Here is a 41351-nt window from a genome sequence, read left to right on the forward strand (position 1 = left end):
ATCTTGGGCAGCATGCCGCCGGAGATGGTGCCGTCGGCAAACAGCTCGTCGATCTCGCGCGCGCTCAGGTCGGTCAGCAGGTTGCCGGCCTTGTCGAGCACGCCCGGCGTGTTGGTCAAGAGCATCAGCTTCTCGGCCTTGAGCACGGTGGCCAGCTTGCCCGCCACGACGTCGGCATTGATGTTGTAGCTCTCGTTCTCCTCGCCGAAGCCGATCGGGCTGATGACGGGGATGAAGGCATCATCCTGCAGCGCCTTCACCACGCTCGGGTCGATCGACACGATCTCGCCCACCTGCCCGACGTCGTGCTGCACGTTGGGATCGTTGCGATCGGCGAGCTTGAGCTTCTGCGCGCGGATCAGCCCGCCGTCGCGTCCGGTCAGGCCCACGGCCTTGCCGCCGGCCTGGTTGATCAGGCCGACGATGTCCTGCTGCACCTCGCCAGCCAGCACCCACTCGACGACCTCCATGGTCTCGGCATCGGTGACCCGCATGCCCTGCACGAAGCTGCCCTTCTTGCCGAGCTTGTTGAGCGCAGCCTCGATCTGAGGGCCGCCGCCATGCACCACCACCGGGTTCATGCCGACCAGCTTGAGCAGCACGACGTCTTCGGCGAAGTCGGCCTGCAGCGCCGGGTCGGTCATGGCGTTGCCACCGTACTTGATGACGATGGTCTTGCCGTGGAACTTGCGGATGTAAGGCAGCGCCTGGGCCAGGATCTCGGCCTTGTCGCGGGGGGGGATGTTGAGGACGGGGGTGGTCATGAGAACAGAAGTTTAGACGTCCGAAGATATTTAGGACGCGGTGTCATGCAGTGCGCGCCGACCAGCTTGCACCAACTCCCGACGCCAGAGCCACAGCGCCATGAAGATTCCGATCGCAAAGCCGCCCAACAACGCCACCAGGCGGGGGCCCGGCCGCTCGGGGCGCCCCAGCGTCGCCGGAGGCGCCACGAAGCTCGCCTTCGTCAGAAAGCGAGACTGGATATCCGAAATATCGGCAAGCATCTGGAAAGCCTGCTGAGACTCGGCATCCGATTTCATCTCCAAGCGAGCAGCAGAGAGGAGACGGGTCATCTCCTTCAGTGTCGTAACACCCGTGTCGGTCTGAACAAGCACGGGCTTCAACGAGTCCAGGATCTTCTGCACAAAACCGTACTGCTCTGCTTCTCGATCGAGTTTGGCCAGGTCTTCTCGAGCCTTGAGCATCTCTGCCTCTGCAGCCACGAGTTGGACAGACGCAGGAAGAAACTTCTCACTCTCCTTCCGAATCTCCACGACTTGGCCCTCGCTCCGCTTCGACGCGTCCGGGTAAAGCGCCAGGATGCGCTTGAAACCATCGATGCGGACCTGCGCCTGTTGCAGAACGAAATGCAGGTGCAACTTCGCTTCAGAAGCGCGATTGAAGAACTGCACGCTCTCTGCATCCCAGCGGGAGACAAGATCCTGAGCGGACTCCCGCACGGCGATGTCCTTGAAGTATTCGCCAAGCCATGTCGCGGACGCTACTGCGGCATCGGCTTCCCGATTCACGAACGAAATTTGCGCGCCCATGTAGACCGCGGGCGAGCGATTCAATGCATCGTCCCGGTCATATACCCGACTTCTAGACGTAAGACGGTCTCGTTTCTGCTCATCCTGCTCCTGTTTCAGCAACACTTCAGGAACGCTCTGGGAGTCCTGGCGACTGATCACAGGCACCGGATCGAGCCATTTTTCCTGAACGACCTTCAGAACGAAAGCATCAGGATTCTCGTCTGGGATGGGGAAAGTTTTGGCGTAACGACGCACGCTCTCGGTCGTTCCAGCAAGTTCCGAGAATCTCTTGTATTCGGCAAATCCCATTTCCATCTTCAGGATACCTTGGGCTTTGTTCCTCAGAAGCGGGCCTCGCCCCAGAGCGCCAAAAATCAGGCCTCCGATCAAAACGGAAAGAATCAAAATCAGTAGTTTTTTTCTAATAGACATACATGCGTCATTTCAAATGAAAGACAATCCACTTAGGCGTCTTAAAACGAATTATTTTCCGATACAACCACACATAGGAAAAACAAAAACCCACAACAAAAGTAAACAGTATGTAGGAATTTGCCCAAAAAATTGACGCCGGAAATATGGCCATGCCACTGAGAAGCCAGAGATATGGCGATGTCATCGAATTACGAAGCGTGCTCCCTAAATTCTCTGAATCAGCGATCATCCAGCGCAAAACGCGGCGATAGATAATGCTGTGAAGGTGAACGCCGTCGGGAGAGCCTGGCGAGACGCGGCGCACGATAACCCGCCGATAAATGGAAAATAGCGTTTCGAAAATTGGATAACTGAACAGAAGTACGGCATACCAAGGAGACACCACCGGATTTCTCAGCACCAGCAAAATGACGCTTTCCGCAAGCATGAAGCCGATAAAATATGCGCCGCCGTCTCCCAGAAAAATAAGGCCTGCGGGAAAGTTCCACACAAAAAAACCAGCAATCGAGCCGATCATGATCAGCGAAATTCCGAGCACCAGCGCGTCGCCCGTCTGAATCGCGATGTAGCCGATGCTTCCGAACATGAGGATGGCAACCATCGAGGAAAGGCCATTGAAACCGTCGATGATGTTGATCGCATTGGCAAGGCCCGCCACCGCGAAACACGTCACGGCCACCGAGATAAATGGAATCGACAGCAGATGAAGATCGATCCAGTCGACGCCCGTCCGGCGCACGACCGCTCCCAGAAGCAAGGCCGCGGCGAGGCCCGCAACCATCGTGGCGCCGAGTCGCGCGAGAACGCCCACCTTCTTGGTCAAATCTTCCACGAAGCCTGCCAAAAAAGCAGGGCTAGCCGCAATGAGTAGCAGCGCAATTTCGAACCAATAGGTGCGGCCCTGGAAAAATGCAGTCAAGAGTCCCGCCAAGCAGGCGAGCATGATCGATATGCCACCAATTCGAGGGACGACCCTTGTGTGGAATTTTTGCGGCCCTGAAAGATCGCTGTCTCCGGAGACACGACCGTGCGACGCCGAGGTTCTCACCACGAAAAGTGTCGCAGCCAGGGAGACAAAAAAACAGATTACTATGAATTGCATCTATGGCCTTTCTCTTCAGCCTCACCGTGCGATGACCCAACGCCTATCCAGACGAGAGAAATCATTTGGCGCTCTGAGGACGTCGAATGAATTGAAGTGACCTGGAAATCAACTTATTAAGGAAAAACTTGAGATAGGAAAACCTCAAGCCCAAGCTCAGCAAGGCCTTCTTCACCTCGACATTTTGCCTCAGGACACCCCGTACGCTGCGGTTTGAAACACCCCCCATTCTCATTTTCACGAGAACTTCAGGAATATAGCGGTAGCTGATCTTCTTCACCTCGAGGAATCGTGCCATCAACTCCACATCGGCCGCCACCGCGTACTCCAGATTGAAGCCGCCGAATCGCTCGTAAACGCTCTTTTTGACGAAGAAAGTGGGATGGGGCGGGCACCAGCCGGCCTCGAACGCTCGGGGCCTGAATTCGGACGACTTCCAGTACCGCACGATCTGCGTCGTATCTTCCTGTCCGACATAACACAGGTCGCCGTAACAACTGTCCGTAGAAGTCGTTTCGAACGCATGAGCGATTTTTTCCAGCACCGTAGGGGATGCATAAAAATCGTCAGCATTGATGAATCCGATGACTTCGCCTGTCGCCAGCGCCAAGCCTTTGTTCATCGCGTCGTAAATACCCTTGTCTGGTTCTGATACAACGCGTGCTACATGCTTTCCCTGTCGGGCGATGACCCCCAGGGTATCGTCCTTTGAGCCCCCATCGATAACAATGTGCTCCACATTCTTGTATGTTTGCGCCGCAACGGATTCGAGCGTGAAGCCAATCGTCGCAGCGCTGTTATAGCAAACCGTAATAATCGAGATTTTCATGACTTTATTTCATTCTTTTGCTGGGCGCAGGTTTCGAGCCGCAAGCCGGCCAAGGAAAGCCCAGCTCAGGGCGACCCGCCACCGGATCATCTGGAGCATGCCCTGTCGGCGCTCAGGGCTGACATTGGCGCCATGCCTTCTGTATTGCAGATAGGGTTTGGATAAGTAATGTGTCTTGCCCAGGGCGCGCCCGATCACCCCAAACCACATGTCATGCATGGGCACCAACGCCGGAATCGGCAATGCAACCGCCAGCACCGAGCGACGAAATGCCATGGCGCAGCCGAGATAGCAGTTCTTCACCAGGGTCTGAAGAACGTCGCCCCTGAAGCCGCCACGCGTCGCCATGAAAGACTGTTCGACGATCGTCCCACGACCGTCGATGATCTGGGCATCCGACAAAACGATCATCACATCCGGTTCCCGATCGAATATCGAAACGAATGCATCCCTTTTCCCCGTGAGCCAGACGTCGTCCTGATCGCAAAGAAAAACAACAGGATTCTTCGCGTATGAGAGTCCACGCTCGAACGTCAACCGGACACCCAGATTGACTTTGTTGGGTGTGACCACGACACGCGGATCTCCCTCGGTCAGCTGAGCAACCAGCTCCCGGGAACCGTCTTTTGAACAATCATCGACAATAATTAGTTCGTCGCCGTCATGAAGTTCGCGCAGCACCGAACTCAACTGCTCTGTCAGATAGGCCGTGCCGTTGTACACCGCCATGACCACCGAGACGGAAGAGCCTTGGACACCATTCATGAGAAAAATCTTTCCATCATCATGTTTAGTTCCCGGGGATTTTTCTTGAAGATCATGCTGCGTGCCGATTCCAGCCAACCACCGCTGACGAAATGGACGCCTTCCCTGGTGCCGATTCGTTCTCGGGATGGCATGGCGCCAGAGGCTGCCATCGCACTTTGTCCACGGGTGCTTGCGCACCGCCCTCGGACAGCTTCCTCAGGGAAAAAACCGCCATGATCACGAATGAAAGTCCAATAGGATTGTTCAAATAAGGATTGGTCGCCGTCTGGACATACACCAGGATGACACCGAAAAAGAAGGCCATCGCCAGACGATACTGAGGCGAGTTTCTCTTCATGCTGGAGAAGTAGTACCAAGACAAGGCGAGCGGCAGCATCCAGAAAGCCAGCGCCAGCGCCCCGATCTTCCACCAGATCGTCAAATAGCTGTTCTCGATGCTCAGGCGCCCGTTGATGAAGGCGCCGAATCCCTCGCCCAGCAGGATAGTCTTCAAGTCGAAGTTCCCCAGCATGAATGCCAGGTCGCCAAAACGGATCGAGTTCGAGATGGCACGCTGCTCGAGCAGATCGGTCCGGCTCAGTGTGGGCAGGTAGACCCAGACGGAAAAGGCCGCGAATGCGATGCAGAGAAACGCGATCGCCAAGGCCTGCCTGCGCCCCATGCGCCAGAGCAGAAGCACAGTCGCGATGGCTGTGGACAGGATGAGGCCCCGTGTCAGCGTCAGGATCAGCGCGGCGACCAGCAGTGCCATGAAGAGCCGCCAGAGCCGCCCTCCCAGCGCCAGGAAGAAAATGACGCCGATACCGAGGTACAGAAAGCCCTTATAGAAGAACAGATTCTCCCCACGGAAGAAAAACTCACCCGTCGAATCGAGGCGCCGATAGAAATCCGGAAAATCGATCAGATTGAAGGCCAGGCCGAAGACCGACAGGATGTAAAACACCGCCAGCACCACCGAACTGAATTTGATGAGATTCGCCGTTCTTTCGATCATTTCCTCGGACCGCAGGACGATGGCGAAGAACGGGACCATGAGCCAGTACAGCAGCGGCGAGACATCGAGGAAAATGTCCCGGATCGGGCCGCCATTCATCAGTCCGAAGATCAGCGCCGGCAAATGCGAGACGGTGAAGCCCAGCAGCAGCAGACATGCCAGCAGAAAACCGTTTCCTCGCACCCGTCCCGAGAGCACGAGCAGGGCCGTGCAGCCCAGGCAGGCCGCGAAAAGGAGCATGCGAGCCGTGATCGGCCCAATCTCGATCAGTCGCCCACCGCCGCCCAGGAAGAGTTCCAAGACGGTGAGCGTATAGAGCCACTCGACGATCGGTATCCGTCCTGACTGTGGCATGACGTCCGGTCCGGTGGTCGGTGCTTGTGGATGGCCGGTCATTGCAGCCCTCCCATGCGCCGGCTGAAGCCATGGCGAATCCCTCGCAGCATCATTTGCAGACTGCGAACCTTCTTCTCGTCCACGAAGACGTTTGCCACCAATCGGATCGACAATGATCCGAGGATCCGGCGGCGCCAGGCCGTCGAGACGTATGTCATCCTGCAGAAATAGACGCTATTTCTGTAGAAGAAGTAGCGCCGTATCGGCGAGTACCTGAAGAAACTCAGCCCCATGAATCGGATGGGCCGTGCATCCGAGAGCGCATGGCCCATTTCGACCTTCGCGCAGCCAAACAGTCGCCCGCCTTGGGCCCGGACGCGGAAAGACCAGTCGGTATCGGTGTAGTCGACGAAGAAACGCTCGTCATACCGCGATTTCGCCCAGGCCTCGATACACACCAGCGTGCCGGAGGTGATCAATGCATCCGTTTCGATCAGGTCGCTCGACGCATCCACGTGCTGCGAGGTTATTTTCCCGTCGACCTCCCTGTAGAACGGAAAATATCTTTTCTCGACTTCTCGCCGATCGAAGAACACCGGTCCGACCGCAGCGCAGTCAATGCCCTGGCCCCGCAGCCTTCGATGCGCCTCTTTCAATCCCGCAATCAGGTCCTTGGGTGGATCGCTGTCCTGATCGAAGGTCGCGACATAGGCCATCCCCGCGTCGCGGGCGCGGACGAAGCCCTCGTTCAAGGCGCGCCCCAAGCCAAGATTCGCTCCCAGTTCGATAAGTTCGACACGCACGCCGTCGGCCTTGGCACGTGCGGCGACCTCGGCGGCCCCGCCGTTGTCGACCAGAAACAGGTGATCGACCTGCGACGACAGCGAGTGCAACAGATTTAGCAGCACCTCGAACTCCGGGAGATACCCCACGACCACGGCCGCGCAGCCGGTCGATGCGGCTCGCGCCTCGTCGAGCGCCATCGTGTCGGAATCGATCACTCCGCCCTCGATTAAATTCAAATTTTCGGCCATGCCTTACCGTCCTGCTTGATACGCAGCCGTGCCGGATTTCCGGGCGACGTACAGAAGTGCGATCAGATCAACGCCGACGCGCAATGTCCAGACGGCGGCTGCGCCGACCAGACCGAACTTCTTCAGGGAGAAAATAATCAAGGGAATATAAAAAATCAGCTCGATCAAGTGAATTTTTGCGGTGACGAAAGAGTTGCCCGCGGCCTGAATGACCGAAAACGGTACGAAGGCAACGCTGTTCAATGCGATGCCCAAGGCCAACACCACTGCGATGACCCAGGACTGATCCGCGAAGTCTTTGCCGAGCCATAGGGTGAGACCCCAGTGCGACAAGACGGCAAGGATCAGGCAGACGGGCAGCATCACCCCCGCGACGATGAAAAGGGAACTTTTGTAAAGCCGTCGCGCCGCATCGGCGTCGCTCGTCAACAACATCGAGAATCTGGGAAACAGCGCCCCCGTCAGGGCAGCGGGAAGTATCAGTACCCGCGCCATGACTTCGGACGGCACCGTGTAATAGGCCACGACAGCCGCGCCCAGCATCGAAGAAATGATGAAGCGGTCTGCACTCACCATCAACGGACCGACGATGTTGGACACCGTCATCCAGGCCCCGAATGAAAAGAGCTCTCGCAGTTTTTTCCGATTGAAAGGAACTTGCTTCCAACCCGCCGGCAGCCGACGGTTCATGAGATGTAAATGCGCGACCATGACGATCAAACGCGAAAGCACGAGACTGGCGATCATGGCCTCGAGCGACGGGGAGATGAACGCCACGCACAGCACCGGCCCCCCAAAATTCGCAACCCCCAGCAGAATACGCAGCGCGTTCACCGTCTTGAAATCTTCGTAGGCTTCCAGCACGCCTCGAAGCCCGGTAGTGATCGTCGTCAAAGGAATCCCGACGGCCGCTATCAACAGTGCGTTGAAAACGGATGCGCGCAGGTTGGCGCTCACGTTCAGCAGGTCGACGCCGGAGAAATAGACAGCGGCTGCCAGCAATGTGCCGCCGCCCACCCCTGCCCAAGCAGTGAACAGCAGTCCGGTCTTGACCAGTATGGGGAGATCCTTTTGATCGGAGGACGCCCGACAGACAGCCACCTGTTGGGTCAGCGCTCGACCCAAACCAAAGTCGAAGAGGCTGAAATAGCCGATCAGTGCCCACACCAGGGTCAAGATGCCCAATGCCTCGACCCCGACATTTCGAAGCAGGTAGGGAATGGCGGCCGCACCGAAGAGCAGCGGAACACCCATGCCGACAAGATTCCATGCGGCATTGCGTTTTATAGACATCGGCCTCCAAGCATCGACTGGAACAGTTCTTTATTTTTTTCAGCCCCGACAGCACATCGGGGTCCGAACCGGTTTGCCTCGACACCTCCGGAAAGCTTCGCCGCGGGAAGGGATCCGCATCGGATCTTTCTCGCTGCACCAGCTGAGTTTCAACGACGGGTCGCTTCGATGGAGCACGCGACGGCGCAAGCATAGCCGCAGCCCTATCCCCCGAACTTTGCGCGCACACGTTCGCTGAGTCACGCGCTGTCAATGTGCGGCGACGCGAAATCGCATCAACCTAACTCGTCGACGACGCTTCGAAGCGTGCCGGCTGCGGAGTCCTTCAGGGAAAGGGTGGGCGTCTCGACGCCGTTCTCCGCCAGCGGCCATTCGATGCCGATCGCCGGGTCATTCCAGGCGATGGATCGCTCGTGCGCCGGCGCGTAGTAGTCGGTGGTCTTGTAGAGGAAATCGGCGGTGTCGGTGAGCACCAGAAAACCGTGCGCGAAGCCTTGTGGAAGCCACAGCTGCTTGCCGTTCTCCTCGCTGAGTTCCACCCCCACCCAGGCGCCGAACGTGGGGGACGACTTGCGGATGTCCACACCGACGTCGTACACCCGGCCGCGGGTGACCCGGACCAGCTTTCCCTGCGGCTGCTGCACCTGGAAGTGCAGTCCACGGAGCACGCTCTTCACGGATCGGGAGTGATTGTCCTGAACGAATTCGACATGACTGCCAACAGCCTCGTCGAAAGCCTTCTGGTTGAAGCTCTCCAGGAAAAAGCCGCGCGCGTCGCCAAACACCTTCGGTTCGATGATCAGCACGTCCGGAATGGCCGTAGGGGTCGCCTTCATGCGCGCACTCCTTCCGCCAGCAAATGGTTCAGGTATTTGCCGTAGCCGCTCTTCTTCAGCGGCGCCGCCAGTTTGGCCAGTTGCTCGCTGTCGATGAACCCGGCACGCCAGGCGATCTCTTCAGGACAAGCGATCTTCAGACCCTGCCGATGCTCCAGCGTGGCGATGAACTGGCCGGCTTCCAGCAAGCTCTCGTGGGTGCCGGTATCCAGCCACGCATAGCCGCGCTGCATGATTTGCACGTTCAGCTGATCGCGCCCCAGATAGGCCTGGTTGACGGCCGTGATCTCGAGCTCGCCACGCGCGCTCGGCTTGACCGCCTTGGCGATGTCCACCACCTGGTTGTCGTAGAAGTACAGGCCCGTGACCGCATAGTTGCTCTTGGGCCGCTCGGGCTTTTCCTCGATGCTGCGGGCCTTGCCCTGCGGGTCGAAGTCGACCACACCGTAGCGCTCCGGGTCGTGCACGTGGTACGCGAAGACGGTGGCGCCCGAGGCTTGCGCGTCGGCACCGCCGAGCAGCTGCGCGAAGTCGTGGCCGTAGAAGATGTTGTCGCCCAGCACCAGCGCGCTGGGCGCATTGCCGAGGAACTGCTCGCCGATCAGGAAAGCCTGGGCCAGGCCGTCGGGACTCGGCTGCACCGCGTACTGCAGGTTCATGCCCCACTGACTGCCGTCGCCCAGCAGTTGCTGGAAGCGCGGCGTGTCCTGCGGCGTGCTGATGATCAGCACGTCGCGGATGCCGCCGAGCATCAAGGTGCTCAGCGGGTAATAGATCATCGGCTTGTCGTAGACGGGCAGCAGCTGCTTGCTCATCGCCAACGTGGCGGGATGCAGCCGGGTGCCGGAGCCGCCGGCGAGGATGATGCCCTTGCGATTTGTCATTTTCTTGGGTCTCGTTCTCAGAGCGTTTCGCGCAGCATGCGGGCCACGCCGACCTGCCAGGGCGGCAGGGTCAGGCCGAAGGTCGACTGCAGCTTGGTGGTGTTCAGGCGCGAGTTGTGCGGGCGCGTCGCGGGCGTCGGGAAGGCACTGGTGGGCACCGGGTCGACCGCCTCGGGGCCGGCCTTGAGGTCGACGCCGGCCGCCTGCGCCTGCGCGATGACGAAGCGCGCGTAGCCGTGCCATGTCGTCTCGCCGCCGGCCACCAGGTGATAAAGACCAGACTTTTGCGGGTCGAGCAGCGTGGCGCGGATCGCATGGGCCGTGACGTCGGCCAGCAGTTCGGCGCCGGTCGGTGCGCCGAACTGGTCGTCAATGACGGTCAGCCGCTCGCGCTCCTTGGCCAGGCGAAGCATGGTCTTGGCGAAGTTGCCGCCACGTGCCGCATAGACCCAGCTGGTGCGGAAGATCAGGTGCCTGGCGCAGTTGCCTGCTACCAGCTGCTCGCCTTCGAGCTTGGTGCGGCCGTAGACGCTCAGCGGCCCGGTGGCGTCGCCCTCTTTCCACGGCGCGCTGCCGCTGCCGTCGAAGACGTAGTCGGTGGAGTAATGCACCATCAGCGCGCCGATCTGCTGCGCGGCCTCGGCGACCACGCCGGGCGAGGTCGCGTTGAGGGTGCGCGCGAAGTCCGCCTCGCTCTCGGCCTTGTCGACGGCCGTGTGCGCAGCCGCATTGACGATGACGTCGGGGCGCACCTTCCGCACGGTCTCGGCCAGTTGTTCTGGGCGGCTGAAATCGGCGTGGAACTCCGTGCTGTCGAAGTCCAGCGCCACCAGCTCACCGAGCGGCGCCAGACTGCGCTGCAACTCCCAACCGACCTGGCCGCCCTTGCCCAGCAGCAGCAGCTTCATGCCGTGGCCTTCGCGTCGTATTGCTTCTCGACCCATTCGCGGTACGCGCCGCTCTGGACGTTGCGCACCCAGTCGCCGTTGGCGAGGTACCAGGCGACGGTCTTGCGGATGCCGCTGTCGAAGGTCTCGGCCGGCTTCCAGCCCAGCTCGCGTTCGAGCTTGCGCGCATCGATCGCGTAGCGGCGGTCGTGGCCCGGGCGGTCGGTCACATAGCTGATCTGCGCCTTGTAGGGCTGGCCGTCGGCACGCGGGCTCAGTTCGTCGAGCAGTGCGCAGACGGTGTGCACGATCTCGATGTTGGGCTTCTCGTTCCAGCCGCCCACGTTGTAGGTCTCGCCGAGCTTGCCGGCTTCGAGCACACGGCGGATGGCGCTGCAATGGTCCTTCACATAGAGCCAGTCGCGCACCTGCATGCCGTCGCCGTACACCGGCAGCGGCTTGCCGGCCAGCGCGTTCACGATCATCAGCGGGATCAGCTTCTCGGGGAAATGGAAGGGCCCGTAGTTGTTGGAGCAGTTGGTGGTCACCACCGGCAGGCCGTAGGTGTGGTGCCAGGCCCGCACCAGATGGTCGCTGGCGGCCTTGCTGGCCGAGTAGGGGCTGTTGGGCTCGTACTTGTGCTCTTCGGTGAAGGCGGCGTCGGTGGCCGACAGCGAACCGTACACCTCGTCGGTGGACACGTGCAGGAAACGGAAGGCGGCCTTCTCGCCAGCAGGCAGTGCGCTCCAGTAACCGCGCACCGACTCGAGCAGGCGAAAGGTGCCCAGCACATTGGTCTGGACGAAGTCCTCCGGCCCGTGGATCGAACGGTCGACGTGCGACTCGGCGGCGAAGTTCAGTATCGCGCGCGGCCGGTGCTCGGCCAGCAGCCGATCGACCAGCGCGCTGTCGCCGATGTCGCCTTGCACGAAAATATGGCGTGCGTCATCCTTGAGCGAAGCCAGCGTCTCTGGATTGCCCGCATAGGTGAGCTTGTCGAGATTGACGATCGGCTCGTCTGCTTGGGCCAGCCAGTCGAGTACGAAGTTGGCGCCGATGAAGCCGGCGCCGCCGGTGACAAGGATCATGTGGGAGAAGCTTCTAGGTCTGATGGATCGGCCGCCTGACGGTCCTTGCCAGGGATTATCCATGGCACATTGCAAGCCCATGACGTTTCGGGCATGGCCGTATCGGATCTGCTGCAGAGGTCGAAACCAGGTGTAGGTGCCATGCCAATGCTTACATCTCGCCTTCTGGCCAAAAAATAGGGGAATACGCCAAATGAGGCACACGATTAGAAACAATCAGGCGCTACAGTAGGCGCACTTTAGTTTTACTTAGTTACATCACTCAGGCCAACGCCCCATTCGGTGTTGCTGCTCCAGGGCTCTCTCAATTTCCGCGAAATACCATGACAAATTCCATACATCCGGTCGTTCTTTGCGGTGGCAGCGGCACGCGGTTGTGGCCGCTGTCGCGGAAATCGCTGCCCAAGCAGTTCGCGCCGCTGATCGACGGCAAGAGCCTGTTGCGCCTGACGCTGGAGCGCCTGCAGGTGCTGAACCAGCGCGTCACCTGCGTGGCGGCCGACGACCACCGCTTTCTCGTGCAGGAAGCCATGGACGCCGCCGGCGTCGGCGGCACCCAGGTGCTCGAGCCCATGGGCCGGAACACGGCGGCCGCCATGGCCGTGGCGGCCCTGCTGGCTGCGCCCGAGGATCTGCTGCTCTTCGCACCGGCTGACCATCACATCCCCGATGCCGCGCTGTTCGCCCAGACGGTGCGATCCGGCATCGACGCCGCGCTGGCCGGCAACATCGTGACCTTCGGCGTGGTGCCGACCTTTCCCAGCACTGCCTACGGCTACATCGAGGCGGGCGCGGCGCTGGCCGGCGCGCCGACCAGCCAGGCGGTGGTGCGCTTCGTCGAAAAGCCCAACGCCGCCACCGCGCAATCGCTGCTGCTCAAGGGCGGCTACTTCTGGAACGCGGGCATCTTCCTGGTCCAGGCCTCCACGCTGATCGCGGCGCTGCGCGAGCACGCGCCGGACATCCTCGCCGCCTGCCAGCAGGCCACGCAGGCCCCGGTCACCGACGGCAGCTTCGTGCGCCTGAACCGTGAGGCCTTCGAGGCCTGCCGCAGCGAAAGCATCGACTACGCCGTGCTCGAGAAACACCGCCAGATCGCCGTCGTGCCCTTCGCCGGCGCCTGGAGCGACGTGGGCAGCTGGAACGCCGTGGCCGAGCTCTACCCGGCCGACGACGACGGCAACCGCCTGAGCGGCATGGCCAGCGCGCTGAATGCGCGCAACACCTTCGTTCACGCGCCGCTGCGCCCCGTGGTGGCGCTGGGCACCGAGGACCTGATCATCGTGGACACGCAGGATGCGGTGCTGGTGGCCAGCGCCGCCTGCGCCGAGCAGGTCAAGGACGTGGTCGCCATGCTGAACCGCGAAGGCCGCAACGAGGCGACCGAGCACCGCCGCGTCGCGCGCCCCTGGGGCGCCTACGACAGCGTCGACAACGGCGAGCGCTTCCAGGTCAAGCGCCTGACCGTCAAGCCCGGTGCCAAGCTGTCGCTGCAGATGCACTATCACCGCGCCGAGCACTGGGTGGTGGTCAAGGGCACGGCCAAGGTCACGCGCGACGAGGAGACCATCCTGGTGCGCGAAAATGAGTCGGTCTACATCCCGTTGGGCACGGTCCATCGGCTGGAGAACCCAGGCAAGACGATGCTCGAAGTCATCGAGGTCCAGTCCGGCAGCTACCTCGGCGAAGACGACATCGTGCGCTTCGACGACACCTATGGCCGAGTCCCCCAACTCGCCGCACGCACAAAATAGGCACCCTATGACCCATAAGAAAGCACTCATCACCGGTATCACCGGCCAGGACGGCTCCTACCTGGCGGAATTCCTGCTGGACAAGGGCTACGAGGTGCACGGCATCAAGCGCCGTGCATCGTCGTTCAACACCGACCGCATCGACCACCTCTACCAGGACCCGCACGAGAAGAACCGCAAGCTGCACCTGCACTACGGCGACCTGACCGACACCAGCAACCTGACGCGCATCGTGCAGCAGGTGCAGCCCGACGAGATCTACAACCTGGGCGCACAGAGCCATGTGGCCGTGAGCTTCGAGGCGCCCGAATACACGGCCGACGTCGATGCCATCGGCACGCTTCGGCTGCTCGAGGCCATCCGCCTGCTGGGAATGCAGGAAAAGACGCGCTTCTACCAGGCCAGCACCAGCGAGCTGTACGGCCTGGTGCAGGAGATTCCGCAGCGCGAGAGCACGCCCTTCTATCCGCGCAGCCCTTACGGCGTGGCCAAGCTCTACGCCTACTGGATCACCAAGAACTACCGCGAGGCCTACGGCATGTACGCCTGCAACGGCGTGCTGTTCAACCACGAGAGCCCGCGCCGCGGCGAGACCTTCGTCACGCGCAAGATCACGCGCGGCCTGTGCAACATCGCGCAGGGCCTGGAAGCCTGCCTGTTCGTCGGCAACCTCGACGCGCTGCGCGACTGGGGCCACGCCAAGGACTATGTGCGCATGCAGTGGATGATGCTGCAGCAGGACAACGCCAAGGACTACGTGATCGCCACCGGCGTGCAGTACAGCGTGCGCGACTTCGTGCGCAAGACCGCGGCCGAGCTGGGCATCACGCTCGACTTCGTCGGCACCGGCGTGGAAGAGAAGGCCGTGGTGCGCAGCGTCGAGGGTGACTCGGCACCGGGCGTGAAGCCGGGCGATGTGGTCGTCTCGGTCGACCCGCGCTACTTCCGTCCCGCCGAGGTCGAGACCCTGCTGGGCGACCCCTCACTGGCCAAGAAGGACCTGGGCTGGATCCCCGAGATCACGCTCGATGAGATGATCAGCGAGATGGTCGCCAACGACCTCGAGGCTTCGCGCCAGCATTCGCTGCTCAAGACCCACGGGTACCGCGTCGCCGTCAGCAAGGAAGACTGAGGAACCACGCCATGGCAACGAAGGACGACGACAAGAAGGCCGACCCGATCAAGGACTCCGCCCAGCAGATCTGGCTGGCCGGCCTGGGTGCCTTCGCCAAGATGCAGCAGGAAGGCAGCAAGGCCTTCGAGGCGCTGGTCAAGGACGGCACCGGCATGCAGAAGAAGACCCAGCAGGCCGCAGAGGAAACGCTGGCCCAGGCCCAGAGCCGCATGGCCGGCCTGGCCAGCGAGCTCGGCACCAAGACCGCCGCCGGCTGGGGCAAGCTCGAGAACATCTTCGAGGAACGGGTCGCGCGTGCGCTGACCCAACTCGGCTACCCTTCCGTCGAGGAGTTCGAGGCCCTGCGCGCGCGGGTCGAGGCCCTCGAAGCCCGGCTCAAGATGACGTCCCCCGAGGCGGACACGACCGAGACGCCGCGGCCGCCGCGCCGCCGCACGCCGCGCAGCGAAGGCTGAGAAGCCCCGCGCCGCGGCGCGGCCTTCCCGCGACCGGCGTCACCCGGGTGGCATCCACTTGCGCTAGAGTGGGGCCAGAGACAAAAAACGGCTGACATCACAAGGCGGATTTATGGCCAAGAAGGCGCCGCGCCGCACTGCCGAGCGCATCCTCGAAGCAGCGCTCGATCTGTTCAATCGTTTCGGTGAGCCGAACGTGTCGACGACGCTCGTGGCCGGCGAACTGAACATCAGTCCCGGCAACCTCTACTACCACTACCCGGCCAAGGACGAGCTGATCAACCGGCTCTACAGCCAGTACGAGGCCGAACTCGACGAACTGCTGCACGCCAGCGAAGGCGTCGGGGATGTCGAAGACGCCTGGTTCTTCATGCACAGCCTGTTCGAGCTGCTGTGGCGCTACCGCTTCCTGTACCGCGACCTGAACGACCTGCTGAGCAAGAACCGGCACCTGGAAACGCAATTCCAGCTGGTGCTGAAGAACAAGGCCGCGGCCATTCGCGTACTGCTGTCGGGCCTGGACCGCGCCGGCCACCTCGACATCGACCCGCGCGAGGTCGACACCCTGGCCCAGAGCATGGTGGTGGTGCTGACCTACTGGCTGAGCTACGAGTACGTGCGCAACCCGCGCGAGGCGCTCGAACCTGCCCATGCCCAGGGCGCCCTGTTGCGCGGCGCCCACCACACGCTGCACCTGCTCACCCCCTACCTTGCACCCGAACAGCGCCGGCATTTGCTGACATTGAGCCGAGCCTACGAAGGCGAAGATGCGGCCCTGACAGCCTAGCGACGACAGAAAAAGAACCGGCCAGCGGACCCGACAACGACGCAGCCAGCACGCGAGACAACACCATGGCCACGCAGGATTTCCAACCCCTCTCCCTGTTGCCCCCGGGCTGTCGCGGCCCCGTGACCGATGCCGGGACGACCCTGCATTGGGTCCCCTTCCCCTATGACGACATGCCGCGCTTCGACCGGCTGAGCCTGCTGACCCAGTGGCCGCGACTGCACGCCGGCCATGCCGGACCGGCCCCGACGCTGCCGCCGCTGGCCGAGGGCTGGGCGATGTACCACAACGGCGAGTTCGCCCAGGCGGCAGCCCTCGGGCTGCAGCTCGGCTCCGAAGGCCTGACGCTGGCCAACCAGGCGACGGCGGTGTATGCCAACTATCTGGAACCGCGCGAGAGTGTCCGGCTCGCCTTGTTCCTGCAGGTGGCCGAGCGGGCCGCCGGCCAGGCCGCGGTCGAGCCCGACAATTGCCACGCGCTGTTCTGGGAGGCCTACGCACTCGGCCGCTACGCCCAGGGCATCAGCGTGGCACGCGCGCTCGCCCAGGGGCTGGGCAGCAAGGTCAAGGGGGTGCTCGAACGGGTGATCGCACTCCAACCCCGGCACGCCGATGCCCATCTGGCGCTGGGCGCCTTCCATGCCGAGGTGATCGACAAGGTCGGCCCGCTGGTCGGACGCATGACCTACGGCGTGCGCGCCGAGACCGCGCTCGCGCTGTTCGAGCGCGGGGTCGCGCTCAACCCTGCATCGGCCAGCGGCTGGATGGAATACGGCCGCGGGCTGCTGATGCTCGAGGGCGAAGCGCGCCTGGCCGACGCGATGGCGCTCTACGAGAAAGCCGCGGCCCTGACGCCGGCCGACGCGCGCGAGCGGCTGGACGTCGAGCTGGCGCGCGCCGGGCTGCACGACTGAGGCTCACTTAAGATGCCCTCCCCTGTTTCCCCGAGTGCCTCTTCATGTCCGACCTGCAATCCCTCTTCGAAGCCGCCCAGGCCAACTCCAAGCTGCTGGCAGAACGCCCCGACAACCCGACGCTGCTGAAGATCTACGGGCTCTTCAAGCAGGCCACCGAGAGCGACAACACGGCCAAGCGTCCCAGCTTCAGCGACGTGGTCGCGCGCGCCAAATGGGACGCCTGGACCGCGCAGAAGGGCCTGTCGGCCGACGAAGCCAAGCAGAAGTACATCGACCTGATCGAATCACTCCGTTGAGCGCTGCGCCGTGAGCGCCGATCCGGCCTGCAATGCCGCATGCCGCTCGGTCTTGGGCAAGGCCGCCAGGCGCCGGACCTCGGCGTAGAAGCGCGGCCATTCGCGGCCCTCGCGCTCGAACAGGGCCTCGAAGCCCGGCACCAGGTCGTCGTAGGCCGCCTGCGCGCCGAAGGCCGCGTTGTTGGCGCGCGCCACCCAACCGTCGTAGGCCGCCTGCCGCTGCGGCGGCCAACCGCTGCGCAGCACGGCGAATTCGGCGCGGAACGCCGCCATCACCTCGCCCTTCTGCACCTCGACCGCGGCCCAGTCCTTGGCCATCGCCTGCGGCGAGCTGTAGACCGCCTGCAGCCGCCGGCGCGTGGCCAGCGTGAGCGCGCGAAACTGCTGGCGCCGCGCGTCGAACTGCGCGTACTCGGTGCGCGCCGCCTCGCTCGCCTGGGTGGCGAGCCAGCGCGCACCGCCGATGCGCTCGACCGCGGTGGCGAAGGACTCGTTGAACGAGGTGTCGTCCGCCACGTACACCAGCTGGTGCGAGAGTTCGTGGAAGATCAGCCGCGCGAGTTCGCCTTCCGGATAACCGATGAAGGTGCTCAGCAGCGGATCGCCGCCGGCCCAGTTGAGCCAGCCGAGCGTCGAGTAGGCGGGCACCGGATACACCGACACCTCCAGCCCCTTGGCGCGCTGGCTCTGCGCCTCGGCCTGCGCCAGCGCTTCGTCGTAGTAGCCGCGGTAGCCCACGCAGCCCGCCACCGGGAAGCACCAGGTCTGCAGCGTCAGCGAATAGGGTGGCGCCGCCACCACGTTCCACACCGCCGCATTGCGGTGCAGATCGGCGTAGCCGGTGTAGCTGCGGTTGTCGGGCAGCCCGAGTTCGGTCACGGCGAAGCGACGGATGCGCTGCGTGAGCTCGAGCTTGGCCCGGAGCGGTGCCGATGTCGTTGGATCGTCCAGCCACTGCGGCACCGGACGCGCCGCGCGCATCACGTCGATGTGGCCGTTGGCCGACTGCCAGTAGTAGCCGAGGTCGGCACAGCCCGCGAGCCCGACCAGCGCGACCGTGCCGGCCGCGACGATCGCTCGCCGCACACGGTTCACGGCACGCGCTCCACCTGCACCAGGCAGTCGTAGAAGGTCGGGCCTCGGCCGATGTCGGTGAGCCGCTGGCTGGTGAGCTCGTTGACGTTGGTGCCGTCGTGGCCCAGCTTGCGCCACCAGATGCCCAGGCCGTGCACCACGCCCGGGCGCGCGCGGCGCGACACCTCGGCGCGGCAGCGGTGCTCGCCGCGCCCATTGAACACCCGCACCATGGCGCCGCTCTCGATGCCGCGCGCCGCGGCGTCGTCGGCATGGATCTCCAGCAGCGGCTCGCCCTCGATGGCGCGCAGGCTGGTCACGTTGACGAAGGTCGAGTTCAGGAAGTTGCGCGCCGGCGGCGAGATCATGGCCAAAGGAAATTCGGTCGAGCTGCCCGCCGGTTCATGGTTGGGAACATGGTCGGGCAGGCCGTCGGCGCCCTGGGCCGCCAGGCGTTCGCTGAAGAACTCGCAACGCCCCGAGGGCGTGGGGAAGTTGCCCTCGGCAAAAGGCGCATCGGGCAAGCGCAGCGTGGTGAAGCCTTGCGCGTGCAGCTGCGCGACGTCGATCGCACCCGGCGCGAACGCGGCACGGCACAGCGCCTCGTCGTCGTCGGCGAAGCAGGGTTCGTCGAAGCCCATGCGCCGCGCGAGTTCGCGGAACACCCAGGCATTGCTGCGCGCCTCGCCGCGCGGTGCCACCGCAGGGCGGTTGAGCAGCACGTCGGTGTGGCCGTAGCTGGTGTGGATGTCCCAGTGCTCGATCTGCACGCTCGCGGGCAGCAGGTAGTCGGCGTAGTCGGCGGTGTCGGTCTGGAACTGCTCGAGCACCACGGTGAACAGGTCTTCGCGCGCGAAGCCCGCCGCCACCTTGGCCGACTCCGGCGCAACGGCCACCGGGTTGCTGTTGTAGACCACCACCGCCTTCACCGGCGCGCCACCCGACAGCGCCTGTGCGTCGCCCGTGAGCGCGTCGCCGATGCAGCTCATGTTGATGGTGCGCGGCCGGCGGCCCGCGAGCAGGTCGGGCCGCTGCAGCGTCGCGCGGTCGATCGGATAGACACCCGAGCTGCTCAGCAGCACGCCGCCGGCCCGGTGCCGCCAGGCGCCCGTCAGCGCGGGCAGGCAGGCCACGGCACGTGCCGCGTTGCCGCCGCCGCGCACGCGCTGCATGCCGTAGTTCAGGCGGATGGCCGCGGGCTTCGTCTGGCCGTAGTCGCGGGCCAGCGCGACGATCTGCGTCTCGGGCACGCCGCAAACCGCCGCGGCGCGTGACGGCGGCCACTGCAGCGCGCGTTCGCGCAGCGCGTCCCAGCCCACGGTGTGGCGTTCGATGTAGTCGTGGTCGAGCCAGTCGTGCACGATGAGCTCGTGCATCAGCGCCAGCGCCAGCGCGCCGTCGGTGCCGGGCAGCAGCGCGATGTGTTCGTCGCACTTGTCGGCCGTCTCGGTCTTGCGCGGGTCGATGCACACCAGGCGCGCGCCGGCGCGCTTTGCCGCCTGGGCATGGCGCCAGAAGTGCAGGTTGCTGGCGATCGAGTTGCTGCCCCAGATCAGGATCAGCTTGGCCTCGGCGAAGAACTCGACCCGCATGCCGACCTTGCCGCCCAGCGTCAGCGCCATCGCCTCGCCGCCCGCGGTCGAGCAGATGGTGCGGTCCAGCAGCGAGGCACCCAGCTTGTGGAAGAAGCGGCGGTCCATCGACTCGCCCTGCACCAGGCCCATGGTGCCCGCATAGCTGTAGGGCAGGACGGTGCTCGCGTCGCCGCCGGCCGTCAGTTGGCGCAAGCGCTCGGCGATGGCGTCCAGCGCCTCGTCCCACGTCACCCGCTCGAACTGCCCCGAGCCCTTGGGCCCGCTGCGTTTCATCGGATGGAGCAGGCGCTCGGGATGCACGCTGCGCTCGAGGTAGCGCGAGACCTTGGTGCACAGCACGCCGCCGGTGTGCGGATGCGCGGGGTTGCCCTGCAGCTTGACGGCCACGCCGTCCTGCACGGTGGTGACCAGCGCGCAGGTGTCGGGGCAATCGTGGGGACAGGCGCCGTGGACGGTGACGGCGGGGGAAGGAACCGAAGGGGGAACCGAGGTGGCGAGCATTCCGCAAGTTTAGGGCCGCCCTTGCACCGCGCCCTCAGCGCCGCAGGTTGCGCTGCTCCGTCGCGGTCAGCTGACTCAGTTTCGCCGCCGGCAGGTCCATCTGGCCCAGCACCTCGAGCGCCTGGCCTGGCGCGCCGGCGCTGCCGCCCCGGCCGGCCGGCGGTTGCGCGCGCGGCGTGCCCTCGGGCGCGTCGCTGCCGAAGCCCAGCACGCGCACGGTGAACACCGAGGGGAGCGCCTGGCGCGCCGCGGCGCGTTCGCGCTGGAGCACCTCTTGCGCCGCCGTCGCGGCCTGCGCGGCCGCGGCGCTCGCATTGGTCAGCGCGCCGATGTTGACCGCCGCGATCACGGGCAATCCGGTGATGTCGCCCTCGCCTTCGATGTTGTCGACGTTGAGCACGTGCAAGGCGGCCAGATTGAGGTTCCCGGCGAAGCGGATGCCGGCATCGCCAGCGTTGATCGTGCCCTTGGGCGCCATCAGGTCGACGTCGCCGTCGCCGACGGTGCCGATGCCGCTTCCGCTCATGTCGGAGCGCTCGGTCACCACGGTCACCCCGTCGACGTCCGTCTTGACGATCGGCTTGGACGGCACGCGCACGGTCTTGGCGCCGCGTCCCGCATCCACGTCGCCGTTGCTCGACCAGATGATCATGTCGCTGCCGCGCTGGGTCGCCTCGGGCACGAAGGCCAGGATGCGCGAACGGTTGACGACCACGCTGTCGTCGGCGAACAGGCCGATGTGGCCACCGGCCAGGGTCACGATGCCCTCGCCGGCCGCCGGGATGCGCGTGAGCGATGCCGCCTGCAGGTGGCCACCCGGCGCCAGCACGTCGATGTCGCCGCCGCGCATGGTGCGCAGCGTCATGCTGTCGGCCAGCACGCTGCCCTTCCAGTCGCTGCCCGGGAACAGGGTCTCGATGGCGGCATAACCGCGGTTGTAGCCGCCATGGACCGGCTCGCCCTTGGCGTCCGGCGTGTTCTGGTTGCGTCCGGCTTCGCGCAGCTCCTGCTGGAACACGCGGCGCGCGAACATCTCCTGTGCCAATGCCGGCAGCGCCCGGAAACGGGCCCAGGCCGCCAGCGGATCGAGCGATTCGCCGGTCATCTCCTTCATGTAGGAAACGAGTCCGCGCTGCACGGTCTTGTCCTGCCCGTTGGCGCGCGTTTCCTGCGCGTCGAGCAGGTAGCGCGGCACCCGTGTGCCGTCGGCCAGCGCGCTCACCAGATGTTCGGGCATCGATGCCACCCGGGTCGGGTCGAGGTAGGCGGCCACGAAGGCGGCGTAGTCCGGGTTCTTGCCCTGCAGGCCGGCCATGACGGTGATCGATGCGCCCTCGTCGGGCAGGTACTTCACCCGGCTGGTTTCTTCAGGGAAGTTGTTCGTGTCCCAGCGCTGGATGTTGCCCTGGCTGATCGCGTTGACGTTGTAGACATCGCGTCCCGCCGACACCAGCAGGCCCCCCGGCCCCTGGATGCCGATGGTGGACGTGGTGTTCGGGTTGTTCATCAGCTGCGGGTCGGAGATGAGACCGATGACGTCCTTGCCGGCGGCCAGCATCGAGGCGTCGTCCGCATGGTTGTTGCGCAGGTCCAGCCGCAGCCCGCGGATGTCTTCGCCGGCGCGCAGCCAGAGCTGTTCGCTGGCCACCAGCTTGCTCGACACGCGGCGCACGATGTCGCCAGAGCGCGCGTAGATCCGGCTGGGCGCGTGGTCGTCTGCCAGCCAGTTCAGTTCGGGGGTGGTGCTTTGCGGAATGCCGAAGGATTGCCCGGTGGTGTCGATCAGCCACGTGCGCAGGCCCGACGTGAAATCCCGCATGGGGTTGAACGGCCGCGGCAGCATGTCCGCCGAGAGGCGCGCCATGACGACCTCGCCCAGGTGCACGTCCTTGTCGGCCAGCACGCGCAGTTCGGTCTGCGCCGACGGCATCATGAACAGCAGGCCGGTGCGCGGCACCCAGTACATCTGGTCGTCGCCCTGCACCGGGTTGTAGCTGCCGATCTCGTTGCTCACCGAGCCGCTGAGCGCGGTCAGGCTGAGCTTCGAGGGATAGGTGTCCTGCCCTTTCAGGTGAGCGATGTCCGCGGTGCCCACCACCAAGTCGCCACCCACCGACCGCAGGTCGACCGCGCTGCGTGCGGTGTAGCCGCTCATGACGCCGCCGTAGATCGGGCTGCTGCCCTGGAAGAAGTTGGTGTAGCGTTGATCGGTCATCAACGGGTCGGCCACCGTGCTCACGTTCAGGTCGCCGCGCGTGGTGACGCCCAGCACGCTGTCGCCGATGGCCAGCACCGGGGCCTGTGCGCCCGAGCCCGCCGTCATTTCTCCGGCCGTGATGTGGCCTTCGCCGCGCCCGATGTAGTACTGGCCGCCACGGATGGCGCCTTCGGCCGTCACGTTCATCGCGCCGCCGTTGCCGAGCATCAGCGTCATGGCCTCGCCCGGCATGCGTCCGCCGCGCACCCGGCCGTGCGTCGGCTGGGCCACCAACAGATCGCTGATGCCGCCACCGGCCTGCACCGTCACGTTGCCGCCGCCCAGCGCACCGACGCCCTGGTTGAACTTGGCGTAGTCCACGAACCAGGTGGCCTGCTCGCCGGGCTGGAACGGCATGTCGACCGTGACCACCTTCGGGTCTTGCGTCAGCGCCATTTCCTTGCGCCCCAAACGCCGCAGCCATTCGCCGAAGAACTGCGCCTCGGCCTCGGGCACCGCCACCGAGCGGATGTCGCCGCCGGTACGCAGTTCCAGATTGCCGCCCTGCACGCCATAGGCTGCCGTGGGCAGCGCCACCGTCCCGATGATGGGATTCCAGCTCGCGCCTTGCAATTCGACCGACGAAGGCACCGTCGTGAAATCGGCCCACACCGTGCTGTCCTTGCGGCCCGCCGTGTAGATGACCGACTCCTTGTGCGCCAGGTCGAGGTCGTGGCCCGCAGCCAGCTGCAGATCGCCCGTGCCGGTGCGCACCAGATAGCCGGCCGTGGCCGTACCGACGACCACGTTGCCACTGCCCGCCGCCAGTTGCGCGGGCTGGCGCACCGACAGCGCGTTCGCCGCCGACAGGTCGGCACCGGCCACCAGCCGCAGGTCCCACGAGGCGGCGTCCTGCAGCACGCCGTTGCGGCCCGCCGCATCGAAGCCATCGCTCAGATTGGCACCGACGACCAGGTTGCCTGCGGCCCGCAGCGTCAGCCCGCCTTCGCGCAGGCCGGTCCCGAAGCTGTCGTGCAGGTTCCAGTCGGTGCCGAGGGTCAGGTCGCCGTTGCTGCGGATCTCGATGCCCGGCATCACGCTCACCTGGCTCAGCCCGAGGCGCCGGGCCACGGCACCTGCGTGGGATGCGAACTGCTGCGCCTCGGCCACGGCCTGTGCCTTGACGGCATCGACCGACGTGCTGTCATACACCGTCACGCCTTCCAGCACCGCCGAACGCGCGCCGGAGACGGTGGCGTTCAGCGCCGTCACCGCGATCTCGTCATGGCCTGCGTTCTGGTGCGCGCGCAGGCGCACGCGGCCGCCCTCGCCGCCGCCGACGTCGATCACGCCGCCCTGCAGGTCGAGTTGCCCCCCACTCGCTTCGAGGGTGACCCGGCCCGAGCCCAGCTCGGCGTCGGTCGCGCCGGCCCGCAGCGAGGCGGCGCTCGCCATGGTCACGCCGCTGCCGCCGGCGACCGCGATGCGCCCGCCATAGGTCGAGCGCGCATCGATGGTGCCGGCCAGCGTCACCCGGCCCTGGTCGGCGCTGAGCCGGAAGTCCTCCACCCGCGTGGTGCCGTCGACGGTCACGTCGCCGCTGCGCACGCGGAAATCGCGCGCGGCGTTGAAGCCCGCCGCATTGAGGCGCGCAGCGAGTGCGCCGAAGTCGGGCAGCTCGGCGATGTTCAGTGCAAAACTTCCGCCCTTGCCACCGGCGCCCGCCTGGGCCAGCAGGTCACCGCTCAGCGACACCGTGCCCGCGCCTGCGGTCTCCACGCTCAGCGTGCCGGCATTGCCGCCACCGGCATGGGCCGCCAGGTGGAGGGCCGAGCCGGCCGCCTGCACGATGTTGCCCTGGCCGGCCTGCAGCGTGATGCGACCTGCATCGGCATAGGCGGCCACGTCGAAGAAGTCCTTGGCGAAGCCGCCGACATCGATGCGCGAGCCTGCCGCCAGGTTCAGGTTGCCGGTCAAGGCATTGAGCGACACGCTGCCGCCGAGCGCCACGATGCGCCCCTCCACACCGACCGAGCCGCCGGTGAGCGACAGCGAGGTGCCCAGGCTGTCCTCGAGTTCGGCGGCCGACGCGGCGCCGGGCGCGTTCGCGAGGTTCAATGCACCGGTGGTCGTCACGGCCTGGCGCGCGCCGCGCTGGCCGGTGAGCACGGGGGTGCGCAGCACGAGATCGATCGCACCCGCATCCAGACTGCCGGTGCCGACGGCCACCACGCGCTGACGGCCGCCGAGTTCGATCGATGCGAATCCGTCGACCCGTTTGTCGCCGCTGCCCAGTCGCAGTTCGTCGGCGGTGAGACGCAGGCTGCCGACGCCGGCGGCGCTGCCGCCCAGGGCTGCTCCGCTGCTGTTGCTCAGCGTCAGCAGGGCGGCGTCCACCACCACGTCACCGCCCTGCCCCGACAGACGCTGCGCATCCAGCACCACGCTGCGAAGACCGGCGCCGCCGAAGTCCACGTTGCCGTGGAAGTCGATGCTGCCGTAGCTGCGCAGGGTGAGTTCGCGCGTGTCGGCCAGTTGCACCAACGACTCGGCACCGAGCACCAGGCCTTCGCTGCCACCGCCCAGCCCGATGCGCCCGGAGGCCACCGACAGCGCTTCGCCGGACAGGCGCGCGCTCGGCGCCAGCGAAGTCGTGCGCGTGGCGTCGATCAGCAGCGATGCGCCGCCAGCCAGCGTGGCGCCCGCGCCGATCTGCATCAGTCCGCCCTGCGCCGTGTCGACCGGCGAGCGCACCACCTGCGCCGTTCCCGCGTTCGACAGCCGCAGCAATGCGCCCCAGTCGCGCGTCGGCGAGACCAGCACGTCGTCCGCGGCGTCGAGCTTGTCGACCACGCCGTCAAAGTTGTCGTCGAGCTGGCCGTCGGGGTCCGCATAGACCGCGGTCTGCTGCGGCTTGACGATGAGGTTGGTGCCGCGGCCATCGGCCTTTCCGACGGCGCGGATGACGCTGCCGTCCGCGACCTTCACCGCATCGGTCGCGACCAGGATGATCTCCGGGCCGCTGAGGGCACTGCCCGCGTCGTTGCGCACCAGGATCTCGCTGGCCTCGATGTCCAGCGCCAGGCCGAGCGCATCGCCGGAACGGGTGCCGCCGACCAGCAGGCTGCCCGCGCCGAAGTTCGAAAGCATGTCCGACGCCAGCACCAGGAAGCCCTCTGCGCGGAGCGCAGACGGATCCTGCCCGGCACCGACGATGGCGATCTTGTTCGCCACGATATCGACCAGGCCGCCGCGGCCGGTCTCGCCGCCCGGCCCCTTGCCGCCCTGCGCCTGCAAGGTGCCGCCGAGCTGCAACTGCTGTGAGGCGCGGAACACCACCGCACCCGCATCCATCGGCAGCCGCGGCGTGACGACGTCGATGCCGGTCAGCCGGTACTGCGTGAGCTTGAAGGCCTCGGACGCGAAGAAGGTGTTGGCATGGGCCTCGTTGTATTCGCTGTACTGGCGCAACTGCGCGCCGTTCATCACCTGCCACCAGCCGCTGTGGGCGTCGGCCGAACCGGCCAGCGCGTTGCCGCCTCGGCCGGCCATCACCACCGAGCCGTCCGACCGTACCGCCGTGCCGGCCAGCGGTGTGCCGAGCGTGGCCGGTGCGCCGGTGGGCAGGACCAGGAAGGCACCCGGCAGCGCCGCGTAGCTGGCCGGCAGCAGCGTGTACCAGCCGGCCGCCAGGCCGTTGCCGCCCGCCAGCCAGAGGCTCTGGCCCAAGCGGGTCGAAACACCGGGGTCCACCGGCGACGCATGGCCGGGCACCACGGCGTAGGCACCCCGCACCGCGAGGATGTCGTGCGAGCCGCCGCTGCCCGGCACGAATTCACGCGCGACCATGTCGCCGCCACCGCGGATGTCGATCACCGATCCGGCAGCCACGTCCACCGAGGCCCCCTGCAGCACCACCCGCTTCTCCGGTGGCGCAGCCATGCCGCGCTCGCCCTCGAGCAGGAACGGATCGGCCCAGTATTCGTTGTTGAGCAGCGTGCCGTAGGGCACCAGCAGGCCATCGCCGGAGACCGACGTGAGGCTGCCCGCACCCAGCACCAGCCGTTCTCCGGCGGCCAGCGTGATCTGCCCGAAAGGCGCGCGCAGCACGCCGTGCTGCGCGATCACCGGTGCCGTCAACGTGAGCGCGCCACCGGCGGACAACGGCGCCACCGGCGTGGCCCCGTTCGAATGCACCTCGATCGAGCGGCTGGCGATGATCTTCGCGTCGACACCGGTCGCCGGGTACGCCTGGCCCACGTCGAGGCGCAATGCGCCGTCGACGTCGAGCGTCGCATCGCGTGCGCCAGTGGTACTGGCCGTGGCGATCGTGAAGCGCAGCGCGTTCGCCGCCAGGGTGTTCTGTGCAAAGCCGCGAATGCTGGCCGGGCCGTAGAGCGCACTGCTATCGCGCCCGCCGTAGACATCGATCACGTCGGCCTGCAATTGCAGGCTGCCCGCCAGTTCGTCCGCGGGCGCGGCCTTGGCGGTCGAGCTCCGGCGTTGCAGCGCGATGTAGGGCGCGACCAGGCTGGCGCCGGCCGACTCGCCCGGCGCGCGGGTGAGCGCGCCATCCACCGTGATCGAGCGTCCGGCACTCAGATGCACATCGCCCAGTTCCACCCGGCCACTGGCCTTGAACGCGAGGTCTGCAAAGCCCCCCGACGCCATCGCGCCGGGACGCACGGTCAGCAGCGAACGCGTCGGCTGGATGGCGCGCAGGTCGATGCCGATGCCGTCGCGGAAACCATCCAGTGCGTCGTCGCCCAGACCGTGGGCCGCGAAGTCGATCGTGCCGCCACCCGTCGGCAAGGCCGCGTCGGTGATCGACACGCCCGCGCGCTGCGAGTTGCTGAGCGCGTCGATGAAGGCCTGCGTCAGCACCATCCGCGGGAAGCCGGGCATGCCGTAGTCTTCCAGCACCTTCGAGAAATCCACGCCGATCACCTGCGACGGATCGCAGAAGCCGACGATGCCGCAGAACTGCTGCACCAGCATCTGCCCGGGGTCGCTCTGCACCGCGGGGTCCGAGTGGACGAGCGACAGCGAACCGCCATGCGCGCCAGCGCCGCCGGCCCGCGCGACCAGGCGGCTTGCGATCAGGCCCTTGCCGGTGATCGCGATGCTGCCGCCATGGCTGGCCACCCACTGACCCATGCTTTCTCGCGGCGGGCCGGACGACACGCTGTCGAGCATGGCGTTCGTGCCCGAGACATCGATCAGCGAACCCGCCTCCAGCGCCAGATCGGCCGCCCTGAGCGTGACGCTCCCGCCGTCGAGCACGCGGCCGACGCGCCGGCCCCGGGCGTCGTGATGGACCACCGCCGCACCGCGCGCCAGCAGGCTCGCACCCTCGGCCAGGCTCAACGTGGTGCCCGCACTCACGGTGATCGCACCGGCCGGCGCCTCGACCGTGCCCCGGACATCGACGGCGACACCGTTCAGCGACAACGTACCGCCGGTGTCGACCCGGACGCTCGCGTCCTGGCCCACCCGCAGATCGCCCTGGCCTGCGGTCGAGAGGCTCAGGGACGCCCGCGCGCGCGTCAACCGCTCCTCGGGCCGCAACTGCGAGGCCGTCAGCAGGTCGCCGAGGCGGCTGCCGCTGGAGATCGCTTCGTGGTCGACGCCGACCATGTCCCAACCGAGCGGCGTGAGCGCGATCTGCGCACCGTCGGCGATGTCGACCGGGCCGGGTACTTCCAGCGACACGGCACGGAAGCCGCGGTTGCCGTAGAGCGTGGTCGGCAGGCGCCACTCGTCGGCCACCGGCTTGCCGCCGATGTTCAGCTTGTCTTCCGCGAGCACCAGCGCGAGCGAGCCGCCCGAGCCGGCCGCGAAGGCCTGGAGGTCCAGCAGGTCGAGGTCCTTGCCGGCCACGCCGTCGAGGCGGATGCTGCCGGCATCGCCCATGTCCAGCTTCTTCTTGCTGCCGTCACGCCAACCCCGGCCACCGCCGGAGACGACGAGGGCCGCAGGGCCCTCGACATGCAGCCTGGACGCTTCCAGCGAGATCGTGCCGCCGTCCTTCACGAACACGTCGACCGCGCGGCCGTCCATCGTCTCGTTGTGCCATTGCCCGCTCATGTCGATGCGAGCGCCCTCCCCCAGCGTCACGCTGCCGCCGACGGACTCCTGGTTGAACAGCGTCACCGAGCCGCCCGCGCTGCGCAAGATGCCGTCGATCCGGAAATCGAGTGACGCGGTATCGCCTGCGCTGGCAAGTACGGCGAACTCTGCCTTGGGCGCCAGCGTCAGTTCCGTGTCCTTGGTCAGAATGAAATTGCCGGTCACATGGAACTGGATGTTGCCCAGGCCGCTGCGTTCCAGCATGCCGGCATCGAACCAGCTGGCGTTCGTGCCGTCCTCACGTCGCCAGCGCGCATCGAGTGCGGTGGCACGCGTGAAGTCCGCGCCCAGCTGCTCGGGCGCATCGGAGATCGTGAGCGCGCCGAGGTTCCATGCCCATTCGGGGTTGCTGCCGCCGCCGAAGCCCCAGATCCCGGCCTTGGCGGTGCCGGCGTCGCCTTGCTGGCGCTCGCCGACGATGGTGCCGCCGGCCATGTCGCCCTCGAGCGCCACGCCCTGCCCCACGTACATCTGCAGCGCACCGGCACCGCGGCCTTCGGTGTAGCCAGTCTCATACGATTTGCCGGACAGCAACGGCGAGACGTAGGTCTCGTTGACATTCCAGCGCACGTGCTCGCTGATGAAGCGCCCGGCAATGCCGTCGTACACCAGGTCCGGAGACGCCCCCGCCATGGTGTGCAGCCGGCCGTCCTGGCTGCGGATCTTGCTGGTGGTGTTCCAGCCGCCGGCGTAGCGCACCGAGCCGCCCGAGATGTCCAGCAGCGAGCCCGCGCGGGTGACCAGATCCCCAGCGGTCTTGAGGTTGATGCTGCCGCCGGCGGTGGAGAGTTCCTGCAGATCGGTCTTGCCCACGCCGATCCAGCCCGAGACGTCGGCCAGCGGCGTGCCCTGCCAGGCACCGGCGTCGCCGCCCCACAGCACGCCCGACATCGGGCCGTACTTGAACACCCCGCTTGCGCGCCGGTCGACGATCAGCTTCTGGCCGCGCAGCCAGCTGTCGCGCAGCAGCGGCGAATCACGCAGCTCGTTGATGCGCAGGTCCACCTCGATGAAGTTGCGCTCGATCGGCACCGACACGCCCTGCAGGCCCGCCGTGCTGACCACCGCGCCGCTGTCGATGTAGATGCGGCTGGTGTCGCTGCTCCGGCCGAAGGAGCCGGGCGTGATCGTCTGCTTGTTGCCGACCACATAGGGCAGCGTGGCCGCCACGATGTCGACGAGGCCCGAGGGCGCCATCGTCAGGCTGCCCGGCCGCAGGTCGACCAGCTTGCCGTACAGGCTGATGGAACCGGGCGTGTAGCGCATGGCCAGGTCGGTGGCCTCGATCTGGTGGGTGTCGCTGGCATCGGGCATGACCAGGGCCACGCTGCCTTCGCCCATGGTCAGCGTTCCGGCCGACCAGCTGGCGGAGCCGTAGTCCATGCCCTCGAAAATGCCCGGACCGCCGAACAACTGGCCCTGCCCCCAGGCGCGCAGCCGGATGCTGCCGTCGCGGTTGTTGAGCGCGGTGCTGGCCGTGAGCACGCCCTGCTGACGCACATCACGCGCCTGCAGCGTGATGTTGCCGCGCTCGGAATTGATCGAGCCGGTGTTCGACACGTTGTAGTCGAGCGCCGCCGCGCGGGCCTCCAGCGCGGGGAGGATCTCGCCGGCCATGCGCGCCTGAAAATCGGGCCAGCCGCCCATCCCATTGTTCACGACCGAATTGATGTTGGAGAAGAGCGTGAGGTAGGGCATCGGCCCCGACACCGCCACGTCGAGTCCGCGCACGCCGTTGATGTCTTCCGACAGCCACACCTGCTCGCCGGCAGCCAGGATGACCTGGCCATCCCGTGCGTTGAGTCGGCCCGCATTGCGCACCTGCGTGCCCAGCAGCATCAGCTTGCCGCCCTTCTCCACCTGAATCTGCGCGCCGGCCTGCACGCTGACGATGCCCGGTGTCGCTGCCGTCGGCGCCCAGGCTTCGGAGCGCTCGAAGTCCCGCGTCATCGTCGGCGCATGGTCGCCGAAGGCCGGCAGCAGCGCGTTGCCCGACCAGGGATGCGCCATGCCCGTCGGGTTGTTGATGCCGCGCATGAACTGTGCGTTGGACAGGGCCAGCGACGAGGCGATCAGCGTGCGCGTGTTCACCTGGCTGCTGCCGTTGAAGACGATGCCGTTGCGGTTGACGAGGTAGACCGCGCCGTCGGCCTGGATCTGGCCGGCGATCTGGCTCGGCTTGCCGCTCGGGTCGTTGATGCGGTTGAGCGCGATCCAGCTGTTGGTACCGTCCTTCTCGTTGCGCCCCTTCGACTGGTCGAACTTCACCGTGGTGTTCCTGCCCACGTTGAAACTCTCCCAGTTCAGGATCGCCTTCTCGTCGGTCTGCTCGATGCCCACCACCGTGCGCCCGCCCGCGGCCGTCTGCACCGGCGCCTTGGCGTTCAACCAGCCGGCCGTGAGGCTGTTGGTGTCGACCTGGAGGCCGCCGTCGACGAGGCCATCGGGCACCACCGCGTTGCCGTTCAACGCCGCCTGCCGCGCCGCTTCCTGGGCCGCCTGCTGCGCCGCGATGCCGCGCGCGGCGAGGTTGAGGTTGTCGAGCGAACGCTGCGCCTGCGCGCTGTCGCGCTGCTGCGTGGGGTTCGTGAGGCTGGTCACCGGCTGGCCATTGGGCAAGCGGCCCGTGGCCTGTGCCGTGCCCTGGATCAGGTTCTTCTGCGCCATCCAGGCCGCGCCGAGCGGGCGTTGCGCATGGGCGCTGCCCACCATGCCCCCGGCGGCCAGCGCCAGCATCAGGGCCTGCACCAGCGGCGTGAGGTGCGGTGCGCCGCGGCCCCCGCGGTGTGACGACGTGGAGGCCCCGGCCGGGTGGTGAATGCGCGTATCCATGGTGATGCCCTCGATGCTTCTTCTGTGAACCGTGCGCCGCGACGAATGAGCGGCACTTGGAACCTAGACCGACGGGCCCGGCCGGATCGGCAAGCTTTTCTTTTGAAGATTTCGTGACAGCGCGGCGGCGCCGGCAGCCGTCAGAACGTGTGAAGGAACCGTCGCGAGCGCCCCGAGCCTGCGTTGAGGAGCGGAGCCGCACTCACGTGCGGTGAGCACCGCAGATGCGGGATCGGGGTGCGCAGCAGGTTCATTCGCACGTTCTCAGCTCAGCAGCACGAGCCCGCCCGGCAGCGAGCGCACACCCAGCCCCAGCGAATGCTGGATCTGCGCGATCGCTCGGTCGAGCGAGGCGATCTGGAAGCGGCCCGTCACCTGCTTGCCGGCCAGTTGCCGGTCGAGCAGCACGACCTGGCCCGCGCGGTAGCGGTTGATCTCGGCCACCACCTCGCCCAGCGGCGTGTCGACGAAGCGCAGGTAGCCCTCGCGCCAAGCCGACAGCCGCGACAGCGCGCCGGCGTCGACCACGCGCGCGGGGCCGAGCCCGCGCGCGTCGTAGACCAGCTGCTGGCCGGCCTCGAGATTGCGCACGCCGGCCGCATGCGCGACCTCGACCCGGCCGGCCAGGCAGCTCACGCAGATGCCCTCGGGCCCGCCGCGCAGTTCGAAGCGCGCGCCGTCGGCGCTCACGCGGCCCTTGTCCGCCTCCACCGTGATGCGGCTGCCCGGCCCCTGCAGGTCGACCGCCGCCTCGCCCGCGATCAGCGCGATGCCGTCGGGCCGCAGCGCGATGCTGGTGCGGGTGTTGAGCTCCACGCGCACGCCGCCGCCGAGCGCGACGCTGCGGCGTTCGCCGATGCCGGTGCGGTGGTCGGCCTGCAGCTCGTCCATCGACGGCCAGAGCCCCAGCGGCGGATGCACGATGGCCGCGGCCGCCGCCGCGGTGGCGAAGCCCAGGCCGCCGCCGATGAACCAGCGGCGCGAGGGCGAGCGCACGACCGTGCGCTGCGGCGCGCGCGCGGCCGACAGCGCACCGGCCGCACCCAGCAGCGACCAGCCGCGCCGCGCCTCGGCCAGCGCGGCCTGGTGCGCGGGGTCGGCCCGGCACCAGCGCCGCAGCGCGTCGCCGTCGGCCGGCGTCATGCGGCCGGCCGCGACGCGGTCCATCCACGCACGGGCCTGGCGCGCGATGGCGTCGCTCGGTGGCGGGGTGGGCAAGGGGCGGGACAGGGTCATGGTCGGAGGGCCGTCCTCACAGGACGGTTGGCGGGCATCGGATCGGCAAACAACAACTCATTCGTCCTTGTGCGGCCGGCGGGCCATGCAGTACTCGTGGGCGCGCTTGAGCTCGAGCCCGATCAGCCGCGCCGACACGCCGAAGCGCGCCGCCGCGGCCTGGTTCGAGAGTTCGTCCACACGCACCGCGAGGAAGATCGCGCGGCGCCGCGGCGGCATGCTGTCGATCACCCGCGACAGCGCCTCGATCTCGTCGCGCGCCGCCGCCAGTTCGTCCGGGCCGGGCGCGGGGTCGACGATCTCGTCCATCAGCGCATCGATCTCGTCGGCGCCCATGTAGCGCCTGTCGCGTTCGATGCGGTCGAGCGCCACGTTGGTCGCCATGCGCATCAGGTAGGCGGCCGGATTGGCGATCGGGCCCAGCGCGTCCTTGCGCTCGTCGAGCCGGACCCAGGTGTCATGCAGCGCGTCGCTGGCCAGGTCGACCGAGCCCAGGCGAAAGGCCAGCCGCCGCTTGAGGTCGTCGTAGCGCTGGGTCAGCAGCTCGCGCAGGGTGGACAGGCTCGCGTGGCTCATGGGGTGCGGTCAGGGCTGCGCCGTGCAGACCGGCGGCGCGTCCGCGGGTTGCGCGCGCAGCAGCACGACGAAGGGCTGGTGCGGGTCGGCCGGCGGCGGCGCGAGGTCGGCCCGCGCCACGGCCGCGACGACGGCCGCATCGCGCCGCGCATCGCCCGTGGTGTCGAGCAGCCGGGCCTGCGCCACGCGTCCGGCGCCGTCGATGTGCACGCGCAGGGCGAGCCGGTAACTCCCGAGGGCGAGGTCTTCGCGCGCGCACAGCGCCCGCAGCAGCGCGGCCTGCACGCGTGCGTTGTCCGGGTTCGCACGGCCCGCGTTCGCCTCGGCTGCCGGGGCCGCGCGCGGAACGGTCGCCGCGGCCGGCTGCAGCACGAAGGCATCGGGCGCCACCGCGCGTGCCTGCAGGCCGCTGCCTTCGAGCAGCCGGTGCAAGGCCTCGGCCGGCGCGTGGCGGCCGCGCAGCGCGGCGCTGCGCCGGCCCTCAACCAGCGCCGAGGCGAAGAAGACCGAGAGGTGGGTGAGCGCGTCGTAGCGCGCCAGCGCTTCGTCGAGCGGCAGCGCGGGCAGGTCGAACAGGGCCTCGGCCACCGGCTCGCCCGTCACGGCGGCGCCGGCCGGCGGCGTGCCGGCGCTCAGCACGGCCATGCAGCCCGCCAGCCACCAATTGCGCGCGCGGTGCGCCATGCTTGCCATGGGGAGTCGTGCGTCCTGCTGTCCATGCCCATCGAGGCGTCGCGCCGCGACAGAATCGCCCGGCGAGCGTGCGCCGCGGATCGTAGGCAGGCGGCATGACCTTTCCGTGACAACGCGGCGGCCGGCGGCCTCCCCGTGCCGACGCCGCTTCAACACTTCGCCTGGCCCACGCGGGCACAGATCGGCACGAAGAGCCGGGTCGCGCCGCGTTGCACCAGCAGTGCCGCGGCACCGTCCGCGACCTCGAGTTCGTTGGCCAGCGTCTCGGCGCTGTCGATCGGCTGGCCGTTGAACGCCAGGATCAGATCGCCGGCCTGCACACCGGCGCGCGATGCGGCCGCGTTCACGCGCTGCACCAGCAGGCCGCCCTCGACGCGCAGCAGCTGCTGTTCGTGCGGCGCCAGCGGCCGCACCGCGAAGCCCAGGCGCGCCGGGGCCGACGGTGCCGCGGGCGCGGGCCGAGGCGCGTCGTAGCCCTCGACCTGCACCTCGATCACGCGCTCGGCACGGTCGCGCCAGACCACCAGCCGCAGCGTGCGGCCGGGCGGCTGGTCGGCGATCAGGCCCAGCGCATCGGCCGCCTGCACCACCTCGCGCCCCTGCACCTGGCGGATCACGTCGCCGGGCCGCAGGCCGCCGCGCTCGGCCGCGCCGCGCGGCGCCACGTCGTTGACCAGCGCGCCGGCGGGCCGTGGCAGGCCGAAGGTGTCGGCCAGCGCCTGCCCGACCTCCTGCACCGACACGCCGATGCGCCCGCGCGTGACGCGGCCGGTGGCGAGCAACTGGTCCTTGATGCGCATCGCGGTGTCGATCGGGATCGCGAAGGACAGACCCTGGTAGCCGCCGCTGCGGCTGTAGATGCGCGAGTTGATGCCGATCACCTCGCCCTGCAGGTTGAACAGCGGGCCGCCCGAATTGCCGGGGTTGATCGGCACGTCGGTCTGCAGGAACTGCATCGCGTCGGCGCCGGGCAGCAGCCGGCCCTTGGCACTGACGATGCCCGCGGTGACCGAGTTGCCGAAGCCGTAGGGCGAGCCGATCGCGACCACGCCGTCGCCCGGCTCGGCGCGCGCCGGGTCGCCGATGCGCACCGTGGGCAGGCCCTTCGCATCGATGCGCAGCAGCGCGATGTCGGAGGCCGCATCGAGCCCCACCACCTGCGCCTTGAATTCGCGCCGGTCGGGCAGCGTCACGCGGATCTGCGTGCCGCGCGCGACCACGTGCGCGTTGGTGAGGATCAGCCCGTCGGACTCGAGGATGAAGCCGGTGCCGAAGCTGCGGGCGTCGGCCGCGGGCTCGGCGCCCGGCAGCCCGCGGTCGCTGTAGCGCCGCGGCGGCGTCGCCTCGCGCTCCACCCCGATGTGCACCACGGCCGGTCCCTGGGCCTTGACCAGCGCCGACAGGCCCGCGACCGGCCAGGGCGAGGCGGCCGACGCGAGCGTGCACACACAGCCCATGCAGACCGCCGCCAGCACGCGGCGCCACCCTCCCACGCGCGAGGCCATGGCGCTCAGGTGGTGGCCGTGAAGCTCAGCGTGAGCTGCAGCACCATGGGCTGGCGCATGTCGCGCGGCGGCGGCTCGCTCAGGGGCTGCGCGGTGAGCAGGGTGCGCAGGTCGGCGTCGGCCTGCGCGTCGCCCAGCGACTCGAAGGCCACCCGCTCGACCCGCCCGTCGGCCGCGACCCAGACCCGCACCACCAGCGGCGGCGGTGGCGGTGCGCCTTCGCGCAGCAGCCGCGCCTGCATCCAGGCATGCAGCCGCTGGACGGCGGCGTCGGCCGGGTCGCTCAGCGTGGACTGCAGCTGGTTGCCGGCCATGTTGGCGTAGCTGATCCAGTGCTGCGGAATCGGCGTCACGGCCAGCGCCGGCGTGCCCGAGGCCGCCAGGCCGAGGCCGACCAGGCCGCAGGCGCGCAGCAGACGGCCCCAGGCGCGGCGCATGGTCGAGAGGGGCGAGACAGGAGAAGAGGTCATGGAGAGGTCCGGGAATCGAATTCGGTCGAGGTCAGCCGCAGAGCACGCCGACGGAGAGCGTCGAGGCACGTGCGGCCGGCGATTGGAGCGCGCCCAGTTGGGCGCTGGTGCTTTGCGAGAAGGCGATGCCGTGCGCCGCCAGGAAGGGCTTGATGGCGGCCACCGACACGGCGCGCACCTGCGTGGCGCCGGTGAGTGGTGCCGTGGACGAGGTGCGGCTCAGCACGTGGCCCGAGGCATGCGGCGCCGCGGCCACGCGCTCGACCACCACCCCCAGCAACAGGCCGTCGGCACCCAGCACCGCGGTGCCGCTGGCGCCCGGCCGCGCGCCGGACAGCAGATGCAGCCCCTCGACGCCGGGCACGGTCATCGCGTTGCTGCGCAGCAGCGCGCGATCGGGCAGGTGCTGCAGCGTCTCGTAGGCTTCGGCGAACACGCCGATGCTGACCGCAGGCAGGGCATCGGCCTGGGCCAGCGTGGCGCTCAGGTAGGGCTTGAGCGTGCTGTGCAGCACGGCCAGGTCGAGCACGGCGTCCACAGCGCGCACGCGGGCCTCGGCCACCTGCGCGCCCTTGATCACGAACAGCGACTTGCAGTGGGCCACCGCGTGCGCGGCCGTGAGCACCTCGCCCTCGGCGTTGAGGAACACGCCGCTGGCGTTGGCCTCGGGCGCGGCTGCATCGGCCATGGCCGGCGCGAGCAGCAGGCATCCCGCCCAGAGGCAAAGGCGCAGCGCGGCGCGCGGGGATCGCAGGAAGGAGGGCATGGCGGCGGTCGGTGCTCGGGTTCGTCGGGCGCGCACCACCCCCTGGCGGTGTGCTGCCCTGATCCAAGACGGAACAGCGCACACGCCACTGTCGTTTGTCACAAAAACTTCATGAAAAAAGAACGGCGCCACCGATCGATGGCGCCGTTCCTTCCGCAACCGCTCAGCGCGGCAGCCGGCGCTGCTCCGCTTCGGTGAGGCGCGCACGCTGCGCCGGGTCGAGTGCACCCTGGCCCAGCAGCTGGAAGGCGCTGTCGGGGTCGTAGCGCACGGCACGCTGCAGGCCGCCGGGCGCAGAACGCGCACCGGTGTCGGCCGGCTCGACCGGCAGCGCCTCGGTGCCGAAGCCCAGCACCCGCACGGTGAACACCGACGGCAGGCTCTGGCGCGCCGCCACGCGTTCGCGCTGCAGCACCTCCTGCGCCGCGCCCGCGGCCTGCGCGGCGGCAGCGCTGGCGTTGCTCAGCGCGCCCACGTTCACCGCCGCGATCGTGGGGATGCCCACCGACTGGCCCTTGACCTGGATGTTGGCCGCGTTCACCACCTGCAAGGCCGCGAGGTTCACGTTGCCCGAGACGCGGATGCCCGCCTCCCCTGCGTCGATGGTGCCCAACGGCGCGATCAGGTCGATGTCACCGGCCGGCACTTCCGGGATCGGCGCCAGCGTCGCGATGCCCGCGCCCGTGCTCGGCACATCCGACGACAGCGTCACGTTGCCCCACTGGTCGTACACGCGCTTGGGTGGCGTGTAGACCACGGTGGTCTTGGAGCCCCGACCCGCGTTGATGTCGCCCTCGGCCGACCAGCCCAGGATGCCGCCTCCGAAGGTGGTCATGATCCGGCTCTGGCCCAGCAGGATGCTGCCCAGCGAATAGATGTGGATGTCGCCCGCGCCCTGGGTCAGCACGCCAGAACTGGCCGGAGGAGCCTCGCCCTCGACGCCGAAGACCTGGCGGCCGCCCGGCGTCATGAACTGGATGTCGCCGCCGAACAGCGTGCGCACGAAGCCGCTGCGCACGATGGTCGTGCTGACGCCGTCGGCGACCGTCGTGCGCGTACCCCGGTACATCGTGAGGTCACCGCGGTAGTCGATCGGCTGGCCGTCCGCGCCAGTCTCGGGGAACAGCGCGGCGATGGCGTTACGCCCGCGCAAGTAGCTGCCGAAGCGCGCGCCGTCCGCATCGTTGTACTCGCGCCCGCCGGCCTGCAGCTCGGCGAAGTAAACCTGCCGCGCAAAGATGCGCTGCTGTTCGGCCGGCAGCGCATCGAAGAAGGCCCGTGCCTCGACCGGCGTGCCCTGGAAGCCATGGCCGTTGTCCTTGTCGGCCAGCCACGCGAGCAGCTCGGCTTCATAGGTCTTCACGACCTTGCCCGGCTGGTTGGCCAGCGGCATGCCACGCAGCGCGCGGTTGGCCGCGTCGAGGTAGCGCGACAGGAAGCCGCTGTAGTCGGCCCCCTTGGCACCCACGCCGGCCAGCATCGCGATGCTGGCGCCTGGCCGCGCATCGCCCGGCACCACCGGCCCCAGGCTGGCCACGCCCGCGCGGTCTTCCATCTGGATGTGGCGCCCAGCGCTGATCTCCAGCGTGCCGGGGCCGGCGATGCTGAAGTTGCCGTAGAGGATGTCGCGACCGGCCGAGACCACCGACACGTCGCTCGGGTCGTTGTGCGCGAACAGGTTGCCCGAGGTCGCATAGGTGGGGCCGAAGCCGAAGCCCGAACTGACGGCCTGGCCGATGGGCGTGCCGCTGCCGACGATGTCGCGCCCGGCCATCATCCAGACTGGCTGCCCGGCCTCGTACCAGGTCTGGCCGGCGCGCGTCGGGTCGTTGGACTGGAATGCGTTGATGCGGCCCGTGGCCACGCCCACCAGGTCGCCGTTCACCGCATAGAAGCGCACGGGTTCGCTGCCATGCTCGCTGCCGGCCGACACGGTGTTGGCCCCGAGCGCGAACAGCGGCCGGCCATCCTCGATGGTGTTGCCGGCGCGGGACAGGTTGCTCACCGCCGTACCGTTCGCCAGCGTGCCCTGGAAGGCCGGATGGAAAGGCGTGGCCATCGCACTCTCGGCCGCGCCCGAGGGGCTCACGGTGAAGCCGCCGCCGTAGATCGAATCGCTGGCGAGGAACTCCAGCAGGCTGTTGGCCGATGGCGCCAGCACCAGTGCGCCGGTCGCCCCTGTCGCCCTGTTCGTGACCATGCTGCCGTAGTAGAGGCTGCCGCTGGCCGCGACCGCGCTCAGGATCGACGGGTAGACGTTCGCCAGGTCGGTCGAGAGCGCCGCGGCGTTGGTCATCTGCGGCGTCAGGTCGCCGCCGGCCGAGAACAGGCGGATGGCGGTGTGCGGCGTCCACAGCGTGAACCAGCTGTCGCCGCTGCCCTGGATGCCGCTGGCGGTGAAGGGCGTGCGGTTTTGCACCACGGCGCGGCCCGCATCGTTGGCGCCCGTCACGACCAGGTCGCCGCGCGTGTTCAGCTGGTAGCCCGCATCGCCCGGCACCAGCAGGATGCCTCCCTGTGTGACCGCGCGCCCGGCCGAGAACGGATCGAGGGCTCGGGTGTCGCGCTCGGACAGCAGGCTCGTGGAATAGCTGAGCGACTGGGTCCCCATCGCGCCGGCCTGCAACTGCACGTCGCCGCGCAGGTTGACAAGCGCGCCGTTGAGCACCGCGTTGGTCTGGATGTTGTCCAACGGATCGAGCGCCAAGGGGTTGAGTGCGCCGCCGACGCGCAGGCTCAGGTCGCCCCCGCCGGTGAGCGCCAGGCTGCCATCGGCCAGCACGCGGCCGGTGCCGCCCACGGCCAGCACCAGGCCCTCGCTGCGCCGGTTGTCCGTGCCGGTGCGGATGGCCGTGCCGCGCTGCGACACGACGCCCGCATCGCCGCCCACGTCCACGCGCAGATCGCCACCGCCCAGCGTGCCGTAGCCGGTGAAGCCGGCCAGGGTGTCGGTGGCGCCGCGCGTCACGTAGCTGCCGAAGTTGATCCACCAGGCCGTGGGCTGGTCACCGCCCGCGCCGATCGCGTTGCCGCTGCCCTGGCGCCACAGCCAGTTGGCGGTGTCGTTGGTCGTCACGCCCGTGTCTTTCGGGTTGGGGCGGTTGACGCCATTCGCGGTGATGGCCTGCGCCACCTCGCCGGTCAGGTTGCCGCCGGCCTGCAGCGTGAGGTTGCCGCCGCCAGCCGGGTACCAGGCGCGCGCCAGACTGTCGGTGCCGCCGTCCACGAGCTTCTCGTAGCCTGCGTTGCCGTCGACCAGCACCTTGCCATTGCTGCCCACGACACGCGGCAGGTTGTACGGGTCACCGGCCTGCGTGGCCTGCGACGAGGCGCCGGCCGTGTAGACGCCGAACAGCGAGTTCATGCCGAGGTCGCCTGCGGCGCGCAGTTCGAGGTCGGCGGCGCCGGTGCGCAGCACGCTGAAGCGGGTGCTGCCGGGCAGGTGTTCGTATTCCGTCACGGCACTGGAGGCGCAATGCAAGGGCAATGCCGAGCAGTAGTTGGCCGCACTCTGCGTCGGGTCGCCGGTGACATCGCGCAGCCACTGGTCGTCGATGGGCTTGCCAGCAACGACCTCCGGCAGTCCGAGCTCGTCGGCCGCGGCCTGCGTCCAGGTGTAGGCAGAGATGGGCGCGCAATAGGCCGCGTTCTCCGCGCACAGCGCCGCGGCGGTCTGGTAGTTACCCCCGCTGAGTTCCTGCGCGATCGCGTCGGTGATCTCCATCCCGGCTTCGAGACCCGGGATGCCGAGCTCGTCGATGGCCTGCTGCGTCCACCCGAACGAGCCCTTGAACGGCAGCGCCTTGGCGAACAGGCCGTAGTGGGTGTCGGCCAGGCGCAGGTCGCCCGCCACCGGGTGCTGCTGCAGCGTGCGCGCATCGGCCGCGCCGAGGTCGGCGCCGGCCACCAGTTGCAACGACCACGATTGCGAGCCTTCCGGCAGCATGGGGGCCGCAGCCCACAGCCGGCCCTCGCCTGCGGGGCGCAGCTCGACCGACTTCGCACCGCCGGGAAGCTTGATGTCGGTGGCCGAGGGCAGCAGCGCACCCACCGGCAAGGTGGTGTTGCGGGCCATCACGTAGCGTGTGCCGGCCCCCGGCAGCACCACGCCCTTGGGCCAGACCATCGCAGCCAGCGTGGCACCTGCCGGCAGGCGCATGCCCGCGTCGAAGCGCGTGCCCTGCGGCAGCGTCACGTTCTCGCCGACGATGCTGCCGGCCGCGTGGAGGACCTGGCCCGAGGCATCGCGCACGTTGGCCGACAGCACCGTGCCGCCCGGCAACTGCATCGCCGCGGCCAGTTCGCTGGACACGGGGATCACCGAACCCGCGCTGAAGGTGTGCGGCTGGATCGGCAGATCGAAGTTGAGGGCCGTGCCCCCCTCGAAGGCGGTGCCGTCCGCCAGCACGATG

Annotated in this window: 28 protein-coding genes (1 of these 28 only partly in view); 6 read left to right on the forward strand and 22 right to left on the reverse strand. The window is 67.5% G+C overall.

All coding sequences use genetic code 11. The features are described from left to right. From argB to rfbB, 12 genes are all read right to left on the reverse strand, one after another. Positions 1 to 764 carry the 5' portion of an acetylglutamate kinase gene (gene argB / locus ACSFBC_RS09210; protein WP_435509995.1) on the reverse strand. The gene continues 130 nt to the left of window position 1, outside the view, so only the first 764 of its 894 coding nucleotides appear in the window; it begins with the start codon at positions 762 to 764; the stop codon falls past the left edge of the window. A gap of 30 nt (positions 765 to 794) precedes the next feature. After that, positions 795 to 1967: a hypothetical protein gene (locus ACSFBC_RS09215; protein WP_435509996.1), complete on the reverse strand. Its 1173-nt coding sequence runs from the start codon at positions 1965 to 1967 to the stop codon at positions 795 to 797. A gap of 7 nt (positions 1968 to 1974) precedes the next feature. Continuing rightward, entirely contained in the window at positions 1975 to 3072 is a 1098-nt protein-coding gene (locus tag ACSFBC_RS09220; protein ID WP_435509997.1) for an MraY family glycosyltransferase, read from the reverse strand. Positions 3073 to 3133: 61 nt separating this feature from the next. Next, positions 3134 to 3901 carry a glycosyltransferase family 2 protein gene (locus tag ACSFBC_RS09225; protein ID WP_435509998.1) on the reverse strand — a complete coding sequence of 256 codons (768 nt, stop codon included), beginning with the start codon at positions 3899 to 3901 and terminating at the stop codon, positions 3134 to 3136. Between the two features lie 9 nt (positions 3902 to 3910). Then, positions 3911 to 4666, reverse strand: a complete 756-nt coding sequence (locus ACSFBC_RS09230; RefSeq protein ID WP_435509999.1) for a glycosyltransferase family 2 protein — start codon at positions 4664 to 4666, stop codon at positions 3911 to 3913. Positions 4667 to 4718: 52 nt separating this feature from the next. Continuing rightward, complete coding sequence (locus ACSFBC_RS09235; RefSeq protein WP_435510000.1) at positions 4719 to 6059, reverse strand: hypothetical protein; 1341 nt, start codon at positions 6057 to 6059, stop codon at positions 4719 to 4721. Next, a complete protein-coding gene (locus ACSFBC_RS09240) occupies positions 6056 to 7033 on the reverse strand; it encodes a glycosyltransferase family 2 protein (RefSeq protein WP_435510001.1) in 978 nt (325 codons plus the stop codon). The genes ACSFBC_RS09235 and ACSFBC_RS09240 overlap by 4 nt, the downstream gene beginning before the upstream one ends. A gap of 3 nt (positions 7034 to 7036) precedes the next feature. Continuing rightward, positions 7037 to 8326 (reverse strand): flippase, encoded by a 1290-nt coding sequence (locus tag ACSFBC_RS09245; RefSeq protein WP_435510002.1) that lies wholly within the window; start codon positions 8324 to 8326, stop codon positions 7037 to 7039. Between the two features lie 275 nt (positions 8327 to 8601). Then, the gene (gene rfbC, locus ACSFBC_RS09250) at positions 8602 to 9162 is read right to left on the reverse strand and encodes a dTDP-4-dehydrorhamnose 3,5-epimerase (RefSeq protein WP_435510003.1); all 561 of its coding nucleotides are present in this window, start codon (positions 9160 to 9162) and stop codon (positions 8602 to 8604) included. Further along, entirely contained in the window at positions 9159 to 10046 is an 888-nt protein-coding gene (rfbA, locus tag ACSFBC_RS09255; protein ID WP_435510004.1) for a glucose-1-phosphate thymidylyltransferase RfbA, read from the reverse strand. The genes rfbC and rfbA overlap by 4 nt, the downstream gene beginning before the upstream one ends. 17 nt (positions 10047 to 10063) lie before the next feature. Beyond that, on the reverse strand, positions 10064 to 10954 hold the full coding sequence (gene rfbD, locus ACSFBC_RS09260) for a dTDP-4-dehydrorhamnose reductase (RefSeq protein ID WP_435510005.1): 891 nt from the start codon (positions 10952 to 10954) through the stop codon (positions 10064 to 10066). Then, positions 10951 to 12021: a dTDP-glucose 4,6-dehydratase gene (gene rfbB / locus ACSFBC_RS09265; protein WP_435510006.1), complete on the reverse strand. Its 1071-nt coding sequence runs from the start codon at positions 12019 to 12021 to the stop codon at positions 10951 to 10953. Before rfbB ends, rfbD begins: the two co-directional genes overlap by 4 nt. 323 nt (positions 12022 to 12344) lie before the next feature. On the opposite strand from rfbB, the gene ACSFBC_RS09270 reads away from it, so the two are divergent. The 6 genes from ACSFBC_RS09270 (at position 12345) to ACSFBC_RS09295 (ending at position 17365) form a co-directional block, all read left to right on the forward strand. Next, positions 12345 to 13775, forward strand: coding sequence for a mannose-1-phosphate guanylyltransferase/mannose-6-phosphate isomerase (locus ACSFBC_RS09270; RefSeq protein WP_435510007.1), 1431 nt, complete (start codon positions 12345 to 12347; stop codon positions 13773 to 13775). A 7-nt stretch (positions 13776 to 13782) separates the two neighbouring features. Next, positions 13783 to 14907 carry a GDP-mannose 4,6-dehydratase gene (gene gmd, locus ACSFBC_RS09275; RefSeq protein ID WP_435510008.1) on the forward strand — a complete coding sequence of 375 codons (1125 nt, stop codon included), beginning with the start codon at positions 13783 to 13785 and terminating at the stop codon, positions 14905 to 14907. An 11-nt stretch (positions 14908 to 14918) separates the two neighbouring features. After that, the gene (locus tag ACSFBC_RS09280) at positions 14919 to 15365 is read left to right on the forward strand and encodes a phasin family protein (RefSeq protein ID WP_435510009.1); all 447 of its coding nucleotides are present in this window, start codon (positions 14919 to 14921) and stop codon (positions 15363 to 15365) included. 112 nt (positions 15366 to 15477) lie between these two features. Then, positions 15478 to 16152, forward strand: coding sequence for a TetR/AcrR family transcriptional regulator (locus ACSFBC_RS09285; protein WP_435510010.1), 675 nt, complete (start codon positions 15478 to 15480; stop codon positions 16150 to 16152). 65 nt (positions 16153 to 16217) lie between these two features. Then, entirely contained in the window at positions 16218 to 17066 is an 849-nt protein-coding gene (locus ACSFBC_RS09290; protein ID WP_435510011.1) for a tetratricopeptide repeat protein, read from the forward strand. 44 nt (positions 17067 to 17110) lie between these two features. Beyond that, complete coding sequence (locus ACSFBC_RS09295) at positions 17111 to 17365, forward strand: acyl-CoA-binding protein (protein ID WP_435510012.1); 255 nt, start codon at positions 17111 to 17113, stop codon at positions 17363 to 17365. Here the strand turns inward: ACSFBC_RS09295 and ACSFBC_RS09300 are convergent. The 10 genes from ACSFBC_RS09300 to ACSFBC_RS09345 form a co-directional block, all read right to left on the reverse strand. Next, a complete protein-coding gene (locus ACSFBC_RS09300; protein WP_435510058.1) occupies positions 17354 to 18451 on the reverse strand; it encodes an aminopeptidase in 1098 nt (365 codons plus the stop codon). The genes ACSFBC_RS09295 and ACSFBC_RS09300 overlap by 12 nt on opposite strands. A gap of 5 nt (positions 18452 to 18456) precedes the next feature. After that, entirely contained in the window at positions 18457 to 20535 is a 2079-nt protein-coding gene (locus ACSFBC_RS09305; RefSeq protein ID WP_435510013.1) for a molybdopterin-containing oxidoreductase family protein, read from the reverse strand. Between the two features lie 34 nt (positions 20536 to 20569). Next, a complete protein-coding gene (locus tag ACSFBC_RS09310) occupies positions 20570 to 31693 on the reverse strand; it encodes a filamentous haemagglutinin family protein (protein ID WP_435510014.1) in 11124 nt (3707 codons plus the stop codon). Positions 31694 to 31957: 264 nt separating this feature from the next. Further along, on the reverse strand, positions 31958 to 32929 hold the full coding sequence (locus tag ACSFBC_RS09315; protein ID WP_435510015.1) for a FecR family protein: 972 nt from the start codon (positions 32927 to 32929) through the stop codon (positions 31958 to 31960). A 57-nt stretch (positions 32930 to 32986) separates the two neighbouring features. After that, on the reverse strand, positions 32987 to 33505 hold the full coding sequence (locus tag ACSFBC_RS09320; protein ID WP_435510016.1) for an RNA polymerase sigma factor: 519 nt from the start codon (positions 33503 to 33505) through the stop codon (positions 32987 to 32989). Positions 33506 to 33514: 9 nt separating this feature from the next. After that, positions 33515 to 34198 carry an STN domain-containing protein gene (locus ACSFBC_RS09325; RefSeq protein WP_435510017.1) on the reverse strand — a complete coding sequence of 228 codons (684 nt, stop codon included), beginning with the start codon at positions 34196 to 34198 and terminating at the stop codon, positions 33515 to 33517. A 149-nt stretch (positions 34199 to 34347) separates the two neighbouring features. Further along, positions 34348 to 35703, reverse strand: a complete 1356-nt coding sequence (locus ACSFBC_RS09330; RefSeq protein WP_435510018.1) for a trypsin-like peptidase domain-containing protein — start codon at positions 35701 to 35703, stop codon at positions 34348 to 34350. A gap of 5 nt (positions 35704 to 35708) precedes the next feature. Beyond that, positions 35709 to 36173, reverse strand: a complete 465-nt coding sequence (locus tag ACSFBC_RS09335; protein ID WP_435510019.1) for a YbaB/EbfC family DNA-binding protein — start codon at positions 36171 to 36173, stop codon at positions 35709 to 35711. 31 nt (positions 36174 to 36204) lie between these two features. Then, positions 36205 to 36939, reverse strand: coding sequence for a S1 family peptidase (locus ACSFBC_RS09340; RefSeq protein ID WP_435510020.1), 735 nt, complete (start codon positions 36937 to 36939; stop codon positions 36205 to 36207). 163 nt (positions 36940 to 37102) lie between these two features. Then, a partial coding sequence (locus ACSFBC_RS09345; protein ID WP_435510021.1) for a filamentous haemagglutinin family protein occupies positions 37103 to 41351 on the reverse strand: 4249 nt, incomplete at its 5' end.

This window comes from Variovorax frigidus (assembly GCF_051216515.1).
Lineage (GTDB): Bacteria > Pseudomonadota > Gammaproteobacteria > Burkholderiales > Burkholderiaceae_C > Variovorax.

Excerpts from the sequence above, each read along its gene's own strand:
- ACSFBC_RS09215 (WP_435509996.1), bottom strand. The coding sequence starts at position 1,967 with ATGTCTATTAGAAAAAAACTACTGATTTTGATTCTTTCCGTTTTGATC.
- ACSFBC_RS09220 (WP_435509997.1), bottom strand. The coding sequence starts at position 3,072 with ATGCAATTCATAGTAATCTGTTTTTTTGTCTCCCTGGCTGCGACACTT.
- ACSFBC_RS09225 (WP_435509998.1), bottom strand. The coding sequence starts at position 3,901 with ATGAAAATCTCGATTATTACGGTTTGCTATAACAGCGCTGCGACGATT.
- ACSFBC_RS09230 (WP_435509999.1), bottom strand. The coding sequence starts at position 4,666 with ATGAATGGTGTCCAAGGCTCTTCCGTCTCGGTGGTCATGGCGGTGTAC.
- ACSFBC_RS09235 (WP_435510000.1), bottom strand. The coding sequence starts at position 6,059 with ATGACCGGCCATCCACAAGCACCGACCACCGGACCGGACGTCATGCCA.
- ACSFBC_RS09240 (WP_435510001.1), bottom strand. The coding sequence starts at position 7,033 with ATGGCCGAAAATTTGAATTTAATCGAGGGCGGAGTGATCGATTCCGAC.
- ACSFBC_RS09245 (WP_435510002.1), bottom strand. The coding sequence starts at position 8,326 with ATGTCTATAAAACGCAATGCCGCATGGAATCTTGTCGGCATGGGTGTT.
- rfbC (WP_435510003.1), bottom strand. The coding sequence starts at position 9,162 with ATGAAGGCGACCCCTACGGCCATTCCGGACGTGCTGATCATCGAACCG.
- rfbA (WP_435510004.1), bottom strand. The coding sequence starts at position 10,046 with ATGACAAATCGCAAGGGCATCATCCTCGCCGGCGGCTCCGGCACCCGG.
- rfbD (WP_435510005.1), bottom strand. The coding sequence starts at position 10,954 with ATGAAGCTGCTGCTGCTGGGCAAGGGCGGCCAGGTCGGTTGGGAGTTG.
- rfbB (WP_435510006.1), bottom strand. The coding sequence starts at position 12,021 with ATGATCCTTGTCACCGGCGGCGCCGGCTTCATCGGCGCCAACTTCGTA.
- ACSFBC_RS09270 (WP_435510007.1), top strand. The coding sequence starts at position 12,345 with ATGACAAATTCCATACATCCGGTCGTTCTTTGCGGTGGCAGCGGCACG.
- gmd (WP_435510008.1), top strand. The coding sequence starts at position 13,783 with ATGACCCATAAGAAAGCACTCATCACCGGTATCACCGGCCAGGACGGC.
- ACSFBC_RS09280 (WP_435510009.1), top strand. The coding sequence starts at position 14,919 with ATGGCAACGAAGGACGACGACAAGAAGGCCGACCCGATCAAGGACTCC.
- ACSFBC_RS09285 (WP_435510010.1), top strand. The coding sequence starts at position 15,478 with ATGGCCAAGAAGGCGCCGCGCCGCACTGCCGAGCGCATCCTCGAAGCA.
- ACSFBC_RS09290 (WP_435510011.1), top strand. The coding sequence starts at position 16,218 with ATGGCCACGCAGGATTTCCAACCCCTCTCCCTGTTGCCCCCGGGCTGT.
- ACSFBC_RS09295 (WP_435510012.1), top strand. The coding sequence starts at position 17,111 with ATGTCCGACCTGCAATCCCTCTTCGAAGCCGCCCAGGCCAACTCCAAG.
- ACSFBC_RS09305 (WP_435510013.1), bottom strand. The coding sequence starts at position 20,535 with ATGCTCGCCACCTCGGTTCCCCCTTCGGTTCCTTCCCCCGCCGTCACC.
- ACSFBC_RS09310 (WP_435510014.1), bottom strand. The coding sequence starts at position 31,693 with ATGGATACGCGCATTCACCACCCGGCCGGGGCCTCCACGTCGTCACAC.
- ACSFBC_RS09315 (WP_435510015.1), bottom strand. The coding sequence starts at position 32,929 with ATGACCCTGTCCCGCCCCTTGCCCACCCCGCCACCGAGCGACGCCATC.
- ACSFBC_RS09320 (WP_435510016.1), bottom strand. The coding sequence starts at position 33,505 with ATGAGCCACGCGAGCCTGTCCACCCTGCGCGAGCTGCTGACCCAGCGC.
- ACSFBC_RS09325 (WP_435510017.1), bottom strand. The coding sequence starts at position 34,198 with ATGGCAAGCATGGCGCACCGCGCGCGCAATTGGTGGCTGGCGGGCTGC.
- ACSFBC_RS09330 (WP_435510018.1), bottom strand. The coding sequence starts at position 35,703 with ATGGCCTCGCGCGTGGGAGGGTGGCGCCGCGTGCTGGCGGCGGTCTGC.
- ACSFBC_RS09335 (WP_435510019.1), bottom strand. The coding sequence starts at position 36,173 with ATGACCTCTTCTCCTGTCTCGCCCCTCTCGACCATGCGCCGCGCCTGG.
- ACSFBC_RS09340 (WP_435510020.1), bottom strand. The coding sequence starts at position 36,939 with ATGCCCTCCTTCCTGCGATCCCCGCGCGCCGCGCTGCGCCTTTGCCTC.